At 68.1% G+C, this 54,797-nt stretch carries 57 protein-coding genes (1 of these 57 running past the window's edge); 34 read left to right on the top strand and 23 right to left on the bottom strand.

Annotated features, from left to right (window positions below; translation table 11 throughout):
- From QQK83_RS00280 to QQK83_RS00270, 3 genes are all read left to right on the top strand, one after another.
- Positions 1-342, top strand: partial view of a hypothetical protein gene (locus QQK83_RS00280; protein WP_284260499.1) — the 3' portion only. The gene continues 33 nt to the left of window position 1, outside the view; 342 of the gene's 375 nt are visible here — the last part of the coding sequence; its start codon lies off the left edge, out of view; it ends in the stop codon at positions 340-342.
- A gap of 75 nt (positions 343-417) precedes the next feature.
- On the top strand, positions 418-2,451 hold the full coding sequence (locus tag QQK83_RS00275) for an NADPH-dependent 2,4-dienoyl-CoA reductase (protein ID WP_284260497.1): 2,034 nt from the start codon (positions 418-420) through the stop codon (positions 2,449-2,451).
- Between the two features lie 98 nt (positions 2,452-2,549).
- On the top strand, positions 2,550-2,966 hold the full coding sequence (locus tag QQK83_RS00270) for a DUF7282 domain-containing protein (RefSeq protein ID WP_284260495.1): 417 nt from the start codon (positions 2,550-2,552) through the stop codon (positions 2,964-2,966).
- Positions 2,967-3,128: 162 nt separating this feature from the next.
- On the opposite strand, the gene QQK83_RS00265 is transcribed toward QQK83_RS00270, so the two are convergent.
- Positions 3,129-4,355: an argininosuccinate synthase gene (locus QQK83_RS00265; protein WP_284260482.1), complete on the bottom strand. Its 1,227-nt coding sequence runs from the start codon at positions 4,353-4,355 to the stop codon at positions 3,129-3,131.
- 83 nt (positions 4,356-4,438) lie between these two features.
- On the opposite strand from QQK83_RS00265, the gene QQK83_RS00260 reads away from it, so the two are divergent.
- The gene (locus QQK83_RS00260) at positions 4,439-5,230 is read left to right on the top strand and encodes a hypothetical protein (protein WP_284260480.1); all 792 of its coding nucleotides are present in this window, start codon (positions 4,439-4,441) and stop codon (positions 5,228-5,230) included.
- Between the two features lie 39 nt (positions 5,231-5,269).
- Complete coding sequence (gene ilvA / locus QQK83_RS00255) at positions 5,270-6,517, top strand: threonine ammonia-lyase IlvA (RefSeq protein ID WP_284260478.1); 1,248 nt, start codon at positions 5,270-5,272, stop codon at positions 6,515-6,517.
- An 8-nt stretch (positions 6,518-6,525) separates the two neighbouring features.
- On the opposite strand, the gene QQK83_RS00250 is transcribed toward ilvA, so the two are convergent.
- Positions 6,526-6,972, bottom strand: a complete 447-nt coding sequence (locus QQK83_RS00250) for an Hpt domain-containing protein (RefSeq protein ID WP_284260476.1) — start codon at positions 6,970-6,972, stop codon at positions 6,526-6,528.
- A gap of 51 nt (positions 6,973-7,023) precedes the next feature.
- Here QQK83_RS00250 and QQK83_RS00245 point away from each other — a divergent pair, with 51 nt between their 5' ends.
- Positions 7,024-8,298 (top strand): PP2C family protein-serine/threonine phosphatase, encoded by a 1,275-nt coding sequence (locus QQK83_RS00245; protein WP_284260474.1) that lies wholly within the window; start codon positions 7,024-7,026, stop codon positions 8,296-8,298.
- On the opposite strand, the gene QQK83_RS00240 is transcribed toward QQK83_RS00245, so the two are convergent.
- Positions 8,295-8,744: an NUDIX hydrolase gene (locus tag QQK83_RS00240; protein ID WP_284260473.1), complete on the bottom strand. Its 450-nt coding sequence runs from the start codon at positions 8,742-8,744 to the stop codon at positions 8,295-8,297. The genes QQK83_RS00245 and QQK83_RS00240 overlap by 4 nt on opposite strands.
- A gap of 98 nt (positions 8,745-8,842) precedes the next feature.
- On the opposite strand from QQK83_RS00240, the gene QQK83_RS00235 reads away from it, so the two are divergent.
- A complete protein-coding gene (locus QQK83_RS00235) occupies positions 8,843-9,808 on the top strand; it encodes a KpsF/GutQ family sugar-phosphate isomerase (protein WP_284260471.1) in 966 nt (321 codons plus the stop codon).
- Positions 9,809-9,816: 8 nt separating this feature from the next.
- Here the strand turns inward: QQK83_RS00235 and QQK83_RS00230 are convergent, their stop codons facing one another.
- Positions 9,817-10,212, bottom strand: a complete 396-nt coding sequence (locus tag QQK83_RS00230) for a (R)-mandelonitrile lyase (RefSeq protein WP_284260469.1) — start codon at positions 10,210-10,212, stop codon at positions 9,817-9,819.
- Between the two features lie 45 nt (positions 10,213-10,257).
- Positions 10,258-11,271 (bottom strand): UDP-glucose 4-epimerase GalE, encoded by a 1,014-nt coding sequence (gene galE / locus QQK83_RS00225; RefSeq protein ID WP_284260467.1) that lies wholly within the window; start codon positions 11,269-11,271, stop codon positions 10,258-10,260.
- A gap of 210 nt (positions 11,272-11,481) precedes the next feature.
- On the opposite strand from galE, the gene QQK83_RS00220 reads away from it, so the two are divergent.
- Positions 11,482-12,606 (top strand): polysaccharide biosynthesis/export family protein, encoded by a 1,125-nt coding sequence (locus QQK83_RS00220; RefSeq protein WP_284260465.1) that lies wholly within the window; start codon positions 11,482-11,484, stop codon positions 12,604-12,606.
- A gap of 23 nt (positions 12,607-12,629) precedes the next feature.
- Here the strand turns inward: QQK83_RS00220 and QQK83_RS00215 are convergent, their stop codons facing one another.
- The gene (locus tag QQK83_RS00215) at positions 12,630-13,883 is read right to left on the bottom strand and encodes a glycosyltransferase family 4 protein (RefSeq protein ID WP_284260463.1); all 1,254 of its coding nucleotides are present in this window, start codon (positions 13,881-13,883) and stop codon (positions 12,630-12,632) included.
- 134 nt (positions 13,884-14,017) lie between these two features.
- Between QQK83_RS00215 and hslO the strand changes: the two genes are divergently transcribed.
- The 9 genes from hslO to QQK83_RS00170 all read left to right on the top strand — a co-directional run bounded on the left by hslO (position 14,018) and on the right by QQK83_RS00170 (position 23,795).
- The gene (gene hslO / locus QQK83_RS00210) at positions 14,018-15,034 is read left to right on the top strand and encodes an Hsp33 family molecular chaperone HslO (protein ID WP_284260461.1); all 1,017 of its coding nucleotides are present in this window, start codon (positions 14,018-14,020) and stop codon (positions 15,032-15,034) included.
- Positions 15,018-15,611, top strand: coding sequence for a CoA pyrophosphatase (locus tag QQK83_RS00205; RefSeq protein WP_284260458.1), 594 nt, complete (start codon positions 15,018-15,020; stop codon positions 15,609-15,611). The genes hslO and QQK83_RS00205 overlap by 17 nt, the downstream gene beginning before the upstream one ends.
- Complete coding sequence (locus QQK83_RS00200) at positions 15,608-16,759, top strand: CCA tRNA nucleotidyltransferase (RefSeq protein ID WP_284260456.1); 1,152 nt, start codon at positions 15,608-15,610, stop codon at positions 16,757-16,759. Before QQK83_RS00205 ends, QQK83_RS00200 begins: the two co-directional genes overlap by 4 nt.
- Positions 16,760-16,940: 181 nt before the next feature.
- Complete coding sequence (locus tag QQK83_RS00195; protein ID WP_284260454.1) at positions 16,941-17,519, top strand: LysE family translocator; 579 nt, start codon at positions 16,941-16,943, stop codon at positions 17,517-17,519.
- Positions 17,520-17,559: 40 nt separating this feature from the next.
- Complete coding sequence (locus tag QQK83_RS00190) at positions 17,560-19,419, top strand: ABC transporter ATP-binding protein (RefSeq protein WP_284260452.1); 1,860 nt, start codon at positions 17,560-17,562, stop codon at positions 19,417-19,419.
- A complete protein-coding gene (locus QQK83_RS00185) occupies positions 19,416-21,275 on the top strand; it encodes an ABC transporter ATP-binding protein (RefSeq protein WP_284260450.1) in 1,860 nt (619 codons plus the stop codon). The genes QQK83_RS00190 and QQK83_RS00185 overlap by 4 nt, the downstream gene beginning before the upstream one ends.
- 66 nt (positions 21,276-21,341) lie before the next feature.
- Positions 21,342-21,764: a VOC family protein gene (locus QQK83_RS00180; protein WP_284260448.1), complete on the top strand. Its 423-nt coding sequence runs from the start codon at positions 21,342-21,344 to the stop codon at positions 21,762-21,764.
- A complete protein-coding gene (locus tag QQK83_RS00175) occupies positions 21,761-22,993 on the top strand; it encodes a class I SAM-dependent RNA methyltransferase (protein ID WP_284260446.1) in 1,233 nt (410 codons plus the stop codon). The genes QQK83_RS00180 and QQK83_RS00175 overlap by 4 nt, the downstream gene beginning before the upstream one ends.
- A 10-nt stretch (positions 22,994-23,003) precedes the next feature.
- Positions 23,004-23,795, top strand: coding sequence for an ion transporter (locus tag QQK83_RS00170; protein WP_284260444.1), 792 nt, complete (start codon positions 23,004-23,006; stop codon positions 23,793-23,795).
- Positions 23,796-23,799: 4 nt separating this feature from the next.
- Here the strand turns inward: QQK83_RS00170 and QQK83_RS00165 are convergent, their stop codons facing one another.
- The 8 genes from QQK83_RS00165 to QQK83_RS00130 form a co-directional block, all read right to left on the bottom strand.
- The gene (locus tag QQK83_RS00165; RefSeq protein ID WP_284260442.1) at positions 23,800-24,426 is read right to left on the bottom strand and encodes a hypothetical protein; all 627 of its coding nucleotides are present in this window, start codon (positions 24,424-24,426) and stop codon (positions 23,800-23,802) included.
- Between the two features lie 242 nt (positions 24,427-24,668).
- Positions 24,669-25,181: an acyloxyacyl hydrolase gene (locus QQK83_RS00160; protein WP_284260440.1), complete on the bottom strand. Its 513-nt coding sequence runs from the start codon at positions 25,179-25,181 to the stop codon at positions 24,669-24,671.
- A gap of 80 nt (positions 25,182-25,261) precedes the next feature.
- Positions 25,262-27,181 carry a 1-deoxy-D-xylulose-5-phosphate synthase gene (dxs, locus tag QQK83_RS00155; protein WP_284260438.1) on the bottom strand — a complete coding sequence of 640 codons (1,920 nt, stop codon included), beginning with the start codon at positions 27,179-27,181 and terminating at the stop codon, positions 25,262-25,264.
- Positions 27,182-27,202: 21 nt separating this feature from the next.
- Positions 27,203-28,069, bottom strand: a complete 867-nt coding sequence (locus tag QQK83_RS00150; RefSeq protein ID WP_417750320.1) for a polyprenyl synthetase family protein — start codon at positions 28,067-28,069, stop codon at positions 27,203-27,205.
- A gap of 3 nt (positions 28,070-28,072) precedes the next feature.
- Positions 28,073-28,318 (bottom strand): exodeoxyribonuclease VII small subunit, encoded by a 246-nt coding sequence (locus tag QQK83_RS00145; RefSeq protein WP_284260436.1) that lies wholly within the window; start codon positions 28,316-28,318, stop codon positions 28,073-28,075.
- Complete coding sequence (locus tag QQK83_RS00140) at positions 28,315-29,247, bottom strand: histone deacetylase family protein (protein ID WP_284260434.1); 933 nt, start codon at positions 29,245-29,247, stop codon at positions 28,315-28,317. The genes QQK83_RS00145 and QQK83_RS00140 overlap by 4 nt, the downstream gene beginning before the upstream one ends.
- A 15-nt stretch (positions 29,248-29,262) precedes the next feature.
- On the bottom strand, positions 29,263-29,976 hold the full coding sequence (locus QQK83_RS00135; RefSeq protein ID WP_284260432.1) for a response regulator: 714 nt from the start codon (positions 29,974-29,976) through the stop codon (positions 29,263-29,265).
- On the bottom strand, positions 29,973-30,488 hold the full coding sequence (locus tag QQK83_RS00130) for a MarR family winged helix-turn-helix transcriptional regulator (protein WP_284260430.1): 516 nt from the start codon (positions 30,486-30,488) through the stop codon (positions 29,973-29,975). The genes QQK83_RS00135 and QQK83_RS00130 overlap by 4 nt, the downstream gene beginning before the upstream one ends.
- 192 nt (positions 30,489-30,680) lie before the next feature.
- Here QQK83_RS00130 and QQK83_RS00125 point away from each other — a divergent pair, with 192 nt between their 5' ends.
- The 4 genes from QQK83_RS00125 (at position 30,681) to QQK83_RS00110 (ending at position 32,974) form a co-directional block, all read left to right on the top strand.
- A complete protein-coding gene (locus tag QQK83_RS00125; RefSeq protein WP_284260427.1) occupies positions 30,681-31,550 on the top strand; it encodes a branched-chain amino acid aminotransferase in 870 nt (289 codons plus the stop codon).
- A 70-nt stretch (positions 31,551-31,620) separates the two neighbouring features.
- Positions 31,621-31,977 carry a TA system antitoxin ParD family protein gene (locus tag QQK83_RS00120; RefSeq protein ID WP_284260425.1) on the top strand — a complete coding sequence of 119 codons (357 nt, stop codon included), beginning with the start codon at positions 31,621-31,623 and terminating at the stop codon, positions 31,975-31,977.
- Positions 31,974-32,561, top strand: a complete 588-nt coding sequence (locus QQK83_RS00115) for a zeta toxin family protein (RefSeq protein WP_284260423.1) — start codon at positions 31,974-31,976, stop codon at positions 32,559-32,561. Before QQK83_RS00120 ends, QQK83_RS00115 begins: the two co-directional genes overlap by 4 nt.
- A 74-nt stretch (positions 32,562-32,635) precedes the next feature.
- Positions 32,636-32,974: a DUF2794 domain-containing protein gene (locus QQK83_RS00110; RefSeq protein WP_417750321.1), complete on the top strand. Its 339-nt coding sequence runs from the start codon at positions 32,636-32,638 to the stop codon at positions 32,972-32,974.
- Between the two features lie 3 nt (positions 32,975-32,977).
- Here QQK83_RS00110 and QQK83_RS00105 read toward each other — a convergent pair whose 3' ends face one another.
- From QQK83_RS00105 to QQK83_RS00095, 3 genes are all read right to left on the bottom strand, one after another.
- The gene (locus QQK83_RS00105) at positions 32,978-33,820 is read right to left on the bottom strand and encodes a C40 family peptidase (protein WP_284260419.1); all 843 of its coding nucleotides are present in this window, start codon (positions 33,818-33,820) and stop codon (positions 32,978-32,980) included.
- Positions 33,817-35,208, bottom strand: a complete 1,392-nt coding sequence (locus QQK83_RS00100) for a leucyl aminopeptidase family protein (RefSeq protein ID WP_284260417.1) — start codon at positions 35,206-35,208, stop codon at positions 33,817-33,819. The genes QQK83_RS00105 and QQK83_RS00100 overlap by 4 nt, the downstream gene beginning before the upstream one ends.
- A gap of 64 nt (positions 35,209-35,272) precedes the next feature.
- Positions 35,273-35,575, bottom strand: coding sequence for a hypothetical protein (locus tag QQK83_RS00095; RefSeq protein ID WP_284260415.1), 303 nt, complete (start codon positions 35,573-35,575; stop codon positions 35,273-35,275).
- A gap of 233 nt (positions 35,576-35,808) precedes the next feature.
- Here QQK83_RS00095 and QQK83_RS00090 point away from each other — a divergent pair, with 233 nt between their 5' ends.
- Genes QQK83_RS00090 through QQK83_RS00080 form a run of 3 tightly spaced genes read left to right on the top strand, consistent with a single transcriptional unit; the run spans position 35,809 to position 37,814 of the window.
- Positions 35,809-36,459, top strand: a complete 651-nt coding sequence (locus QQK83_RS00090; RefSeq protein ID WP_284260413.1) for a carbonic anhydrase — start codon at positions 35,809-35,811, stop codon at positions 36,457-36,459.
- A 57-nt stretch (positions 36,460-36,516) separates the two neighbouring features.
- The gene (locus QQK83_RS00085; protein ID WP_284260411.1) at positions 36,517-37,497 is read left to right on the top strand and encodes a sodium-dependent bicarbonate transport family permease; all 981 of its coding nucleotides are present in this window, start codon (positions 36,517-36,519) and stop codon (positions 37,495-37,497) included.
- A gap of 5 nt (positions 37,498-37,502) precedes the next feature.
- Positions 37,503-37,814 (top strand): P-II family nitrogen regulator, encoded by a 312-nt coding sequence (locus QQK83_RS00080; protein ID WP_284260409.1) that lies wholly within the window; start codon positions 37,503-37,505, stop codon positions 37,812-37,814.
- Between the two features lie 135 nt (positions 37,815-37,949).
- Here QQK83_RS00080 and QQK83_RS00075 read toward each other — a convergent pair whose 3' ends face one another.
- A complete protein-coding gene (locus QQK83_RS00075) occupies positions 37,950-39,596 on the bottom strand; it encodes a DUF4139 domain-containing protein (protein WP_284260407.1) in 1,647 nt (548 codons plus the stop codon).
- Between the two features lie 125 nt (positions 39,597-39,721).
- Positions 39,722-40,744 carry an aspartate-semialdehyde dehydrogenase gene (locus QQK83_RS00070; RefSeq protein ID WP_284260405.1) on the bottom strand — a complete coding sequence of 341 codons (1,023 nt, stop codon included), beginning with the start codon at positions 40,742-40,744 and terminating at the stop codon, positions 39,722-39,724.
- A gap of 401 nt (positions 40,745-41,145) precedes the next feature.
- On the opposite strand from QQK83_RS00070, the gene QQK83_RS00065 reads away from it, so the two are divergent.
- Positions 41,146-42,438, top strand: a complete 1,293-nt coding sequence (locus QQK83_RS00065; protein WP_284260403.1) for a DEAD/DEAH box helicase — start codon at positions 41,146-41,148, stop codon at positions 42,436-42,438.
- A 36-nt stretch (positions 42,439-42,474) separates the two neighbouring features.
- Here QQK83_RS00065 and QQK83_RS00060 read toward each other — a convergent pair whose 3' ends face one another.
- On the bottom strand, positions 42,475-43,650 hold the full coding sequence (locus QQK83_RS00060; RefSeq protein WP_284260401.1) for an MFS transporter: 1,176 nt from the start codon (positions 43,648-43,650) through the stop codon (positions 42,475-42,477).
- Positions 43,651-43,829: 179 nt separating this feature from the next.
- Here QQK83_RS00060 and QQK83_RS00055 point away from each other — a divergent pair, with 179 nt between their 5' ends.
- The 3 genes from QQK83_RS00055 to QQK83_RS19335 all read left to right on the top strand — a co-directional run bounded on the left by QQK83_RS00055 (position 43,830) and on the right by QQK83_RS19335 (position 46,253).
- Positions 43,830-44,849 carry an extracellular solute-binding protein gene (locus QQK83_RS00055; protein WP_284260399.1) on the top strand — a complete coding sequence of 340 codons (1,020 nt, stop codon included), beginning with the start codon at positions 43,830-43,832 and terminating at the stop codon, positions 44,847-44,849.
- Between the two features lie 241 nt (positions 44,850-45,090).
- Entirely contained in the window at positions 45,091-45,978 is an 888-nt protein-coding gene (locus tag QQK83_RS00050; RefSeq protein ID WP_284260397.1) for an ATP-binding protein, read from the top strand.
- Positions 45,972-46,253, top strand: coding sequence for an STAS-like domain-containing protein (locus tag QQK83_RS19335; protein WP_349816205.1), 282 nt, complete (start codon positions 45,972-45,974; stop codon positions 46,251-46,253). The genes QQK83_RS00050 and QQK83_RS19335 overlap by 7 nt, the downstream gene beginning before the upstream one ends.
- A gap of 141 nt (positions 46,254-46,394) precedes the next feature.
- Here the strand turns inward: QQK83_RS19335 and QQK83_RS00045 are convergent, their stop codons facing one another.
- The 3 genes from QQK83_RS00045 to QQK83_RS00035 form a co-directional block, all read right to left on the bottom strand.
- Positions 46,395-46,739 carry a helix-turn-helix transcriptional regulator gene (locus QQK83_RS00045; protein ID WP_284260396.1) on the bottom strand — a complete coding sequence of 115 codons (345 nt, stop codon included), beginning with the start codon at positions 46,737-46,739 and terminating at the stop codon, positions 46,395-46,397.
- Positions 46,740-46,750: 11 nt separating this feature from the next.
- Positions 46,751-47,002, bottom strand: a complete 252-nt coding sequence (locus QQK83_RS00040; RefSeq protein ID WP_284260395.1) for a type II toxin-antitoxin system RelE family toxin — start codon at positions 47,000-47,002, stop codon at positions 46,751-46,753.
- Between the two features lie 66 nt (positions 47,003-47,068).
- Complete coding sequence (locus QQK83_RS00035) at positions 47,069-48,763, bottom strand: ABC transporter permease (RefSeq protein WP_284260393.1); 1,695 nt, start codon at positions 48,761-48,763, stop codon at positions 47,069-47,071.
- A gap of 148 nt (positions 48,764-48,911) precedes the next feature.
- Here QQK83_RS00035 and QQK83_RS00030 point away from each other — a divergent pair, with 148 nt between their 5' ends.
- From QQK83_RS00030 to QQK83_RS00005, 6 genes are all read left to right on the top strand, one after another.
- Positions 48,912-49,751 carry an arsenate reductase/protein-tyrosine-phosphatase family protein gene (locus QQK83_RS00030; RefSeq protein WP_284260392.1) on the top strand — a complete coding sequence of 280 codons (840 nt, stop codon included), beginning with the start codon at positions 48,912-48,914 and terminating at the stop codon, positions 49,749-49,751.
- On the top strand, positions 49,748-50,746 hold the full coding sequence (locus QQK83_RS00025) for an ArsJ-associated glyceraldehyde-3-phosphate dehydrogenase (RefSeq protein WP_284260390.1): 999 nt from the start codon (positions 49,748-49,750) through the stop codon (positions 50,744-50,746). Before QQK83_RS00030 ends, QQK83_RS00025 begins: the two co-directional genes overlap by 4 nt.
- Complete coding sequence (gene arsJ, locus QQK83_RS00020; RefSeq protein ID WP_284260388.1) at positions 50,743-51,999, top strand: organoarsenical effux MFS transporter ArsJ; 1,257 nt, start codon at positions 50,743-50,745, stop codon at positions 51,997-51,999. The genes QQK83_RS00025 and arsJ overlap by 4 nt, the downstream gene beginning before the upstream one ends.
- Positions 52,000-52,060: 61 nt before the next feature.
- Complete coding sequence (locus QQK83_RS00015; RefSeq protein WP_284260386.1) at positions 52,061-52,891, top strand: flagellar motor protein MotB; 831 nt, start codon at positions 52,061-52,063, stop codon at positions 52,889-52,891.
- A 238-nt stretch (positions 52,892-53,129) separates the two neighbouring features.
- On the top strand, positions 53,130-54,431 hold the full coding sequence (locus QQK83_RS00010) for a flagellar hook protein FlgE (RefSeq protein ID WP_284260384.1): 1,302 nt from the start codon (positions 53,130-53,132) through the stop codon (positions 54,429-54,431).
- 26 nt (positions 54,432-54,457) lie between these two features.
- On the top strand, positions 54,458-54,797 hold a 340-nt coding region (locus QQK83_RS00005; protein ID WP_284260382.1), incomplete at its 3' end, for a flagellar basal body protein.

The following is a 54,797-nucleotide window of genomic DNA, read 5'->3' as shown; positions in this document are numbered from 1 at the left end:
TCCGGCGGGCGATACGAGGGGCTTCTGACATCGGCCCAGGGGGCCGGGATCGAGGCGGTGTTCGAGGGCCGCGTGGTTGCTGTCGCCTCGGTCAGCAAGGACCCCCAGCGCCAGGACGGCTGGCGCGTGGCCTGCGACCTGCCCGCCGAGGTGATCGGCCAGGGGGTCAGCGTGATTTCCCTGCGCTCGGTCGCCAGCGGCGAGGTGCTGGACCGGATCACGCTGATGTCCGGTGCCCCGCTCGACGAGGATATCCGCGCCGAAATGGCGCTGCTGCGCGACGAGCTGGAGATGCTCAAGCGGGCCTTCCGCCGCCATTGCGCCGAGACGGGCGACCGCTGATCCGTCCTGACGCCGCGTTTCGCGTGACAAGCGCGGGCCGGGTCGCTTAGCTCTGCGAACCGGGGGAGGACTGGCATGACCGAGACAGGATATCCGCATCTTCTGACACCGCTCGACCTGGGCTTCACGACGCTGAAGAACCGGGTGCTCATGGGTTCGATGCACACCGGGCTGGAAGAGACGAAGGACTGGCCCCGGGTGGCCGAGTTCTACGCCGAACGCGCCCGCGGCGAGGTCGCGCTGATCGTCACGGGCGGCATGGCACCGAACAAGGAGGGCGGCGTGTTTCCGGGTGCCGCTGGCCTTTACACCGCGCAGGACATCGCCAATCACCGCATCGTCACCGATGCCGTCCACGAGGCGGGCGGCAAGATCGCCATGCAGATCCTGCATGCGGGCCGCTACGCCTATTCGCCCGATTGCGTCGGCCCCTCGCCGATCAAGTCCCCGATCTCGCCCTTTCCGCCGAAAGAGCTGGACGAGGACGGCATCGAGAAGCAGATCGCCGATATCGTCACCGCCGCCGTCCGCGCCCGCGAAGCCGGGTATGACGGTGTCGAGATCATGGGGAGCGAGGGGTATTTCCTGAACCAGTTCCTCGTGACCCACACCAACAGGCGCACCGACCGCTGGGGCGGCAGTTACGAGAACCGGATGCGCCTGCCCGTCGAGGTGGTGCGCCGCGCGCGGCAGGCGGTTGGCCCCGATTTCATCATCATCTTCCGCCTGTCGATGATCGACCTTGTCCCCGATGGCTCCACCCATGACGAGGTCGTGCAACTCGCGCAGGCGGTCGAGGCGGCGGGGGCGACGATCCTCAACACCGGCATCGGCTGGCACGAGGCGCGTATCCCCACCATCGCCACCTCCGTCCCGCGCAAGGGCTTTGCCTGGGTCACGCAAAAGCTGATGGGCAAGGTGGGCATCCCGGTCATCACATCGAACCGGATCAACACGCCCGAGGTGGCCGAGGAGGTGCTGGCGGAGGGCTGCGCCGACATGGTCAGCATGGCCCGCCCCTTTCTTGCCGACGCCGCCTTCGTGAAGAAGGCGATGGAGGGCCGCGCCGAGGAAATCGCGCCCTGCATCGCCTGCAACCAGGCCTGCCTCGATCACACGTTTTCGGGCAAGCTGACCTCCTGCCTCGTGAACCCGCGCGCCTGTCACGAGACGGAACTGCGCTATGAGCCTGCCGCCGCACCCAAGCGCATTGCTGTCGTTGGTGCGGGGGCCGCGGGCATGGCGACTGCGATCACCGCCGCCGAGCGCGGGCATTCCGTCACGCTCTGGGACAAGGCCGGGCAGGTGGGCGGCCAGCTCAACATGGCTAAGACGATCCCCGGCAAGGAGGAGTTCGTGGGCCTTGTCGACTGGTTCGCCACCATGCTCGACCGCCGCGGCGTGGACCTGCGGCTTGGGCTTGCGCCCACGGTCGAGGATCTGCGCGGCTTCGACGAGGTGATCGTCGCAACCGGCGTCAGCCCGCGCGACCCGGGCATTCCGGGGCAGGACGGGCCGAACGTGCTGTCTTATGTCGATGTGCTTGCGGGCAAGGCCACGGTGGGCCGCCGCGTGGCGGTCATCGGCGCGGGCGGCATCGGGTTCGACATGGCCGAATTCCTTGTGCATCAGGGCGACAGCCCGACCGAAGCGCCCGAGCTGTGGCGGCGCGAATGGGGCGTCGCCGACCCGGCGACGCATCGCGGCGGCCTTGCGCCCGAAGGGCCGCGCCCCGAGGCCCCCGCGCGCGAGGTGGTGATGCTCCAGCGCAAGGCCGAGAAGCCCGGCAAGCGGCTGGGCAAGACGACGGGCTGGATTCACCGCGCCAGCCTCAAGATGAAGGGGGTGAAGACCCTGACCGGCGTCAATTACGAGAAGATCGACGCGCAGGGCCTGCATGTCAGCTTCGGCGAGGCGCGGGAAAATCCCACGCTGATCGAGGTCGACACCGTGGTCCTCTGCGCCGGGCAGGAGGTCGAGCGCAGCCTTGCCGACGCACTGGAGGCCGAGGGCATCGCCTGCCACGTCATCGGCGGCGCGGATGTGGCGGCCGAGCTTGATGCCAAGCGCGCCATCGACCAGGGGGTGCGGCTGGCCGCGGCGCTCTGAGGAAAATCGGGGCGGCGGTGAAACCTGCCGCCCGGTTCCTCCGTGGCTGTGAGGGCAGGGCCGAAGAAGGCCCTCGTCAACCGCATGGAGGATATCCAATGACCCGCTTTCTGACCGCAACCGCCGCCCTTGCCCTGTCTGCCGGAGCGGCCCTTGCCGCCGGTCACGCGATGGCGCCGATGGTCGAAGCCGCCGATCAGAGCGTTTCGGGCGGCACCGTCACCGCCGCGTCCGTCGTCGCGCCTGCGAACGGCTGGATGGTCGTGCATCGCACGGATGCCGACATGGCCCCCGGCCCCGTCGTGGGCTACGCACCGCTGCGCGAGGGCGACAACACCGATGTCGCCGCGATTCTGATGGAGGCCGTGCAGCCCGGCGAGATGCTGATGCTCATGGTCCATGGCGAGGACGGCGGCACGATGACCGGCGGCTTCGAATACACCCTTGGCGCGACCGAGGACGGCCCGATCCGCATCGACGGCAACCTCGTGATGACCGTCATCACCGCGCAGTAAGGCGTGGCATGGGGGGCGGTGCCGGGTGGTGCCGCCCCTGTCTTTCCGCGGAGCCGTCCCGCCAGGGGGCTGCGCACCCCGGTCGCAACCGGCCAATCCCCACGGGCCCGCAAGCTCGGCGTGTGAACCGGACCTTTCGGGCAATCACAACGTCGCGGGGCCTCAGCCCTTCAGCCGACGGTTCCGCGCCGCCAGGAGCTTCAGCCGCAGCGCGTTGAGCTGGATGAAGCCCTGCGCGTCGGTCTGATCGTAAGCGCCCGCGTCCTCTTCGAAGGTCACATGCGCCTCGGAATAGAGCGAGTGATCCGACCAGCGCGCGACCGTGCGGGCCGATCCCTTGTAGAGCTTCACGCGGACTGTGCCCGACACATGCTCCTGCGACGTGTCGATCAGCGCCTGCAGCATCTCGCGCTCGGGCGAGAACCAGAAACCATTGTAGATCAGCTCCGCATAGCGGGGCATGATCGAATCCTTCAGGTGACCCGCGCCACTGTCGAGGGTGATCTGTTCGATCCCGCGATGCGCCTCCAGCAGGATCGTGCCGCCGGGCGTCTCGTAGATGCCGCGCGACTTCATGCCGACGAAGCGGTTTTCCACGAGGTCCAGACGGCCCACCCCGTGCTTGCCGCCCAGCTCGTTGAGCTTGGTCAGGATCGTGGCGGGCGACATCGCCTCGCCGTTGATGGCGACGGCATCGCCCTTCTCGAAGGTGATCTCGACCATCTCGGGCGTATCGGGCGCGTCCTCGGGGTGGACGGTGCGCTGGTAGACGTAATCCGGCGCTTCCTCGCCGGGGTTCTCCAGCACCTTCCCCTCGGAGGAGGTGTGCAAAAGGTTCGCATCGACCGAGAAGGGCGCCTCGCCACGCTTGTCCTTGGCGATCGGGATCTGGTTCGCCTCGGCAAACTCCAGCAGCTTCGTCCGGCTCGACAGGTCCCATTCGCGCCAGGGCGCGATCACCTTGATCTCGGGGTTCAGTGCGTAGGCCGACAGCTCGAAGCGCACCTGGTCGTTGCCCTTGCCAGTCGCGCCGTGGCTGACCGCATCGGCCCCGGTCTCGGCCGCGATCTCGACCAGCCGCTTGGAGATCAGCGGCCGCGCGATGGAGGTGCCGAGCAGATACAGCCCCTCATACAGTGCATTGGCGCGGAACATCGGGAAGACGAAGTCGCGCACGAATTCCTCGCGCAGGTCCTCGATGAAGATGTTCTCGGGCTTGATGCCCAGCATCTCGGCCTTGGCCCGCGCCGGTTCCAGTTCCTCGCCCTGGCCGAGGTCGGCGGTGAAGGTCACCACCTCGCAGCCGTATTCCGTCTGCAGCCATTTCAGGATGATCGAGGTGTCCAGGCCGCCGGAATAGGCAAGGACCACTTTCTTGGGCGCGGACATGGGCAGACTCCGTCGGGGTTTTTCGTTGACCGCGTGGGCGATACCGGGTTTTCAATCCGTGGGCAAGGTGAGCGGAGGGTGCGATGGATTACGGGTATCAGTTGCTGCGGCACGTCGTGCAGCAGGTTTTCGGCAACCTGCGGCAGGCGGCGCAGCTGACCTTGCCGCTGTTTCTTCTGCCCCTGATCGGCTTCGTCCTCCTGATCGGCGGCGATTTCACGCCCCGGACCGTCGAGAACCCCGGCGGCGGCACGATCCTCGGTGTCCTTGGGCTCATCGTGCTGAGCGTCGTCATCTATTGCTGGGCCGCGGTCGCCTGGCACCGCTATGTCCTGCTCGAGGAGTTCGACGGTGGTCTCTTCCCGCGCTGGCGCGGCGACCGGATCGCCTCCTATTTCGGGCGCGCCTTCAAGGTCGGTCTTGTCCTGATCCTGGCGATGATCGGGGCGGCCATCGTGATGTTGATTGTGGTGACCGCCACGCAATCGCCCGCGGTCGCCATATTCTTCGGCATCGGCCTTGTCTTCGGGGTCAGCTGGCTGGCCACGCGCATCGGACTTGTCCTGCCTGCCGCGGCGCTGGGCGAGCGGATGACCATCGGCGAAAGCTGGGCCGTGACCCGGCCCGTCTCGAGCCAGATCCTGCTGCCGCTCATCGTGATCGCGCTGGTGGTGGGCGTGATCCAGCAGGCGATCCTTGTCGTCTTCGGCCAAACCGTCCCGGTCGAGACCTTCGGCATGATGCAGGAACAGCGCGTGCCGTCGGTGCCGGGCCAGATCGTCAACGGCCTCGTCTCCTGGCTGCAATTGCTGGTCAATCTGGCGCTGATGACCACGCTTTACGGCAACCTCGTCGAGGGGCGGCAGCTCAACTGAGGCTGGACAGCGCCGCGCGCTTGCGGCACGCCGGGCGGCATGAGTGATTTCGCCGAGAACGCCTGGGCCGCGACGCGCAACCTGCGGGCCCTGTTTCCGCCCACGCCGCTGCAGCGGAACGTGCACCTGTCCGAACGCTTTGGTGCCGACATCTGGCTGAAGCGCGAGGATCTGTCGCCGGTCCGCTCCTACAAGCTGCGCGGCGCGTTCAACGCCATGCGCAAGGTGCTGGCGGCCAACCCCGATGCGCGCGATTTCGTTTGCGCCAGCGCCGGCAACCATGCGCAGGGCGTGGCCTTCGTCTGTGCGCATTTCGGGGTGCGGGGCCGGATCTACATGCCGGTCACCACGCCCGAGCAGAAGATCATGAAGACCAAGACTTTCGGCGGCGGCGCGGTCGAGATCGTGCTGACGGGCGATTTCTTCGACCAGACCCTTGCCGCGGCCAAGGCCGATTGCGAGGCGCGCGGCGCGCATTTCCTGTCGCCCTTCGACGACGCGGACGTGATCGAGGGGCAATCCTCGGTCGCGGTCGAGATGATCGAGGAGATGGGCCGCGCGCCCGACCGGCTGATCCTGCCGGTGGGCGGTGGCGGGCTGTCGGCGGGGATGATCTCGTTCCTCGATGCCGTGGGCGCCGAGACCAAGGTCACGCTGGTGGAACCCGCGGGTGGCGCCAGCCTGACCGCGGCGCTGAAGACGGGCGCGCCGCAGACCATCCCGATCACCGACACCTTCGTCGACGGGGCCGCGGTGGCGCGGATCGGCGACCGCACCTTCGAGGTGCTGCGCCGGGTCGCGCCGGTCGATGTGAAGATCGCGCCCGAGAACCGCATCTGCGTCACCATCCAGGAGATGCTGAATATCGAGGGGATCGTGCTGGAACCCGCCGGGGCCCTTTCGGTCGATGTGCTGGAGGAGATGCGCGACCAGATCGCGGGGCAGACCGTGGTCTGCGTCACATCCGGCGGGAACTTCGATTTCGAGCGTCTGCCCGAGGTCAAGGAACGGGCGCAGAACTGGCAGGGGCTGAAGAAATACTTCATTCTTCGCCTGCCCCAGCGCCCCGGCGCGCTGCGCGATTTCCTCGACCTGCTGGGGCCGGGCGACAACATCGCGCGCTTCGAGTATCTCAAGAAGAACAGCCGCAATTTCGGCTCGGTCCTGATCGGGATCGAGACGGACGACGCCGCGAATTTCGATGCGATGGTCGAGCGCGTGACGTCCCGCGGCTTCGGCTTCCGCGACATCACCAATGACGAGGTGCTGGCCGATTTCTTGATCTGAGGCCGCGCTCAGGCCGCGCTGGCGAAGTCTGCCAGGGCGGCAACATCCGGAAGGTCGGGGGCAAGGGCCGCCATGGCCGCGGCAAAGGCCCTGGCCACGCCCGCGACATCGGGCGGCTGCCCCGCCCGGCAGGCCCCCTCGGCCCCCGTGCAGGCCTCGGCAAAGGCGGTCAGGCCGAGGTTCACGGCACTGCCGCGCAGAAAGTGGAAATCATCCGCCGTGGCCCCCTGCGGCGCGGCCTGAAGCTGGGTCAGTTTTTCGCCGATCTCGCCGATGAAAAGGCAGACGACATCGGCGAAATCCTCTTCGCCGATATCCTCGCGCAGGGCGTTCAGACGGTGCCGGTCGATCATGGCCGTGGTCTCCTCGAGCTGGGCCTTCACGCTAGTCCGACGGATGTTAACGAACCGTTGCAGCACCCCGCCGCGATAGTTCGACTTGTCGCCTTCACCCACGGTTAACCCGCCCCGGTGCAGGAGGGGGGAATCGTCACGACGGGCCCGACCATGCTGCATGTTCCCGATCACCAGACCCTGCCCCGCGCCGGCCCGGCGCAGGCGCCTCACCGTGTTCTGGTGGTGGATGACAGCCGCGCGCAGCGGGTTCTGCTGGCCGCGCTCCTGCGGCGTTGGGGGCACGAGGTCGTGGAATGCGGCACGGCGGATGCGGCGATGGCCGCTGCGCTCGATCCCTCTGTCGACCTTGTCATCAGCGACTGGGTGATGCCCGGCCTGACCGGGCCGGAGTTCTGCCGCCATCTCAGGGCGAACCGGCGCGCGGGCTATGCCTATGTCATCCTGCTGACCTCCAAGACCGGCGACGCCGCCTTGACCGAGGGGCTGGAGGCCGGGGCCGATGATTTTCTCACCAAGCCCGTGCGCCCGCCCGAGCTGCGCGCGCGGCTGAACGCGGGCGCGCGGATCGTCGCCATGCAGCGCGACCTCGTGGAAAAGAACGGGCTGCTGACCGGCGCATTGGGCGAGCTGCGCACGCTTTATGACGCGCTCGACGCCGACCTCGACGAGGCGCGCCGCCTGCAGCGCGCCCAGATGCAGGACCGCGCGCGGCGTTACGGGCCCGTCGACGTGTCGTTGTGGCTCAAGGCCTCGGGCCATATCGGGGGCGACATGGTCGGCGCTTTCCCGGTCGAGGGGGATACCGTGGGCATCTTCGGGCTCGACGTGTCGGGCCACGGCGTCGCCTCGGCGATGATCGCGGCCCGCGTCGCGGGCATCCTGAGCGCGGCAAGCCCCGATCAGAACATCGCGCTGGCCCGCCGCGCGGACGGCGGGTTTCGCGCCCTCTCGCCCGAGCGTGCGGCGGACCGGCTCAACCGCATGATCCTGAGCGAGATGCGCTCGGACCGCTATTTCACGCTGGGGCTGGGGTTTCTCGACATTCCCACGGGCCGCTTGTCGATGGTGCAGGCCGGGCACCCTCACCCGCTGATCCTGCGCGCCGATGGCGCGATCGAGGTTGTGGGCGCGGGCGGCCTGCCCATCGGGCTGATCGAGGGCGCAAGCTACGAGCGGTTCGAGGTCACCCTGCGCCCCGGCGACCGGGTGCTGGTCTGTTCCGACGGGCTGACCGAATGCCCCGGCGCCACCGGCGACATGCTGGAGGAGGCAGGGCTGATCCGCCTTGTCCGGGCCGCGGCCGCGCATGGCGGGCTGCATTTCCTCTCGGCGCTGGAAGACGGGCTGGCCCGGTTCGCCGGCACGGCGCAGTTCCCCGATGACGTCTCGGCGGTGCTGCTGACCTACCGCGGGCCGGGCGGCTAGACCCCGCGCCAGGCGCGGAAGCTGCGCAGGAAATAGCGGTCGCCCGAGACGGCAAGCCGCTCCTCGGCCACGTCCCAGGGCAGGAAGACCGCCGTGTGCCCGGCCTCGGTCGGAGCGCCGCGCTGCGGGCCGAGGCGGGCGTGGTAGATATGGCAGAGCTTCTGCGCATGCAGGTCGTATTCCGGCATGTAGGTGAAGCGATGGAACATCCCCAGCCGCCGGGCGGAATGGATGATGTAGCCGGTTTCCTCCATCACCTCGCGCGCCAGCGCGACAAGCGGCTGCTCGCCCGGGTCGATGCCGCCGCCGGGAAGCTGCAACTCGGGCCGGGGGTCTTCCTGGAAGGTGGCGAGGATGCCGTCGCCCGCCTCGATGATCGCGTAGACGCCGGGGCGCGGCGTGTAGCGCAGGCTCGGGTCGGGCTGTCGGCCGAAACGTCGGTTCATGGGTTCCTCCCCGTGGCGGCCCCCCCTTGTGCCAGAGCGCGCGGGCGCGCGAAATCCCCCCTCTCGCCAAGCGGGCGGGCTTGGGCTAAGGCACGCCCATGACCGATGACCAGAAAGCCGCGATCCGCGCCACCGCCGCGCGTGTCCTGACCACCGAGGGGCAGGCCGTCACCGCCATGGCCGAGGCCCTGCCCGAGGATTTCGCCCCCGCCGTCGAGGCGATCCTCGCCACGAAGGGCCGCGTGATCCTGTCGGGGATCGGCAAGTCGGGCCATATCGCGCGCAAGATCAGCTCGACCTTTGCCTCGACCGGCACGCCCTCGGCCTTCGTCCATCCCGCCGAGGCGAGCCATGGCGACCTCGGCATGGTGATGCCCGGCGACCTGACGATCCTGATCTCGAACTCGGGCGAAACCGCCGAGCTGAAGGACATCATCGCCCATGTCGCCCGGTTCGATATCCCCATGGTGGCGATCTCGGGTCGTCCCGACAGCACGCTGATGCAGGCCGCCGAGTATCGGCTGGTCCTGCCGCCCGCGCCCGAGGCCTGCGTGATCGGCATGGCGCCGACCACCTCGACCACGCTGACGCTGGCATTGGGCGATGCCCTGGCCGTCGCCACGATGGAGCGGCGCGGCTTCCTGCCGGAACAGTTCCGCACCTTTCATCCCGGCGGCAAGCTGGGCGCGCAACTCAGCAAGGTGGCGCAGCTGATGCACGGCCCCGAGGCGCTGCCGCTGGTGGCGGCCGAAACGCCCATGTCCGACACGCTGATCGTGATGAGCGAGAAAAGCTTCGGCATCGCCGGTGTCGTCTCGGAGGGGCGGCTTGTCGGCGTGATCTCGGACGGCGACCTGCGGCGCAACATGGCGCGCCTGATGGAGTGCAGCGCGGGCGAGGTCGCCACGCGCGCGCCCCGCGTGATCGCGCCCGACGACCTGGCGGCCGAGGCGATGGCGGTGATGTCGGCCAACCGCATCACCGCGCTGTTCGTGGTCGATGCCGAGGGGCGGCCCGTGGGCCTGTTGCACATCCACGACTGCTTGCGCGCCGGTCTGGCCTGACGCGCGCGTCAGCCGAGGTAATCGGCGTCGCTCACATGCTCCTGCCAGTCGGCGGCGGAGCCGTCCACGGCCTCCTGCACGGCAATATGCACCATGGCGCTTGCGTCGGTCGCGCCGTGCCAGTGGCGTTCGCCGGGCGGAATCCAGACCGTGTCGCCGGGGCGCAGGATGTGCTTTTCCTCGCCCTCGGTGCGGGCCCAGCCCTCGCCCTCCACGACAATCAGAAGCTGGCCCAGCGGATGCGTATGCCACGCCGTCCGCGCGCCGGGCGGAAAGCTGACGCGCACCGCGTTCACCCGCGAGGGTGCGGCGCTGTCCTGCAGCCGTTCGATGGTCACGGCACCGGTGAAATAGGCCGCGGGCGCGGGGCCGGCGGCGATGTCGTCCTTGCGTGTGAGCTTCATCCTCGTCTCCCTTCGACAGGCGCTGCGGTCACAGGCAACGCCGGTTCAGTCCTGCGCCCCCGTGGTCGAGACCCAGGCCCAGGAACTGGCGCACATCTCCTCCAGCCCCTTTTCGGTGCGGAAGCCCAGCAGCCCGGCGGCCTTGTCCGCCCGCGCGACCGAGATCGGCACGTCACCTGCGCGGCGCTCGGTGATGGTGTAGGGCAGGTGGCGGTTGCTCGCCCGCTTGTAGGCGGCGATGACCTCGAGCACGGAATACCCCCGCCCGGTGCCGAGGTTCACAAGGTGACCTTGGCCGGTGTCCAGCAGCGATTGCAGCGACAGCACATGGCCGCGCGCGAGGTCCTCGACATGGATGTAATCGCGCACGCCGGTGCCGTCGGGCGTGTCGTAATCCGCGCCGAAGACGGCGATCCGCTCAAGCTCGCCGGTGGCGACCTTTGCGACGAAGGGCATGAGGTTGCCGGGCGTGTCGTGGGGGTCTTCGCCGATCAGCCCCGAGCCATGCGCGCCCGCGGGGTTGAAGTAGCGCAGCACGCCGATGGCCCAGTCCGGGTTCGAGCGGCCCAGCCAGTCCAGCATCTGCTCGCCGATGATCTTGGTCTGCCCATAAGGGTTCATCGCGCGCAGGGGCGCGCTTTCCGGCGTCGGTATCTCTTCGGGCAGGCCGTAGACCGTGGCCGAGGAGGAAAACACCAGGCGGCGACAGCCCGCCGTTTCCATCGCGCGCAGAAGCGCGGTCAGCCCGCCGACATTCACGTCGAAGTAATCCAGCGGCCGCACCATGCTTTCGCCCACCGCCTTGAGGGCGGCGAAATGCACCACGGCCTCGATCCCCTGCTCGACCAGAACGCGCGTCAGCAGGGCCTCGTCGCGCACATCGCCCTCGACCAGCTGCACCGGCCGTCCGGTGATCTGCGCCAACCGGTCGGGCACCGAGCGCCGCGCGTTAGCGAAACTGTCGAGGATCACCACCTCGTGCCCGGCCTCGACCAGGGCGACATGGGTGTGAGAGCCGATATAGCCTGCCCCCCCGGTCAGAAGAATACGTGACGCCATGACACCTGCGGTGGTGGTTGAACCCCCGCGCAGGTGCCATGCATCGCCCGCGTCATTCAAGGATAATCGGTCCCGTCCTGTCGGGTGTGTTGTATCCGGGCAGGGCAAATTTGCATCGCGCCGGAAATTGCGCCCCGTGCCCGTTGACGCGGCCCGCCCCGCCCGTAAACCTGTTCACAGGTCAGTAACGAGTGCGATCCGGGGGGATACATGGCAACCGTAGCATGGCGACGCGCCGTGATGTGTCTTTCCCTTCTGGCCGCCCTTTCGGCCTGTAGCGACCTGCCGCGCGGTGCCGCGGTCGAGCGCGAGATCATTTCCGTCGCCGAAGGCGAAACGGCCGATTTCGCCGTGCATCCCGTCACCCGCGACTTCCTGCCCGTCGTGGCCGATTGGCCCCTGACCGGGGCGCGTCCCCTCGGCTGGATCCCTGCCAGCGGCGGCGCGCGCACGCAGGTCATCGCCGCGGGCGACGAGCTTGCCCTGACGATCTGGGACAGCACCGAGAATTCGCTTCTCTCGTCGAACGGATATCGCGCCGTCCCGATCGAGGCGCTGACGGTCGCGCCCGATGGCACGATCTTCGTGCCCTATGCGGGTGACATCCGCGTCGCGGGCCTGACCGAGCAGCTCGCGCGCGCGCATCTGCAGGACGAGATCGACCGCGTCGTGCCCTCGGCGCAGGTCCAGCTTCGGCTGGTGGAGGGGCGCACGAACTCGGTCGACCTGGTGGGCGGTGTCGGCGCGCCCGGCGCCTATCCGCTGCCCGACCGCAATTACACCGTGCTGAACCTGATCGCTCAGGGCGGCGGGGTGCAGGCGGGGCTGACCAACCCGCAGGTGCGGCTGATGCGCGGCGGCCATATCTACGGCACCTCGGTGGCGCGGCTGTTCGAGAACCCCGGCCTCGACACCCTGCTGCATGGCGGCGACCGTGTCATCGTGGAAGAGGACCGGCGCTATTTCCTGTCGCTCGGCGCGGCCGGCTCGCAGAGCCAGCACCGTTTCCCGCAGGATCACGTCAGCGCGCTTGATGCCGTGTCGATCATCGGCGGTGTCGAAAGCCGCCGCGGCGATCCCGGCGGCGTTCTGATCCTGCGCGAATATCCCGACAGCGCGCTGCGCGCCGATGACAGCGGCCCGGCGCAGGCGCGCGTGGTCTTCACCGTCGACCTGACCAGCGCCGACGGGCTGTTCAGCGCGCGCAATTTCCGCATCCATCCCGGCGACCTCGTGCTGGTGACCGAAAGCCCGGTCACCTCGGCGCAGACGATCCTCGGGCTTGTCGGCTCGGTCTTCGGACTGGCCCGGCAGGGCGCAAGCCTGACCGACTGACCGACTGACTGACGCCGCGCAGCCTAGGCGCCGGGCAGGGCGATCCGGCGCGCCTTGGGCACGAGGCCGTTCATCCGCCGGATATGCTCGGGCAGGCAGACGGTTTCGAAATCATAGGTCTCGACGATGTGCCGCCGCGCGGCGGGGCCGAGGTGGGCCACGTCGCCCGGCCGGGCCAGAACCTCGATCACCTGGCGGGCCAGTGCCTCGTGATCGTGGAAATCCACCAGGAGCCCGGTCTCGCCATGCGTGATGACCTCGCGCACCGGCGCGGTGTCCGAGGCGACGATCGTCGCGCCCATCGCCATGCTCTCCATGCAGGACCACGACAGCACGAAGGGCACCGTCAGGTAGACGTGGCAGCGGCTGACCTGGATGATCTGCTGGTAGGCGGCGAAGGGCACCTTGCCCAGGAAATGCACCCGGTCCCAGTCCAGCCGGTCGCCGACCTCGCGCTCCATCTCGGCGCGGTAGCCGCCGCGCGCATCGCTCGCCTTGCCATAGGAGACCTCGTTCCCGCCGATGATCAGCGCCCGCGCGTTCGGCCGCGCATCGAGGATATGGGGCAGCGCGCGCATGAACTTGTGGAAGCCGCGGGTCGGCTCCATGTTCCGTGCCATGTAGGTGAAGATCTCGTCCTCGCGCGTGACCGCCCGCCCCAGCCGGTTCAGCGGCACGCTGGCCTTCGGATCGGGGCGCAGCCGGTCGGTGCGGATCCCGTCATGCTTGACGTAGATCTTGGGGTGAAAGCTTTCGGGAAAGGTGTCGCGCTGGAACAGCGTCGGCGACAGCCCCAGGTCGACGGTCTGGATATTGGCGAAATTCACCGCGTTGCGCGCATGCATCAGGAACGGCGCATGGGGCGAGGCCGGGAATTCCGGGTCGAACCCGACCGATCCGCCGCGTGCGAGGAAGTAGTATTCGAAGAACCCGAGGATCGGCACATCGGGCCAGATCTCCTTGAAGAACGTCAGCTCGCCCCAGCCGACATGGCCCACGACGATGTCGGGCCGAAACCCCTCGGCCTCGAGCTTCTGGGCGGCAAAGGCCGCGCCCAACCCGTTGCCGCAGCATTCCTCCCAGTATTTCGTCGCGGCATAGGCCCCTTCGGCGGGCCTGTGATGCGGCAGGTAGTGAACGATGCGCGCGCCCTTGACCTGCCGCACGTCCCGGCGCTGGGTCAGGAAGACCACCTCGTGCCCGCCCTGCGCGACGATCCATTGCAGCAACTCGCGGTACTGGCCCGGGAAATTCTGATGTACGAATAAAATCTTCATGCGGCGCTCTGCCAAACCGTGTATCGGCGCATAGTTTCCCATCCCGCGGGGAACGGCAAGGCGACGCCGGTTTGGGATTGCCTCGACCGCCCCTATATGAGACCCGAAGGTCGCAAATCCGGATACGAGAAGACATGACCCTGACCACCAAGATCGCGTGGGACGACACCGTGTTGCCCTTCCAGCTCGACCGCTCGGACATCCGTGGCCGGGTCGCGCGCCTCGACCTGACGCTCGACAAGGTGCTGGCCCAGCACGACTACCCGCCCGAGGTCGAGGCGCTGGTGGCCGAGGCCGCGTTGCTCACCGCGCTGATCGGCCAGACCATCAAGCTGCGCTGGAAACTGTCGCTGCAGGTCCGCGGCGACGGGCCGGCCCGCCTGATCGCCACGGATTTCTTCGCCCCCGAGGGCGAGGATACCCCGGCCCGCATCCGCGCCTGGGCGAGCTATGATGCCGACCGGCTGCAGCCCGGCGTCGATCCCTTCAGCCAGATCGGGCGCGGCTATTTCGCCATCCTGATCGACCAGGGCCAGGGCACCACGCCCTACCAGGGCATCACGCCCCTGGCCGGTGGATCGCTTGCCGCCTGCGCCGAAGCGTATTTCGCCCAGTCGGAACAGCTTCCGACCCGGTTTCAGCTCAGCTTCGGCCAGAGCCGAGAACCGGGGCAGGACACGCGCTGGCGGGCGGGCGGCGTGATGCTGCAGCACATGCCCAAAGCCTCGCCGCTGATGGGCGATGCGCCGTCCGGCGAAGACGGGCTGATGGCCGCCACCGACCTGATGGACGAGGACGAGGGCGAGAACTGGGCCCGCGCCAACATCCTGCTCGACACCGCCGAGGCGCTCGAGCTGATCGGCCCCCGCGTCGCGCCCACCGACCTGCTGCTCCGGCTGTTCCACGAGGAAGGACCGCGCGTCTTCGACGCCCTGCCGGTCAAGTTCGGTTGCACCTGCTCGGCCGAGCGTGTGCGCAACTCGCTCTCGATCTACTCGGCGCGCGATATCGGCCACATGACCACGGAGGACGGGCGCGTCACCGCCGATTGCCAGTTCTGCGGCGCGCATTACGAGTTTGACCCCGCGACGCTCGGCTTCGAGGCGACGAAGGACCCCGGCGAGGAAGACGGCCATGGGACGGCCGATTGACCTCGACCGGCTGACCGATGCGCTGCGGGCCGCGCCGCCCGCGGCCTCGTCCGACTACGACCTGAACCCCGATATCGTCCTGCCCGAGGGGCGCAAGCTGCGGCCCGCCGCGGTGCTGATCGGGGTGCTCGAGGACTGCGTGATCCTGACCAAGCGCGCCTCGCATCTGAAGCATCACCCGGGCCAGATCGCTTTTCCCGGCGGCAAGATCGACGCGGGCGATGCCGATGCCACCGCCGCCGCCCTGCGCGAGGCCCGCGAAGAGATCGGCCTCGACCCCGCGACCGTCCGCTTCCTTGCCCAGCTGCCGACGCATGAGACCGTCACCGGCTACACCGTCACGCCCGTCATCGCGCGCATCGACCGCGCCTTCATCCCCCGGCCCGAGGCCGGAGAGGTGGCCGAGGTCTTTCGCGTGCCCCTGCCGCTCCTGCTGGACCCCGCGCGCTACCGCGTCGAACGCCGCCGCTGGCGCGGGGTCTGGCGGCGCTACTACGTCGTGCCCTACGGCCCCTATTACATCTGGGGCGCCACCGCGCGGATGCTGAAATCCATCGCCGACCGGGTGGCCCCGTGAAGCTTGCCGCCGACTGGCTCGACCTGCCCGGCACCCGCGCCGTCATGGCCACGCTGACCGGGGCCGGGCATGGCGCGTGGTTCGTCGGCGGCTGCGTGAGGAACGCCCTGCTCGATCAACCCGTCAGCGACATCGACATCACCACCGACGCCCGCCCCGAGCGCGTGATCGCGCTGGCCGAGGGCGCGGGCATCAAGGCCGTGCCCACCGGCATCGACCATGGCACGGTGACGCTCGTCGCCGATCACCGCCCCTACGAGGTCACGACGCTGCGCCGCGACATCGCCACCGACGGCAGGCGCGCCACCATCGCCTTCACCGACCGGCTGGAGGAAGACGCCGCGCGCCGCGATTTCACCATGAACGCGCTCTACGCCGATGCCGAGGGGCTGGTGCTGGACCCCACGGGCGAGGGGCTGGCCGATCTCGCCGCGCGCCGGTTGCGCTTCATCGGCGCGCCCGAGGATCGCATCCACGAGGACTACCTGCGCATCCTGCGCTTCTTCCGCTTCCACGCCTGGTATGCCGACCCCGAGGGCGGGCTCGATGCCGAGGGGCTGGCCGCCTGCGCCGCAGGGCTCGACGGGCTGGACCGGCTCAGCCGCGAAAGGGTCGGGGCCGAGGTGAAAAAGCTGCTCGCCGCGCCCGACCCCTCCCCCGCCGTCGCCGCGATGGCCCAGACCGGCGTGCTGACCCGTGCCCTGCCCGGTGCCGAGGCGCGGCTCCTGCCGATCCTCGTGGCGCTGGAAACCGCCCACCCCGACCCGATCCGCCGCCTTGCGGCCCTGGGGGGCGACGACGTGGCCGAGCGCCTGCGCCTCTCGCGGGCCGACGCCGCACGGCTCGCCACCTTGCGCGACGAGATGGGCAAAGCGACCCCGCCCGCCGCGCTGGCCTATGCCCATGGCGCGGAGATCGCGCGCGACATCCTCCTGCTGCGCGCCGCGCTGTTCGAAACGCCCCCCGATCCCGCATCCGAAGCGCAGATTGCCCAAGGCACCACCGCGCAATTCCCGGTGAAACCGGCCGACCTGATGCCACGCCTACAGGGCCCCGCCCTCGGTGCCGCGCTCAAGGCGATGGAGGCCCGCTGGATCGCCTCGGGCTTCACCCTGACCCGCGCGCAACTCCTCGCGGACGCCGACTGAACGCACCGCCCCCCTCCCCGGTCGCCACCTTCACCCCCCGTTAAGGTTAACGCGCGCCGCCCTCCCATCTTCATCCCCCAAATATGGCCGCCGGAGGCTCCCGCAGCCCGCCACAGGCACCGCCCGCTTGACATTCCGGGCGTCAAACCCTCCCGTCGCGCCACCGCGCACCGGAGGCCCCTTGGACCCGCTTTACCCTTTCGTCTTCCTCGGCCTCTTCAGCCCCGGACCGAACGTCATCCTGCTGACCGCCTCGGGCGCGCGCTTCGGCTTTCGCGCGACATTGCCCCATGTCTTCGGCGTGGCGGCGGGCGTGGGCATCACCGCGGGGCTGACCGGCCTCGGCATCGGCGCGCTGCTGCTGGCCCAGCCCGCGCTTGCCACGGCGCTCAAACTCGCCGCCGCGGCCTGGATCGGCTGGATGGCCTGGACCCTCTGGCAATCCTCGGCGAAGGGCAACGCCAAGGCCCGCGCGCGCCCCTTCACCTTCCTCGAGGCGGTGCTGTTCCAATGGGTGAACCCAAAGGTCTGGGCCGTGGCGCTGGCCGCCGCCTCGGGCTATGCCGCGGGCCTCGGCCCGGTGGGTGAGGCGCAGCGCCTCGCCCTCGCCTTTTCCGGTCTCAACCTCTTCGTCTGCCTGTTCTGGAGCTTCGCCGGATCGCTCCTCGCGCTCCTGCTGACCACGCCAAAGGCCTGGACGATCTTCGCCCGCGTCATGGCGACGGGCCTGGCCGCCTCGGCTGTCATGGTCTTTCTGTAATTCGGGGCCTATATCTGGGGCAGCACCCGAAGGCCCCCCGATGTTCCGCTTTTTCGAGACGCTGGTCGATCCCTACACGACCTACCCCGAGACCGACGCGCCCCCGCGTCGGCTCTGGGCGTTCCTGTGGGACTACTCGAAACCCTTCAAACGCCTCTACGCCATCACCGCGCTGATGTCGGTGGTCGTGGCCGCGGTCGAGGTCGGGCTGATCTGGTACATGGGCCGCGTCGTCGACCTTCTGTCCACCGGCACCCCGGCCGAGGTGCTTGGCGATCACGGTCTGGAACTCATGCTCGCCGCCGTCTTCATCCTGACGCTGCGCCCGCTGTTGCAGGGGCTCGACGTCGCGCTGCTGAACAACGGCATCCTGCCGCAGTTCGGCGCGCTGATCCGCTGGCGCGCGCATCGGCAGGTGTTGCGCCAGTCCGTCGGTTGGTTCGAGAACGACTTCGCGGGCCGCATCGCCAACCGCATCATGCAGACGCCCACCAGCGCGGGCGATGCGGTCTTCCAGGTCTTCGACGCGATCACCTTCGCGCTCGCCTACCTGATCGGCGCCGCCATCCTGCTGGCCGAGGCCGACCCTCGCCTCGCCCTGCCGCTCATCGCCTGGTTCGCGCTCTACGCCCTGCTCGTCCGCTGGACGGTCCGCCGCGTTGGCCCGGCGTCCAAGGCCAGCGCCGATGCGCGCTCGATGACCACGGGGCGCGTCGTCGACAGCTATTCCAACATCCATTCCGTCAAGCTTTTCGCCCATCACGACCGGGAGCTTGACTACGCCAAGGAAGCGATCGAGCAGACCCGCGACACCTTCGCCCGCGAGATGCGGCTTTTCACGATCATGGACATTGTCCTGACCCTCCTGAACGGCTTCCTGATCGTGGCCGTCGTCGGCTGGGCGGTCTGGCTCTGGGCGGGCGATGCCGCCACCGTCGGCGCGGTCGCCGCGGCCACGGCGCTTACGCTGCGCCTGAACGCCATGACCGGCTGGATCATGTGGTCGGTCTCGACGCTCTTCCGCTCGCTCGGCGTGGTGGCCGAAGGGATGGAGACGATCACCGACCCCGTCACCCTCACCGACGCGCCGGATGCGCGGCCCCTGACCGTGCCGCAGGGCGAGATCGGGTTCGACACCGTCAGCCACCATTACGGACGCGGGGCAGGGGGGCTTGACCGGGTCGCGCTGACGATCCGTCCCGGTGAAAAGGTCGGCCTTGTCGGCCGGTCCGGTGCGGGCAAGTCCACCTTGGTCAAGCTGCTCCTGCGCTTCTACGACACCGAGGGCGGGCGCATCCTGATCGACGGGCAGGACATCCGCACCGTCACGCAGGACAGCCTGCGCCGCCATATCGGCATGGTGCAGCAGGACAGCTCGCTCCTGCATCGGTCCGTGCGGGACAACATCCTTTACGGTCGCCCCGATGCCACCGAAGAGCAGATGATCGCCGCCGCCCGCCGCGCCGAGGCGCACGAGTTCATCCTGACGCTCGAGGACCCGCAGGGCCGCCGCGGCTATGACGCGCATGTGGGCGAACGCGGCGTGAAGCTGTCGGGCGGCCAGCGCCAGCGCGTGACGCTCGCCCGCGTCATCCTGAAGGATGCGCCGATCCTCGTGCTGGACGAGGCCACCAGCGCGCTCGACTCGGAGGTCGAGGCGCAGATCCAGCAGACGCTTTACGGCGTGATGGAGGGCAAGACCGTCATCGCCATCGCGCACCGCCTGTCGACCATCGCCCAGATGGACCGCATCATCGTGCTGGAGGAGGGCCGCATCGCCGAGGATGGCACCCATGCGGACTTGCTCGCCAAGGGCGGGCTTTACGCCGGGTTCTGGGCGCGCCAGTCGGGTGGGTTCATCGGCACCGAAACCGATCCGGGGACGGAGGCCGCCGAATGATCCGCGCCGTTCAACCCGTGCTGCACTGGCTGTCGGCCCTGATCGACGGTTTCGCCCATGCCGACGGCCCGCCGCCCCGCGCGCTCTGGCCCTTCATCCGCTGGTGCCTGTCGGGCGCATGGCCCGTGATCCTCGTGGCGACGGTTCTGTCGGGCCTCGCCGGTGTGCTCGAGGTCGGCGCGGCCTGGCTCTTGGGTGTCGTGATCGACACCACCGTCACCACCGGGCCCGACGGGTATTTCACCGCGCATCTGGGCCTCATCCTCTTCTACACGGCCTTTTACCTGCTGCTGCGCCCGCTCTTCTTCGGGGCCTCGGCGGCCTTCAACGGCATCGTGCTGCCCCCGAACCTCGCCCCCCTGATCCAGAGCCGGTTGCACCGCTGGTCGCTGGGTCATGCCGTCAGCTTCTTCGACAACGACTTCGCGGGCCGCATCGCGCAAAAGCAGATGCAGACGGCCACCGCGCTGGTCAATGTCGTGACCGAGGTCATCAACGCCGGTGCCTTTGCCGTCGCCACGCTGGTGGGCGCGGTTGCGATGCTTCTGGCGATCGACTGGCGGATCGGGCTGATGCTGCTGGTCTGGACGGTCGGCTACGGCTTCATGATCCGCTGGTTCCTCCCGCGCATCCGCCTGCGGTCCAAGACCCGCGCCGCGGCGCGCGCCAATGTGACCGGGCAGATCGTGGACACGATCACCAACATCAAGACGGTGAAGCTGTTCGGTCACACCGAGTACGAGGACGAGACCGCGCTCGGCGCGATGCGCGGCTACCGTGATGCGGCGCTGGCCTTTGGCTACCTTTCCACCGGGTTCCGCTTCGCGCTCATGGCGACGGCGGGCGCGTTGCCCGTGGCGCTGGTGCTGATGGCCGTGGCGCTTTGGCAGACCGGCGCGGTGACGGCAGGCGAGATCGCCGCGACCGGGGCCGTCGCCATGCGCATCGCGCAGATGACCGGCTGGGTCAGCTTCACGCTGATGGCGGTCTATTCCAACATCGGCGAGGTCGAGGACGGGATGCGCACGCTCACCCCGCCCCACGAGCTGACCGATGCCGAGGGCGCGGTGGACCTGCCCGAGGCGCGCGGGCGCATCGCTTTCGAAAACGTCTCCTTCGCCTATGGGCGCGAGGCGGGCGGCGTGGATGGCATCGACCTGGTGGTCGAGCCGGGCCAGAAACTGGGGATCGTGGGGGCCTCGGGCGCGGGGAAATCGACGCTCGGGGCGCTGCTTTTGCGGCTCTACGACACCGAGGCGGGGCGCGTGACGCTGGACGGCGTGGACGTGCGGACGCTGAAACAGGACAGCCTGCGCCGCCAGATCGCCATGGTCACGCAGGACACGGCGATGTTCAACCGCTCGGCCCATGACAACATCCTCTACGGTCGCCCCGACGCGACCGAGGCGGAGGTCCAGGCCGCCGCCCGCCGCGCCGAGGCGCATGAGTTCATCGAGGGGCTGCAGGATCACCGCGGGCGCACCGGCTACGGTGCCTTCCTCGGCGAGCGCGGCGTGAAGCTCTCGGGTGGCCAGCGGCAGCGCATCGCGCTGGCCCGTGCCTTCCTCAAGGACGCGCCGGTTCTGGTGCTGGACGAGGCGACATCGGCGCTGGATTCGGAGGTCGAGGCCGCGATCCAGGACACGCTGGGGCAGGTGATGGAGGGCAAGACCGTGATCGCCATCGCGCACCGGCTGTCGACGCTGTCGTCGATGGACCGGATCATCGTGCTGGACGCGGGCCGGATCGTCGAGGACGGCACCCACGACAGCCTGCTCGAGGCCGGCGGGCTATACGCGCGCTACTGGAATCGGCAGTCGGGCGGGTTCCTCGGGCTGCAGGACGCCGCCGAGTAGGGTGGGTGATCCTGTTCACCCCACGCCCGGCTTGCGGCGATGCATCGCCGGACCTATGAGCAGCCCATGGACCTCGAGACCGTCACAGCCGACGCCTTTGGCCGCAGCCTGACCGGCATCGGCCTCAACCTGCTGACCCGCGATCTGCGCGGGTTGGCCGGGTTCCTGTCGGATGTCTTCGGCCTGTCGGTGCATCGCCTCTCCGACGATTTCGCCATCGTGCGGCATGGGCAGATGATGCTCCAGCTCCACTCCGACGGCACCTTCGCCCGTCACCCCCTGCCCGCGCTCATCCCCGAGAACCCGCCCCGCGGGGGCGGGGTGCAGCTTTACCTCTTCGGCATCGACCCCGACGCCGCCATCGCGCGCGCCGAGGCCGCGGGCCATACCGTGCTGGAACCCGCGGCCGACAAGCCCCACGGCCTGCGCGAGGCCACGATCCTCAGCCCCGAGGGCTACGCCTTCAGCCCCGCGGTGCCCCTGCCATGACCGAGACGACCGTCACCATCGACCGGCTCGGCCATCTTGGCGACGGCATCGCGCCCGGCCCGGTCTTCGTGCCGCTGACCCTGCCCGGCGAGGTGGTGGCGGGCGAGATCACCGGCGACCGGATCGAGGTGCCGAAGATCGTCACCCCCTCGCCCGACCGGGTGCGCCCGCCCTGCACCCATTTCAAGACCTGCGGCGGCTGCGCGCTGATGCAGGCCTCGGACGATTTCGTCGCCGGGTGGAAGGCCGGGGTGATCGCCACCGCGCTGGCCGCCCATGGCCTGACCGCGCCGATCCGGCCCACCGCGACCTCGCCCGCGCGCGCGCGCCGCCGCGCCACGCTCTCCGGGCGGCGCACCAAGAAGGGCGCGCTTGTGGGCTTCCATGCCCGGCGCTCCGACACGATCGTGCCGCTGACCGAGTGCCACCTGCTTGCCCCGCCACTCTTCGCGCTGCTCCCGGTGCTGGCCGAGATCACGCAACTGGGCGGCTCGCGTTCCGCGACGCTGTCCTTTGCGCTGACCCTGACCGAGACCGGCATCGACTGCGCCGTCACGGGGGGTAAACCGCTCGACGGCCCCTTGCGCGCCGCGCTGCCCCGCTTCCGCGACCGGATCGCGCGGCTGACCTGGGGCGACGAGCCGGTCTATGCCGAGGCCGCGCCGACCCTCACCATGGGCAAGGCCCGCGTCACCCCGCCCCCCGGTGCCTTCCTGCAGGCCACCGCCGAAGGCGAGGCCGCGCTGCGCGCCGCCGTGACCGAGGCGCTGGCGGGGGCCACCCGCCTTGCCGATCTCTTCGCGGGTTGCGGCACCTTCGCCCTGCCGCTGGCAGGTGCGGTCCCGGTTCATGCCGTCGAGGGCGACGCGACCCTGCTCGCCGCCCTCGGTCACGCCACCCGCCACGCCCAGGGCCTGCGCCCCGTCACGACCGAGGTGCGCGACCTCTTCCGCAACCCGATCCTGGCCGAGGACCTGTCGCGCTTCGACGGCATCGTCATCGACCCGCCCCGTGCAGGTGCCGAGGCGCAGACCGCTCAGATCGCCAAGGCGCAAGTGCCGCGCATCGCCATGGTGTCGTGCAACCCGGTGACCTTCGCCCGTGATGCCGCGCTGCTCACCGCGGCGGGCTATCGCCTGAATTGGGTGCAACCGGTCGATCAATTCCGCTGGTCGCCCCATGTGGAGCTTGCGGCCAGCCTGTCCCTGCCCCATCTGACAGGCGAATGAGGGAACCGGCATGAGTGACAGTATTTCCCCCGCGCAGGGCTTCCGCGCGCGTCTGGCCGAGTGGCTGGACCGCCCCGCGGTGCGCAACACGATCATCGGCGTGATCCTGTTCAACGCCGTCATCCTCGGGATGGAAACCTCGGCCGGGATCATGGAGGCCGCGGGGCCGCTTATCGTCGCGCTCGACCGCGCCTGCCTGACGATCTTCGTCATCGAGATCGCGCTGAAGCTGATCGCGCTCGGGCCGCGCTTCTTCCGCTCGGGCTGGAACCTGTTCGACTTCGTCATCGTCGGCATCGCGCTTGTGCCCGCGGCGCAGGGCCTGTCGGTGCTGCGCGCCCTGCGCATCCTGCGGGTGCTGCGCGTGGTGTCCGCCGCGCCCCGGCTGCGCCGCGTGGTCGAGGGCTTCATCACCGCCCTGCCCGGCATGGGCAGCGTGTTCCTGTTGATGGGGATCATCTTCTACATCGGGGCGGTGATGGCGACCAAGCTTTTCGCCGCCAGCTTCCCCGAATGGTTCGGCTCCATCGGCGCGTCGCTCTACACGTTGTTCCAGGTGATGACGCTGGAGAGCTGGTCCATGGGCATCGTCCGCCCCGTGCTCGAGGTCTATCCCTATGCCTGGATGTTCTTCGTGCCCTTCATCATGGTCACGACCTTCGCGGTGGTGAACCTGCTGGTCGGTCTGATCGTCAACTCGATGCAGGACGCCCACGCCGAGGAATCCAATGCCGCAACGGACGCCTACCGCGACGAGGTGCTGGACAGGTTGAGGAAGATCGAGGAGCGGTTGGGCAAGTAGGCGCTCAGGGTCTGGCGCGAAGCAGCTTCATCGTGTCGAGCCGGGGCCTTATCCAGGCAGCTTTTTCCGGGCCCAACCACGCAAGCAGCGTGATGGCGTTGGAATACTCCTCGGTCAGGTCTCGCCGGAAGATATGCTCGTGATGCGAGATGCGATTGCGCAGGTCTCTGACCCGTTCACTGCGGTGATGAAGGTCGCCGAGAGACAAATGCCCAGGGAGATCGGGAAATCCGCTCTGAACCGGTTGCCAAAGATGGTCTTCGTATTTGGGCAACAGCATGTTTGACCAGAAACCGAAACACAACTCGGCAGTCATCTGCCCCGCGGTGCTCCGGCCCCCTCGTTTTTCGATGGCCTTGGCGGCGCGCAGCATGATGCCCTTGCCTGTGCCCCCCATGACCACATGGAGTTCGGGGGCAAGCCACCATGTTTCGCCGAACACTGTGGCCAACCGGGGCTGTATCCTGTTCCTCAAACAGATCTCGACTGCCGAAAGCAGCGGGTAGAATGACGCGGAAAGCTGCATGTTCCACGCGTAGAGCGCAACGGCGCGGTCCGCGTCGAACCCCGCTGCCTCCAGGTAGGTTGAAAACCGGTCCTCGGAAATGTGACGGACAAGCTGCGGGAACAATATCTGGTGGCCTTGGGAATCGTTACCGCAAAATCGACCCATAGAAACCGGAAGATGTCAATGAATAACTTGACAAACCCGATGTTTGGGGCCATGTTCCGGGCGTCGGAGGCAGGTCAAAGCCTCCAATTGGTCAGAGCCCCGCGACAGCCGAAAGGTCCTCGCGGGGTTTCGCCTTTTCCGGGGCCTTTTCCGCGGGACTGGGCGGATCGAACCTCACCCATCATCACCGCCCGCCCGGATCACTCCAGCGGAATGCTCAGCCGCAGCTGAAGCGTTTCCATGCCGGGGTTCACCTCGGCCAGGTCGGCGTTCGACCGGTGGTCGTAGCCGATGCCCCAGCGCCAGCCATTCGCGGCCTCGAAGCCGATCTCGAAACCCGAGCGGATCTGCAGCGTATGGCCCAGGTCCGGTCCGTTGCCTTGCTCGAACAGGCCGGGCATCACGTGGAACTGGATGAACACGTCATCGCCGGGGAAATGGGTGGTCCAGACCGCGCCGGCGCCAAGCCAATAGTCACCGTTGGAGGTGGCCGAGACTCCGACCGAGGGCTGGAACGGGCCATAGGCCGTGCCGAAGTCGTAGCGCAGGTAAAGCTCTTCGCCGATGTTGTTCTCCTGGAACAGCACACTTCCGCCCGAGATCGCGATGCGGCTATCGACGTCATTGGCCGCAACGCAGCCGGTGCCGCAGTGGTTCAGACCCATGTCGGTCAGCCCGACGATCAAGGCGATTGCTGCGAGTGTGCCGTCCATGCGTGGTCCCCTTTGGCTCTGCGTTCCCGATACCCGTCACGGCCTTGAATGTCACGACCTGTCGGAGGCGGGCGGCGGCCCTATGCCCGCTTTTCCATCCGCGCGACGCCCAGAACATCCAGCACCTTCGCCTCGATGTCGCCGGCGTTCATCCGTGCCACGGCATACATGTCCTCGGGCGAGGCCTGGTCGATGAAGATGTCCGGCAGCACCATCGAGCGATACTTGAGCCCGGTGTCGAAGACCCCCTCCTCGGCCAGCAGCTGCGCGACGTGGGAGCCGAAGCCGCCCACGGCCCCTTCTTCCAGCGTGATCAGCGCCTCGTGGTGGCGGGCGAGTTGCAGGATCATCTCGCGGTCGAGCGGCTTGGCGAAGCGCGCATCGGCGATGGTGGGGGTGATGCCCTTCTGCGCCAGCGCCTCGGCGGCCTCCTGCACCTCTTTCAGGCGCGCGCCGAAATTCAGGATGGCGACGCGGTTGCCCTCTGCGATCATGCGACCGCGGCCGATCTCCAGCACCTCGCCCCGCTCGGGCAGCTCGACGCCCACGCCCTCGCCCCGCGGGAAGCGGAAGGCCGAGGGGAGGTCGTCGATGGCCACGGCGGTGCGGACCATGTGCATCAGTTCCGCCTCGTCGGATGCCGCCATGACGACGAAACCGGGCAGGTTCGTCAGGAAGGCGATGTCGTAGCTGCCCGCATGGGTCGCCCCATCGGCGCCGACCAGCCCGGCGCGGTCGATGGCGAAGCGCACCGGAAGGCGCTGGATCGCCACGTCATGCACCACCTGGTCATAGCCGCGCTGCAGGAAGGTGGAATAGATCGCGGCAAAGGGCTTCAGCCCGCCCGCCGCCATCCCCGCGCAGAAGGTGACGGCATGCTGCTCGGCGATGCCCACGTCGAAAGTGCGCTCGGGGAACCGCGCGCCGAAGATGTCGAGGCCGGTGCCATCCGGCATCGCGGCGGTCACGGCGGTGATCTTGGGGTCGAGTTCCGCCTCCTTGATCAGCGATTGCGCAAAGACCTTGGTGTAGCTCGGCGCGTTCGAGGGGGCTTTCTTCTGCTCGCCCGTGCGGATGTCGAATTTCGCCGTCGCGTGGCCCCGGTCGGGGCGATGCTCGGCGTAGCCCTTGCCCTTCTTGGTGATCGCGTGGATCAGGATCGGCCCGTCGGCGCGCGCCTTGACCGTGCGCAGGATCGCCAGCAACTGCTCCATGTCATGCCCGTCGATGGGGCCGACATAGGAAAAGCCCAGCTCCTCGAACAGCGTGCCGCCCACGGTCGCGGCCTTCAGCAGCTCCTTGGCCCGGCGCGCGCCCTCCTGGAAAGGTTCGGGCAGAAGCGAGACCGCGCCCTTGGCCGCGGCCTTCAGCTCCTGGAAGGGGGCACCGGCATAGAGCCGCGACAGGTAGGAGGACATCGCGCCGGTGGGGGGCGCGATGGACATCTCGTTGTCGTTCAGGATCACGATCAGCCGCTTGCCCAAATGGCCCGCGTTGTTCATCGCCTCGTAGGCCATGCCGCCCGACAGCGCCCCGTCGCCGATCACGGCGATGGCGTCGCCATGCCCGGTGTCGCAGTCGCCGCCAAGGTCGCGCGCCACGGCAAAGCCGAGGGCCGCGGAAATGCTGGTCGAGGAATGCGCCGCGCCGAACGGGTCATAGGGCGACTCGGACCGCTTGGTGAAGCCCGATAGCCCGTCCTTCTGGCGGATCGTCTCCATCCGCTCGCGCCGACCGGTCAGGATCTTGTGGGGGTAGCACTGGTGGCTGACGTCCCAGATCAGCTTGTCGCGCGGCGTGTCGAAGACGGCATGGATCGCCACCGTCATCTCGACCACGCCAAGGCCCGCGCCGAAATGCCCGCCGGTGCGGCTGACCGACCAGATGGTCTCGGCCCGGAGCTCGTCGGCGAGGCGGCGCAGCTCGGTGTCGGTGAAGCGCTTGAGATCGGCGGGCGAGGCCACGCGATCGAGAAGCGGCGTGCTGGGGCGGTCGGTCATGTCTGCGACCTCCTTCCGGGCTTACTTGTCACGGTCGATGATGTAGCGCGCCAGCGCGGCGAGGTTATGCGCCCTTTTGCCATAGGGCGAAAGAGCGGCCTCGGCCTCCGCCACCAGCTCGGCGGCGCGCGCCTTGGCCCCGGCGAGCCCCAGCAGCGAGACAAAGGTCGCCTTGCCCGCCTCGGCATCCTTCTGCAGCGCCTTTCCGGCGGTGGCGGCATCCCCCTCCACGTCGAGGATGTCATCGGCGATCTGGAACGCCAGCCCGATGGCCCGCGCATAGGCGCGCAGCGGCGCGGGGTCGGCCCGGCCAAGGATCGCGCCCGCCTCGGCAGGCCATTCGATCAGGCGGCCGGTCTTGTTGCCCTGCAACTCGGTGATCTGCGCCAGCGTCAGTGGTGCCACGGCGGTCTCGGCGGCGATATCCTGCGCCTGCCCCAACACCATCCCCTGCGCGCCCGAGGCGCGGGCGAGCGTGGCCACCAGCGCCACGCGCTGCGCATCGTCCCCTGCGCGCGGATCGGCCAGAAGCTCGAAGGCGAAGGTCTGCAGCGCGTCGCCCACCAGCACCGCGGTCGCGTCGTCCCATTTCACATGGACGGTCGGCCGCCCCCGGCGCAGATCGTCGTCATCCATGCAGGGCAGATCGTCATGGACCAGCGAATAGGCGTGCAGGCATTCCACCGCCCCCGCTGCGAACAGCGCCTGACCGGGGGCCACGTCGAACAGCCCCGCCGTTTCCAGCGCAAGGAACCCGCGCAGCCGCTTGCCGCCATCGGTGGCGTAGCGCATCCCCTCGGCCACGCGATCCCCGCCGAACCGCGCAAGTTCCTCTGCAAGAAACGCGGAAATAGCCCCCTGGGCCGCGCCGAGCGCCTGCTGGAACACCTGTCAGAGACCTTCGACCGGGGTGCTGCCCGTGGGCTGGCCGCTCGCGTCGAGCGTGATCTGCGCGACCTTTTCCTCGGCTTCCTTCAGCTTCGCCTCGCAACGTGCCTTCAAGGCCGCGCCGCGTTCGTAAAGCGTGATCGACTCTTCCAGCGCGACATCGCCGCGGTCGAGCGCGGTCACCACCTGTTCCAGCGCCTTGATTGCCTCTTCGAAGCTCATCTCGCCGATGGGTTTGCCGTCGCTCATGCGCCCCGCTCCTTCAGTTCCGTCACATGCACCGCGACCGAAGCCGCCAATGCGGGAAGATCATAACCCCCTTCGAGAGTCGAGACCACGCGCCCGGAACAGACCTCGTCGGCGATGTCGCAAAGCCCGCGGGTGACCCAGGCGAAATCCTCCTCGGTCCACATCAGGTTGGCGAGCGGATCGTCGATATGGGCGTCGAACCCGGCAGAGATCAGGATAAGCTCCGGCTGCCAGTCGCGCAGCCGCGGGAACACGCGCCCCTCGTAGGCCGTGCGCATCTCGGCCCCGCCGCTTCCGGGGGGGAGGGGAATGTTCAGCACGTTGTCCGACGCGCCGCGTTCGCTGGCGGCCCCGCTGCCGGGGTAAAGCGGCATCTGGTGGCTGGAGACAAACAGCGCGCGCGGCTCGTCCCACAGCACATCCTGCGTGCCGTTGCCGTGATGCACGTCGAAATCGACAACCGCGACGCGGCTGAGGCCCCGCACCTCGAGCGCGTGGCGCGCGGCGATGGCGATGGTGGAGAACAGGCAAAAGCCCATCGCGCGCGTCTTTTCCGCATGGTGGCCGGGGGGGCGCGTGGCGACGAAGGCGTTGTTCGCGCGCCCGTCCAGCACCGCGTCGACGGCGGCGATGCAGCCGCCCACGCCCTTCAGCGCCGCCTCCCACGAGCCGGGGCTGGCCCAGGTGTCGGGGTCGAGCGCGGTCTGCCCCGTCTCGGGGATCTGCCGCCGCACGGCGTCGACATGGCTTTGCGGATGCCCCAGCAGCAGCGATGCTTCGTCGGCCATCGGTGCCTCGATCCGGTCGAGCGCGTCGAACTCAGGCACTGACAGCACCTCGGTGATCTCTTCCAGCCGCTCGACCCGTTCCGGGTGGCCCGCGGGCGTCACGTGATCCAGCCCCGCGGGGTTCTCGACAAGCAATGTCATGGCAAAGGCCCTGTTTCAGTCCGGTGCCAGCATGTAGCCCGCCCCGCGCACGGTCTGCAAATAGCGCGGCTGTTTGGGGTTCACCTCGATCTTGCGGCGCAGCCGCGTGATCTGCACGTCCACGGCACGCTCCTGCACCTGCTCGGCCCCGGTCTTGTCGCGGTTGAGCAGGCTCACCAACTCGGTCCGGGTGATCGCCCGGTTCGGCTCGGCGGTGAAGATGCGCATCAAGGCGGCCTCGGTCGCGGTCAGGCGCACGGCTTGTGTGCCGTGCCACATCTCGGCGCGTTCGAGGTCGTAGCGGATCGGCCCGAGGTGCAGCACCTTCGGCAACTCCGCCTCTTCCTGCGGCTTCGGCATCCGGCGCAGGATCGCGTTGATCCTGAGCAACAGCTCCTTCGGTTCGAAGGGCTTGGCGAGGTAATCATCCGCCCCCGCCTCAAGCCCCGTGATCCGGTCCGAGGGGTCGCCCTTGGCCGTCAGCAGAAGGATCGGCGTGCTGGACCCGGCCCGCAGATCGCGGCACAGGCTCAGGCCGTCCTCGCCCGGCATCATCACGTCCAGCACGATCAGGTCGAAGGCCAGACCGCTCAGAAGCCGCCGCGCCTGCGCCGCGTCGCGGGCGACTGTCGCCATGAAGCCGTTGCGCATCAGGAATTTCTGCAACAGGCCGCGGATGCGCTCGTCATCGTCCACGATCAGCAGATGCGCGCCGATGTCATGGGTCATCGCGGCCCGTCCCCGCCATCGAGGTAATGGCGCTTCATGTCGGGGTCCATCATCTGTTCCAGCACCGCTCGAAAGCCCGCCACCGCCTCGGGCCCCGCGGCGCGGAAGGCATCGCGCATCCGGTTGCGCTGCGCCTCGGACAGGGCGCGCTCCAGTGCCGCGCCCTTCTCGGTCAGGTGCAGATGCCGCTCACGCTTGTCGCGGGTGCCGACGCGGCTGTCGACCAGCCCGTCCTCGACCAGCGTGCGCAGCACCCGGTTCAGCGATTGCTTGGTCACGCCCAGGATCGACAACAGGTTGTTCACCGTCGTGCCCGGCGAGCGGTTGATGAAATGGATCGCCCGGTGATGCGCCCGGCCATAGCCGTATTCCTGAAGGATGCGGTCGGGGTCGGCGGTGAAGCCGCGATAGGCGAAGAACATCGCCTCGATCCCGCGACGCAGCTGGTCGTCGGTCAGGAACAGCAGGCTTTCCCCGCGCCCCATCAGGTTCGCCGCGTTGCGGTCTGCCATCGACTGTCCCTTCCTTCTCGTCCCGTTCGGGCTTGGCGCGCAGTTTATGTCAGCCTTGTTGACTTTCCAAGAATCAATTGCTAGCGATGAGGGTGTTTTGCGCAACTTTATGACCGATCCGGACGTAATTTGCGCAACATTCGAAAACCGAACCGGTTGGAAGAGCCGGTGAACTGGGCGAGGATCGGAACGATGGCCGGGGCATATGACGACCGTGACGGCAAGATCTGGATGGATGGCAAGCTGGTGGAGTGGCGCGACGCGAGCGTGCACATCCTGACCCATGCGATGCACTACGCCTCCTCCGTGTTCGAGGGTGAGCGCGCGTATAACGGCAAGATCTTCGAAAGCCGGAAGCATTCCGAGCGGCTGCATTATTCGGCCTCCTGCATCGACTTCGAGATCCCCTTCACGGTTGACGAGATCGAGGCCGCGAAATACGAGGTCATGAAGGCCAACAACCTGACCGACGCCTATGTCCGCGCGGTCGCGTGGCGCGGCGCCGGCGAGGATATGGGCGTCAGCTCGGCCCGGAACCCGGTCCGCCTGGCCATCGCGGCGTGGGAGTGGGGCAGCTACTACGGTGACGCCAAGATGAAGGGGGCGAAGCTGGACATCTCCAAGTGGAAGCGCCCCTCGCCCGAGACCATCCCCGTTCATGCCAAGGCCGCGGGCCTTTACATGATCTGCACCACCTCCAAGCACGCGGCCGAGGCCAAGGGCTGTTCCGACGCGCTGTTCATGGATTACCGCGGCTACGTGGCCGAGGCGACGGGGGCCAACATCTTCTTCGTCAAGGATGGCGAGGTGCATACGCCGCTGGCCGATTGCTTCCTGAACGGCATCACCCGGCAAACGGTGATCGGCATGCTCAAGGACCGCAACATCGCGGTTCACGAGCGCCACATCATGCCCGAGGAGCTGGAAGGCTTCGAGCAATGCTGGCTGACCGGCACCGCGGCCGAGGTCACGCCGGTGGGCCAGATCGGCGACTACAATTTCGAAGTCGGCACCCTGACCCGCGGCATCGCCGAGGCCTACGAGGCGCTGGTGCGGGCCTGAGGCATCCCGCCCCCTGATCTTGACTTTTGGGTGGCATTTTGCCACCTTCAGACAAGTTCAGGGGGCGACCATGGCGCAATCCGTCAAACTTGCCGATGACATCATGGCGCTGGTCCGCCGCGAAGCGGACCTTCAAAGCCGGTCCGTTGCCGGGCAGATCACCCATTGGATGAAGATCGGCCGCGCGATCGAGCAATCCGGCCGTTTCGATCACGCCCGCCTCACTGCAGCCCTCGACGGCAGGCTCGACACCGCCGCCCTGTCCGAAGAAGAAGACGCCGCCTGGCTCGAGGCCTTCACCGAGAAGATGGCAACGCCCTCCGCGGCCGAAACCGCGTTTTTCGCGCAGCGAAAGGCGCTTGGCCGGGGTGTCGGCCTCGATGAGGGTGGCAACCTCGTCTACGCGGCAGCGGACAAGGGCGCTTGAGGCCCAGCCTTGTCCTGCTGGCCGGGCCGAACGGTGCGGGAAAATCCACCCTCTACCAGACCCGTGTCGCCCCGCGCTTTGCCGGTCCTTTCGTCAACGCGGACATCATCCAGCGTGACGAGCTGCGCGATCCTTCCATGGAGGCCGCCTACGACGCCGCCCGCATCGCCGATGCGCGACGGGCCGAGCTGCTGGTCGCGCGCCAGAGCTTCGCCACCGAAACGGTGTTCTCCCACCGCTCAAAGCTGGAGATCATCGACGCCGCGCGGGCGCAAGGCTACCTCGTCGTGGTGATGCACGTCGGCATCGACAGCCCCGACCTCTCGGTCGCGCGGGTCAGGGCCCGCGTCACTGAAGGGGGCCATGATGTCCCCGAAGACAAGGTCCGGGCGCGCTTCGAGCGCAACCAGCCGCTGATCCGCGAGGCCGTCCTGCGCGCTGACCGGGGCATGGTCTTCGACAACTCGCGCCTCAACGAACCGCCGCGGCAGATGCTCGTCTTTGCCGGTGGGAGACTTGCAAAGGCGGATCCGATCCTGCCCGGTTGGATCCTGCGGGCCTATGCCGCCGATCTGGTGATCTGACCCCGCCCGCGCACCGCCCTTATCGCTTCGCGCTTGACCCGAGCCCCCATCGCCCCCACCATCCCCCCATGGTGATGCATTTCCAGCCCAACGGGCCAGCCGCGCGCACGGAACAGGTTGCCTTCGACCGCAGGGAGCTTGGCGTGATCCTGACGCTCTACGGGCGCATGGTCGCCGCGGGGGAGTGGCGCGATTACGGCATCTCTCACCTGAGCGACGTGGCGATCTTCGCCATCTTCCGCCGCACCGCCGAGCATCCGATCTACCGGATCGAGAAGCGCCCGCGCCTCCGCGACAAGCAGGGGCAGTATTCGGTGATCGGCATGGACGGGCGCATCCTGAAACGCGGCCATGACCTGAAGGCCGTGCTCCGCGTGCTGGAGCGCAAGCTGATCCGCGCGGTCGAGAGCTGACGGTTACCCCAGCCCCGGCAGCCGACGGATCGAGGTGATCTGACCGAATTCCTTTGCCCCGATCCGCGCGACCGCCTCGTCGAAGGTCTCGTAGGCGACCGCCATGTGATGCACATTGGCATGCAAAAGCATCGTCGGGCTCGACATGATGGCGACATGCCCCTGCCAGAACACGAGGTCGCCGCGCCTGAGCAGCTCGCCCTCGGCCAGCTGCTCGCCCAGGGCCGCTTCCTGCTGGTCGCTGTCACGCGGGCAGTCGATCCCGCAAGCCAGAAGCGCCGTCTGCACCAGCCCGGAACAGTCGAGCCCCCAGCGGCTTGACCCGCCCCAGAGATAGGGGGTTCCCAGGAACATGTCGGCGATGCCGACAGGGTCGTCGAACCGCGCCTTGAGCGGCACGAGGTGCTGGCGCGGGACGTAATGGCCGGTGTGGATGCGGTAAAACGCGTCGCGCTCGCCCGTCACGGTGACGCGACTGCCGAAGAACAGCGCCACGTCCGGCGGTTCCTTGATGTTGGGCTTGGGATAGAGATGCGTCGCGGGCGACACCACCCAATGCGTCCCCTCCTCGGCGGTGGTCAGCGCACCCGACAGGATGTAGCCGACATGGCCGTCGCGTTCGGCCACACCGAAGGCGAACCCATCCGCGGTTTCCAGCGCCAGGAACCGCTCGCCATACAATAGCTGGCTGCTGCGCTGCCCGCGCGGCGCATCCGACAGGTTCACCATGGGTTGCTGGACCATCATCCAGCGTCCCTTGACGAAGCGTTCGGCCTCGACCAGCCCCTCGAGCGAGACATGGGCGACGCGCCCGTTGCTGGCCGTGATGCGGGGGTCCATCGTCATGCGGCCCCCTCGGTCGTGAGTAGCCGGAACAGCGCGCGCGCGCCTTGGCCGGCGCCGCCCTTGGGGCGGGCCGGCATCGCGGCGGGGCACCAGCCGTAGATATCGAAATGCGCGTAGGGCGCCGCACCGCCCACGAACCGCCGCAGGAAAAGCGCGGCGGTGATCGACCCCGCGAAGCCGCCCGAGGGCGCGTTGTCGAGATCGGCGATGCCCGGTTCGATCATCGCCTCGTAAGGGGTGTGAAAGGGCAGGCGCCAGACCGGGTCGGCCACCTTGGCCGCGGCCAGCGACAGCGCCTCGGCCAGGCCGTCGTCATCGGTGAAGAAGGGCGCGATATCGGGGCCGACGGCCACCCGCGCCGCCCCGGTCAGCGTCGCCATGGAGATGATCCGGTCGCAAGGCGCCTCAACGGCGTAGGCCAGCGCATCGGCCAGCACCAGCCGCCCCTCGGCGTCGGTGTTGTTGATCTCGACCGTCTTGCCGTTGCGCGCGCGGAAGATGTCTCCGGGCCGGAAGGACGCGCCGGACACCGCGTTCTCCACCGCGGGGATCAGCACCCTGAGCGACAGGTCCAGCCCCTCGGTCATGATCATCCGTGCAAGCCCCAGAACGGTTGCCGCCCCGCCCATGTCCTTTTTCATCAGGCCCATGGAACTTCCGGGCTTGAGGTTCAGGCCCCCGGTGTCGAAACAGACGCCCTTGCCCACCAGCGTCAGCTTGCGCGCGCCCGTGCCCCAGCGCAGCTCGATCAGGCGCGGCGCGCGGGCGGCGGCGCGGCCGACCGTGTGGATCAGCGGAAATCCCTGCGTCAGCAGGTCGTCGCCCGCGATCACGGTCACCTCGGCCCCGCAGTCGGCGGCCAGCTGCCGCGCCGCGGCCTCCAGCGCGTCGGGGCCCATGTCCTCGGCGGGGGTGTTGATCAGGTCGCGGGTCAGCGCCTCGCCCGCGGCGATGCGTTCCAGCCGCGCGGTGTCGAGCCCCGCGGGCGCGACCAGCGCGGCCTTGTCGGGCGCGGGCTGGCGATACCGCTCGAAGCGGTAGAGCGACAGCAGGTAGCCCAGCGCGATTTCCTCGCCGTCCGGGCCGTCGAGCGCTTCTTCCAGCGCATAGGTCGCGCGGGGCAGATCGGCGATGGCCGCGCCAAGGGCGAACCGCCGGCGCTGCCGGTCGGACGCGCTGCCCGTGCCGATCAGCACCAGCGCGGGCAGGCCCGCCTCGCCCGGAAGGGTGCAGACCTGTCCGAGCGCCCCGGCAAAGCCGTGATGTTCGGCCCAGCCGCGCGGCCCCTCGGCCAGCGCCGCCAGCGCCGCCTCGGCCCCGTCGGGCGTGACCAGCCGGATCGGGATCGCGGCATCGGTCGGGTCGGCAAAACGCAAGGCTTGGGGCATGTCGGGTCGGGCTCCGCTGGATCGCGCGCCACACTAGCGCCGCGCCCGGTCGCTGCAAGTGGCCTCAGCCCGAAAGATCCTCGAGGTCCCAGACCGCGTGGATCGAGCGGTCGCCGATCCGGTCGAGCCGCGCCAGCGTGGCCGCCAGCGCCGTCGGATCGCCGCTGTCCAGGCAGTCGAGTACATGCCGCCCGACGCGCGCCAGCGTCGCCATGCCGATCAGCTGCGCATCGCGGATCACCGCGGCCAGGGCCGCCGCCAGGTCGTCGCGCCGGTCTGTGGCGCGCAGCCGCGTCACCTCGGCCAGATGGACGGAAAGCCGTTGCAGGGCATGGCCCACCTCGGCCTCGGCACGGGTCTCGCCCATGCGACTGCACAATTCCTCGAGTTGGCCGGGATTGAACCGCGCAGGTTCCTCCAGCGGCAGTTGGGTTATTCCCGCCGTCATTTCGCTCGCTCCACGTCATGCCCCCACCAAAGGCAGGCGCGACCCTGCCCGGAGGGTCTGAAGAAAGGCTTATGCCCGTGGCAACATGAAGCTCCAATTTTTCCCGTTTCCGCGCTATGCACCTCCACCACGACCAAGGACCGACCCCAGACATGCACCGTGTGAGATCGCTGCCCGATTACCTGCTCGAACGCTACAAGGACTGGAAATCCCATGATTTCCCCGGCAACCGCGACCTGTTCCGCAAGCTCGCCATCGAAGGTCAGACACCCCGCGCCATGGTCATCGCCTGTTGCGACAGCCGCGTCGCCATCGAGTCGGTCTTCGCCCAGCAGGTCGGCGAGGTCTTCGTCCATCGCAACATCGCCAACATGGTCCCGCCCTACACGCCCGACGGTCAGCACCACGGCACCGCCGCCGCGGTGGAATTCGCGGTCAAGCACCTGCATGTGCGGCACATCATCGTGATGGGCCATTCCAATTGCGGCGGCGTGCGCGGCTGCCTGCAGATGTGCGCCGGCGAGGCGCCCGAGTTCGAGCAGACCGAAAGCTTCATCGGCCGCTGGCTCGACGTGCTGCGCCCCGGCGTGGCGCGCATCGCCGACATCACCGACCCCGCCGACCGCCAGACCGCGCTGGAGAAGGAGGGGATAAAGGTCAGCCTCGAGAACCTCATGGGCTATCCTTTCGTCTCGGCGGCGGTCGAGGCCGGGCAGATCACGCTCCACGGGCTGTGGACCGACCTCGCCGAGATGGACCTCGAGACCTTTGACGGCGCGGTGCGGCATTTCGTGAAGGGCTGACTTTACCCAAGGCCCAAGCGCCGCTATGGCGGCCCGGAACGAGAAAAGGGGACAGCGATGGACGGCATTCTCGCGCTGGCGGCGGACAACCTGTTGTCGCCCATCATCCTGTTCTTCGCGCTCGGCCTGCTGGCGGCCTTCGCCCGGTCCGACCTGTCGATCCCCGAGGCCATCGCCAAGGGGATGTCGATCTACCTGCTCTTCGCCATCGGCTTCAAGGGCGGGGTCAGCGTGGCCGACCACGGCATCGACCAGACGCTTCTGTTGTCGCTGGTGGCGGGGCTGATCCTGTCCTTCGCCATCCCGCTCATCGCCTTCGCGCTGCTGCGCGCCATGACGCGGCTCGATGTGACCGATGCGGCTGCCGTCGCGGGGCATTACGGCTCGATCTCCATCGTGACCTTCGTCGCCGCGACCTCGGTCATCGGCTCGGCGGGTCTCACGTCCGAGGGCTACATGGTCGCCGTCGCCGCGGTGATGGAGGCGCCCGCGATCCTGTCCGCGCTCTGGCTGATCGCACGCTTCGGCAAATCCTCGGCCGAGATGGAGGAAGGGCTGATGCGCGAGATCCTTCTGAACGGGTCCATCGTGCTGCTCGTCGGCTCTTTCCTGATCGGCTGGATCACCGGGGCCGAGGGGATGGCGATGATCTCCCCCCTCATCGTCGCCCCCTTCCAAGGGGTGCTGTGCCTGTTCCTGCTCGACATGGGGCTGGTCGCGGGGCGCGGCCTGCGCGACGCGCGCGGGGTGCTGACGCCGGGCGTGTTCCTGTTCGGCGTGATCATGCCGCCCATCGGCGCGAGCCTCGGGCTGATGGCGGGGCTGTTGCTGGGGCTGTCGACCGGCGGCGTGGTGCTGTTCATGACGCTCTGCGCCTCGGCCTCCTATATCGCGGTGCCCGCGGCGATGCGCGTGGCCCTGCCCGAGGCGAACCCCTCGGTCTATCTCACGCTGTCGCTCGGCGTGACGTTCCCCTTCAACCTGACGCTCGGCATCCCGCTTTACCTTGCGGTGGCCAGCGCCGTCACCGGAGGCTGAGGCCCATGCAGACCCACGACGCCAAGCGTGTCGAGATCACCATCGAAGCCGTGATGGAAACCCGGCTGACCAACGCGCTGGTCAAGGCCGGTGTAACCGGTTTCACCATTCTGCCGGTTCTCGGCGGTTCGGGCCGTTCCGGGCAATGGAGCCGCGAGGGGCAGGTCAGCCGTGCGGGCGGGATGGTCTGCGTGGTCTGCATCATCCGGCCCGAACGGCTCGATGCGCTGCTCGACGCGGCGTTTTCGGTGGTGGAGCGGCATATCGGCGTGGTCAGCGTGGTCGATTGCGAGGTGCTGCGGGCCGAGAGGTTCTGACCCCTCGCCCCACCGTTGCCCGTAACCCCAGGGGGGGGGCGCAGCCGCGCATCTCGACCTTCGGTCTGCGTCAGCGACGGCGGTGGCACCGCTGGCGCGGTGCGGGTGCGCCCTTGGCCAAGGTCGGCGCGCGCCTCAGGGCCGCCAGGTCAGGCGCTGATCCTCGGGCCAATCAAGCGTAACCGTCAATTCGACCATTCCGGTTTCACCCGGCCCAAGCTCCAGCGACCAGGCATGCACGCCGCGCAGCTCGTCCACGTCGCGCGCATCCGGCGCGGGCGACAGCGACAGATCGAGGCCCAGATCCTCCTGCTCGGCGAAGGGCGTCGCGTAGAGAAGCCGCACCGTCTCGGCCCGGTCCGAGGTGTTCTCGACCCCGAAGCCGATCCGCCGTTCCTGCGTGCTGGCACTGGTGAACAGGCCGCGGTCCCCCTCGGCGAGCGAACGGTCGATCCACATGAGCCGCAGGTGATCGAGCGGACCAAAGCCCATCTCGGCCTCGGCCCCCGCCGCGATCATCGGCAACAGGTCTTCGCCCACCAGCGCGCCGTCGCGGTAGAAGCGGGCATAGCCCGGCAGGATCGGCTCACCGCTGTCATTGGTCGCCGTGGCGACGAGGAAGGCGGTTTCGTCGAAGCGCGGCACGGCGCGCGCCTCGGTCTCGGCCTGCAGCGTCAGCGCGTCGAGCGGCAGAACCGCCTCGCCCGAGGGGCCGATGCTGACCGGGGTGGCATAGTCGTAGCGGAGCGACAGCCCCTCGATGCGAAGCGCGGCGCGATCCTCGACCATCACGGGTTCCATGACGGCCATCGCCTCGGGCTCCACCAACCGCTGCAAAGAGCTTGCAAAGCCCGCGGCATCGCTTGCGGGCGGTTGCGGCTCGACGATGCGGGCGGGGCTGGGCGACAGGACCGAAGGGATGCGCTGGCGGTTCGGCTCGGCTGTGGAAAAGGACATCTCCACCCCCTGCCAGAGCGCGGAGCCGCTGGCGTAGACGGTCACGAAGCGGGCCAGCTCCAGCGCGCCGGTCCCGCTGTCGAGGCGGATCTCGTAGCCGGGTTCCCACCCCGCGCCATAGGTCAGGTAGTCGAGGCGGATCGTCCCTTCGGTCGCGTCCATGGCCTGCACCGGCACGGCGATCACGTCCACCGCGGTGCCGAGCGGCCGGAGCCGCGCCAGCGCGTCGCTTGCGGCGGCAAGCGCGTCTTGCGCGTCGGTCACGGCCTCGGTCAGGGTCCGCCGCTCGGCGCGCGCGGCCAGCAGCTCGGCCTGAACGCGGGCGGTCTCGGAGCCGAGCGTCGCCAGCAGCTGCGGGACGAGCGCCGGATCGCCGGGCATCGCGGCCCCGTCGCTGCCGCCGCGGGTCAGGGCGGCAAGGTAGTCCATCTGCGCCTCGAGCGCGCGGATCGTCCCGTCGGCTGTGGCGACGGCATCCAAGGCGACGCGCAGCGCTTCTTCGGCGGTCTCGACCGCGGCGCGCGCCTGTGCCTGCGCCGGGGTGTCGAGTGCGCCTTCCGTGATGGCGAAACCGCTGATCCGCTCGAGCGGGCCGAGGGTCAGGCCCTCGGGCCCCGTCACGGCAAGCCGGTCGGCCTGCGCAGCGTCGGGCAGGGCGATGAGCAGGCGATGGGCGGCTGCGGGCAGGGTGACCTCGGCACTGCGGGTGACGTCGGCCCCCGACAGATAGACCGTCGCGGCGGCGATGTCGGCGCGGATCAGGATGTCATCGGCATGGGCAGCGCTGCCCAGAAGCAGCGCGGTGAGTGACAGGGCGAAACGCATTGTGGTGTGGTCCTTCCGGTGGCGGTCCCGCCCCCAGAAGTGCGCCCTTGCCCGTCGTGGGGCAATGGGAAAGCGGTGTCTCGGCGGCCCTTGCGCGAAGCGCCGCCGAGCGGGAGAGCTTGGACCTAGCCCTTTTTCAACACGCGGTTGCCGAGGGTTTCGGCGATCTGCACCGCGTTCAGCGCCGCGCCCTTGCGCAGGTTGTCGGAGACGCACCACAGGTTGATGCCGTTCTCGATGGTGCTGTCCTGCCGTATGCGGCTGATGAAGGTCGCATAGTCGCCGACGCATTCGATGGGCGTGACGTAGCCGCCGTCCTCGCGCTTGTCGATCACCATGATGCCGGGGGCCTCACGCAGGATATCGCGGGCTTCGTCCTCGTCGAGGAACTCCTCGAACTCGATGTTGATCGCCTCGGAATGTCCAACGAAAACAGGGACTCGCACGCAGGTTGCGGTAACTTTTACCGATGGGTCGAGGATCTTCTTGGTCTCGGCGACCATCTTCCACTCTTCCTTGGTCGAGCCGTCATCGAGGAACTTGTCGATGTGGGGGATGACGTTGAAGGCGATCTGCTTGGTGAACTTGGACGGCGCGCGTTCCTGACCGGGGACATACATGCCCTTGGTCTGGTCCCACAGCTCGTCCATGCCTTCCTTGCCCGCGCCCGAGACGGACTGGTAGGTCGAGACGACCACGCGCTTGATTTTTGCCCTGTCGTGCAAGGGTTTAAGGGCCACGACCATCTGCGCGGTGGAGCAGTTGGGGTTGGCGATGATGTTCTTTTTCGCGTAGCCCTCGACCGCTTCGGGGTTCACTTCGGGAACCACCAGCGGCACGTCGGGGTCGTAGCGGTAGAGCGAGCTGTTGTCGATCACGATGCAGCCGGCCTTGGCGGCCTTGGGGGCGTATTTCTCGGTGGCTTCCGAGCCAATGGCGAAGAGCGCGATGTCCCAGCCGGTGAAGTCGAAGGTATCAAGATCCTTCGTTTTCAACGTCTTGTCGCCGAAGCTGCACTCGGTGCCCAGCGATTTGCGGCTGGCAAGGGCTGCGATCTCGTCGACGGGGAACTCCCGTTCGGCGAGGATGTTCAGCATTTCACGGCCCACGTTGCCCGTGGCGCCCGCGACGACGATGCGGTATCCCATGATGCGTTTCCTTCGAGGCTCAGGATGGGCGGCGCTTACAGGAGCCACCCGCCGAGGGGAAGGGGCAGGGTGTCCTTGGGCGGCCGCTGTGGCCGAAAAACGGCGTACACATCCCGTACACATCGCGTACACACCGGGTGCATACGCGCGACGCGGCGCTTGACATGAGCCCCCGGAGCGCGCACATGCCAGCCATGTCGCCGCGCTGCCGCGTGAGCAGTCGGCCGGGGCACATGCCCCGCGGGCCTGACGGCGACAGACCCATCCCCAGTTCCCCTTCACGCAGGGTTCTGACGATCGTGGCCAGTAGACGGCCCGGTCGCACCCTTCGTCCGCCGCACCCGATGTGCGGCCCAATCTTGTGGCGACCGCGAGGACCGCGGCGCCCGAAAGGATACGAATTGTTCGATTTCGACATGCTTGGCCTGAACAAGGTTCTGCGCAACGCGCTCAAGGCCGGTGGCTTCGACAAACCGACCCCGATCCAGAACCAGGCGATCCCGCTTGCGCTGGAAGGTCACGACATCCTGGGGCTTGCCCAGACCGGCACCGGCAAGACGCTGGCCTTCGGTCTGCCGCTCATCGCGCATCTGATGGAAGAGGATACGCGCCCCCAGACCCGGACGGCGCGCGCGCTGATCCTTGCGCCGACGCGGGAGCTGGTGAACCAGATCGCCGACAGCCTGCGGCATTTCACGATGAACACGCCGATCAAGGTCGCCACCGTCGTGGGCGGCCAGTCGATCAACCGCCAGATCGGCACGCTGGCCCGTGGCACCGACATTCTTGTCGCCACGCCGGGTCGGCTGATCGACCTGATGGACCGCGGTGCGGTCGACCTGCGGCAGGCGCGGCACCTTGTGCTGGACGAGGCCGACCAGATGCTCGACCTGGGCTTTATCCACGCGCTGCGCCGGATCGCGCCCGCGCTGGGCACGCCGCGGCAGACGATGCTGTTCTCGGCCACCATGCCGAAGCAGATGGAGGAGCTGTCGCGCGCCTATCTGACCAATCCGCGCAAGGTTCAGGTCTCGCCCCCCGGCAAGGCCGCGGACAAGGTCACGCAATCGGTGCAATACGTCGAGAAGGGCGAGAAGCCGCGCAAGCTGCGCGAGATCCTCGACCGTGACCGGGACGCGCTGACGCTGGTCTTCGCGCGCACCAAGCACGGCGCGGAAAAGCTGATGAAGGGGCTGGTCGATGACGGCTACAACGCCGCCTCGATCCACGGCAACAAGAGCCAGGGCCAGCGCGACCGCGCGATCAAGGCCTTCCGCGAGGGGCAGATCACCACGCTGGTGGCCACCGATGTCGCCGCGCGCGGCATCGACATTCCCGGCGTGGCCTATGTGATCAACTACGAGCTGCCCGACACGCCGGACAATTACGTCCACCGCATCGGCCGCACCGCGCGCGCGGGCCGTGAGGGCGAGGCGATCGCCTTTTGCTGCGCCGAGGAGGTCGATTTGCTGGTGCAGATCGAGAAGCTGATGAAGGTGGAGATCCCGGTGTCCAGCGGCACGCGGCCCAAGGCGGTGAAGATGGAAAAGCCCCGCCGCGGTGGTGGCGGTGGCGGTGGCGCTGCCGGTCGCGGGCGCGGTGCGCCCAAGGCGCAGGGCAAGCCGCATGGCGCAGAGCAGCGGCCGGGCAACCCCGGCGCGAAGCGTCGCCGTCCGCGGCGTCGCGCGGCGTAAGCCGAGTGTGGTGGGCGCAACCGCCCACCTCAAGCGTCAGCCGGTCCGGTCCTCGGCCCGGCTGTAGATCGCAAGGCCGATCAGGATGACGAGGCCGATGAGGCCGAAGAGCGCGCCATAGGCCTCGGCCCCGGTGCGTGTGTCGGCGAGCGTGGCGAAGGTGGGGCCCGATGCGAATTGCATCACCCCCGCCCCGCCCATTCCGAACAGGTTGAGCAACGTCACCCCCCGCCCCGTCAGGTGCGGGGGGCAGAAGCTGCGCCCGTGGCTGATGACGATGGGATAGGACGCGCCCAGAAGCCCGATCAGGGCGAACATGGCGATGGCGGCTGTCGCGCCGGTGGGGGGCACAGCCCAGAAGCCAAGGCAGAGCGCGGCGACGCCGAGGTTGCCGATGAGGATCGGCCATTTGCGGCTGCGGAACAGCCGGTCGGCGGGGCCGTAGGCGAAATTGCCCGCCACCATGGCAAGCCCCATGACCAGCGTGGCCGTGCCCAGTTGGGCGAGGTCCGCGCCGAAGCGGTCGGCGAGATAGGGGCTGATCCAGAGGCCGCGCAGGCCTGCCGCCGGGAAATAGCAGACGAACATCATCACGAGGATCGGCCAGAGCTGCGGCATGCGCAGCAAGTCGAGGAGCGAGCCCTTCGCCTCGCCCTGGGGCTTTTCCGGGTCGCGGACGAGGAGGGCCATGGCGATGGCGATGGCGGCGGTGAGGGCCGCGAAGCCGCCGACGGTGGCGCGCCAGCCGAAGGTGTCTATCAGGATGGCGAGCGGGGCGGCGGCAAGGATGTTGCCGAGCGAGGACAGCCCCACGGTGACGCCCGCCAGCGTGCCGAAGACGGCGGCCGAGAATTGGCGGGCGAAGATGTAATAGGTCGACATCAGGATCGGCGCGCAGCCGATGCCGATGAGGATCATCGCCGCCGACAGCATGGCGGGGCTTTGCGCGGTGGCGAAGAGCGTGGCACCCCCCGCGCCGCCAATGAGGAACAGCGTGGCCGCCGTGCGCCGCGGCCCGAGGTGGTCGAGCGCCCAGCCCACGGGCAGCTGCATCAGCGCGAAGGCCGCGAACCACAGCCCCGAGGCGCGGGCGAGATCGCCGGTTGTGGCTCCGATATCGCTGGCCAGCGCAGGGGCCAGCACCGCGAGGAAGGCGCGGTAGAACTGGCTGAGCATGTAGGCGGCGATCAGGAACGCGATCCCTGCGCGCATTATGGTCCCTCCCCTCGTGCTGGCGGACCCTGCACCGTGGGCGGGGCCGCGACAAGCGGGCGCGGTGTCCGATGTTTTTTGTCGGGATTGTTGACAGGGGCGTCGGGATGGGATTGAAGGGCGGCAACCCAGCTGAGTAATTCAGTCAGGTATATCACGGCACAATCACGGAGCCTCCCATGACCCGCACGCTTGCCGCCCTTCTGGGCACCGCCATCGCCGCCTCGACGCTGACCGCGGCGCAGGCGCAGGAGCTGAACCTGTATTCCTCGCGCCACTACGACACCGACGAGCGGCTGTATTCCGACTTCACCGAGGCGACCGGCATCACGATCAACCGGATCGAGGGCAATGCCGACGAGCTGATCGCGCGGATGCAGGCCGAGGGCGAGAACAGCCCGGCCGATGTCTTCCTGACGGTGGATACCGTCCGGCTGGCCCGCGCGACCGAGATGGGGCTGCTGCAGCCGGTGGAAAGCGACGTGCTTGAGACGCGCGTTCCGGCCTACCTGCAGGATGACGGCAACCACTGGTTCGCGTTTTCGCAGCGCGCGCGCATCCTGTTCTACGACAAGACCGAGGTCGAGAACCCGCCGCTGACCTACCAGGACCTTGCGAAGCCGGAATACGAGGGGATGGTCTGCATCCGGTCCTCGTCGAACGTCTACACGCAGAACATCACCGCGGCGCTGATCGCGCATCTGGGCGAGGAGGCGGTGGCCGATTGGGCCGAAGCGGTGGTGGGCAACTTCGCCCGCGACCCGCAGGGCGGCGACACCGACCAGCTGCGCGGGATCGCGTCGGGTGAGTGCGACATCGCCATGTCCAACACCTATTACTTCTCGCGGATCATCCGCTCGGGCGACGACCAGATCACGCCTGAGCAGCTGGCGAACATCGGCTGGGTGTTCCCGAACCAGAACGACATCGGCGCGCATATGAACGTGTCGGGCGGCGGCGTGGCGGCGAACGCGCCGAACCGCGACAACGCGGTGCTGTTCCTGGAGTACCTCGCGTCGGAGCAGGCGCAGGAGTATTTCTCGGCGGGCAACGACGAATACCCGGCGGTTCCGGGCGTGGGCCTGTCGCCCTCGGTCGCGGCGCTGGGGATCTTCCGGCCGGACACGATCGACCTGAGCGACATCGCGGCGAACGTCGGCGCGGCGGTCGAGGTGCTGAACGGGGCCGGGTGGGAGTGATCTCTGCCGGTTATGCGTGAGCGGGCAGGCGCCTCCGGGAGGGGGCGCCTGTTTGCGTTGGGGGGGTGGCGGATGAGGCGCTTGCCCCAGTGTCGCTGGTCTGCAAGGTTGTGGAGGTGAGAGATTGTGGTACGGTCAAGCTCTTGGAAAACCCGGATATGTCCTTGAAACTAAGTTAGTAAATCGCGCGAAACAAACTGGACTTCGGGTTGTGGGGGTAGGAATGTGTTGAGGTGTTTGTATGAGTTCAGTCGTTTTTTCGGTGCCCAACCAAGCGCAATCAACCACGCTGTTCATGGAAACAAGGCAGGTCTTCGGCGACCTGTCCGTGTTGCCCAAAGCGGTGGTCATTGATTTCTCAACCCTTCGATTCTGTCGCCCACCCGCGGTCGTCTTTCTCAGCAACCTGACACATTACCTTATACGCAACGGGGTAAGGGTGTCTTGGCGTGGCCTTGATGAGCAACGGCAGGCCATTCGCTTCCTTGATGACTCTCTCTTTTTTCATCAACATTTGGGCCAGCGCCTCAACCCGGGCGCTTGTCCGCGGAGCACCACGCGTCCGCTTGTTGAAGTGAGACACACTGACTCCCATGCTTGGATCGCCTCTGATCTGATCCCATGGCTTCAGGGATGCTCAGGCCTACCAAGTGATGCTTTCGCAGAGTTCCGTACCTGCATGTCAGAGTTGTTCAACAACATCAGTGATCACACTGAGTTCGATGTGGGCTCGACCTTCGCCCAATGGTATCCCAACGAAAACAGGCTGCAGATCGCTATTGCTGACTTCGGAAGGGGAATTCCTGACGCAGTCCGTACTATTGAGCCTGATCATGATGATCAGTCAGCAATAACGAGGGCCTTCGACGAAGGATTCTCGTCAAAATCTCTGCCTACAAACCGTGGCGCTGGACTGCATTTCCTTCGTCAGAACGTGCTCGAACACCTTGGCGGTTCGTTGCGCGTCAGCTCGGGCGCTGGCTCGGTGCGATTCTCAAAAAGTGGAAATTCCTTAAGAAAGGAGCTATATTCTGGGTTGGGTTACTGTCCAGGAACCATGATAGAGTTCGACATCAGAACCGATCAAATCGACTTTGACGACGTAGGTACGGTAGACTTCCAATGGTGATAACTGTCCGTAACGTATCGAGATACGCCGACACCAACGCACAGGGCGACATGCTCTTCCGTGCGATGCTTGATGCTTTGCGCGTGCGAGAATCAATCACTGTCGACTTCGCTGGTGTCCAGAACGCGACAAGCTCGTTCGTGAACTCATCTTTCGTTAGGTTGTTGGATCACTACAGCTTTTCGGTCATCCAGAGGAGGCTTAGAATCATTGGCGTGAACCGCCAAATCGCAAACATGATCAGATCAAGGATGCAGTTTGAGGCGGCGGCTTAGGGCCTTAGCCGCCATCTCAAGCGATCTTCCCCACAATGGTGGGCAGAATGCCCACCCTACATCGCCACACAAGCCGTAGGCCGGGCTTCAGCCCGGCACACCGCGTCGGGTGGGTGAACCACGGCCATCCCGGCCGACCCCTCACCCCGTCAGGTCATCCACCGTCACGCCAAGCGCCCCCGCCAGGGTGCGCAGCGTGGCGACCGAGCCGTGTTTCCGGCCGGTCTCGATCTCGGCCACCGTCACGCGGTTGACGCCTGCCGCCTGGGCCAGTGCCGCCTGCGTCATCCCGCGGAGGTCGCGGTAGACGCGGAGGGGGTTTTCTCCGTCGATCAGGCGGGCCGCGTACTCCGCTGGGATCAACTCTTCCTCGCCCGCTGCAAGCGCGGCCTGCGCGCGGTCGTAGGCCTGCAGGTCGGCCAGGTCCTCGGCCGCGGCGCGGAGGCGGTCGTATTCCGCGCGCGGGATCGTCACCATCTCGTTCATGTCATGCCCTTTCAGTCATGAATGCCGCCCCGCGGGCCTATGTCGAGGATCGCCAGCACGCTGCCCCGGTCGTCCATGATCACCCGCCAATCGCCCACGCGCAGCCGGATACCCGTGCGGCCCTTGAGCGGTGTCACGTTGTTGGCCTGCGACGCGGGGTCGGTCGCATAGGCCTCGATCTTGGTGCGGATCAGCCTCGACGTGTTCGCAGGCATCCGACGCAGGGCGCGGATGGCGGCTTTCGTGTAGCTGACCTGCTTCATGATGTAGCTTTAAGCTACTTTTGGGGGCGGATCAAGCCGGATGTCGCTTTGGGCGACACCGCAGGGTCACACCCCCCGCTGCACCTGCCCCTGGGCTGCGTCCACGGCGTTGCCGACGGGGCGGCTTTCGCGCCCGATGCTCCAGCACAGGATCGCCACCGGGATCAGGCCGACGGCGCCGATGACGAGGCTGGGGACGGCGGCCTCGGCGAGGCGTTCGTCGGAGGCGAGGCGGTGGGCCTGCACCGCCAGCGTGTCGTAGTTGAAGGGGCGCAGGATGAGGGTGGCGGGCAGTTCCTTCATCACGTCGACGAAGACGATCAGGAGCGCGGTCAGGATCGAGGGTTGCAGGATCGGGACGTGGATGCGCCGCAGCATGGGCGCGGGGCCGTGGCCGAGGGTGCGCGCCACCGCGTCGACGTTGGGGTTCAGCGTGGCGAGGCCGGATTCGTAGGTGTTCAGCGCCACCGCCATGAAGCGGACCATGTAGGCGGCGATCATCAGCCAGATGGAGCCGGTGATCAGCAACCCGGTGTCGATGCCGAAATTCGCCTCCATCACGCGGTCGAGGGCGTTGTCGAAGGCGGCGAAGGGGAACAGGAGCCCCACCGCGATCACGCCGCCCGGCACGGCATAGCCGATGCCCGCGATGCGCATCGCCGTTTGCGCGCCGCGCGTCGGGTGGAGGCGGGCGTTGAAGCCCATGGTGATGGCCGCCGCCACCGTCAGAAGCGCCGCGATGGAGGCGAGCGTGAGCGAGTTCTGCAGGAAGCCGAGGTAGCGGGGGGTGAAGAGCAGTTGGCTTGCGCCCGAGGCGAGCGTCAGCAGGAGGGCGGTGGGCAGGAGGAAGCCGAAGAAGACCGGCAGGCCGCAGACGATCAGTGCCCCGGCGGCGGCGCGGCCTTTGAGTTGGGCCGGCTCCATCCGCTCGAACCGGCGGCCGGCGTCGTGGTGGCGCAGGTGGCGGCGTTGGCGGCGTTCGATGGTGGCGAGCGTCAGGGCCACGACCAGCAGGCAGAGCGCCAGCTGCGCCGCGGCGGCGCGGTCGAAGAGGCCGAACCAGCTGACGTAGATGCCGGTGGCGAATGTCTGGACGCTGAAATAGGCGACGGTGCCGTAATCGGCCAGCGTCTCCATCAGGGCGAGCAGGACGCCGCCCGCGATGGCGGGGCGGGCGACCGGGACGGAGACGCGGAAGAAAGCGCCCCAGGGGCCCTGCCCCAGGGTGCGCGCGGCGATATAGGCGGTGGAGGACTGCCGGAGGAAGGCCGCGCGGGCGAGCAGGTAGACGTAAGGGTAGAGGACGAGGGTCAGCATCGCCGCGGCCCCGCCGAGCGAGCGGATTTCCGGGAACCAGTAGTCGCGCGGGCCCCAGCCGGTGAGGTCGCGGAGCGTGGATTGCACCCAGCCGGGGTGGTCGAGCAGGTCGGTGTAGGCATAGGCCAGCACGTAGGCCGGGAAGGTCAGCGGGAGGGCGAGGGCGATCTCGAGGATGCGGCGGCCGGGGAAGCGGGTGGCGGTGACAAGCCATGCGGTCGAGGTGCCGATCACCGCGGTGCCGATGCCCACGATCAGGACCAGCAGCGCCGTGGTGCCCGCGTAGCGGGGCAGGACGCTTTGGGACAGGCTGACCAGCGTGTCCGTGCCGCCGCCCAGCGCGGCGATGCCCACGGCGGCCATGGGCAGGATGCACAGGCCGGCGGCCAGCCAGGCCAGGGCGGTCAGGCGGCGGGGGTGGTGGGATCTTGCGCGGTGGGCCATGGGCTTTGGGGCTTTGCGGCTCGGGTGTCGTCAATCCGATCTCTTTTGTCAGGATATCGGGCATTTGCAACCCGCCCCTCGGGGGGCGCGTGGGTCTGTCGCAAAAGCTTCACTTGTCTTTGCGCCATGCTTCGGTATTTCACGAAATATGGAAATACGGATCACCGACAGATTCGCGGCCCTCAGCCACCCGGCGCGGTTCGACGTTCTTCGCCTGCTGATGCGGCGGCATCCCGACAGGGTGCCCGCGGGCGAGATCGCCGAGGTGCTGGGCGTGAGAGCCAACACCTTGAGCGCGCATCTGGCCGAGCTGATGCGCGTGGGGCTGATCGAGCGGGAGCGGGTTGGAACCTCGCTCCGCTATGGCGCGGACCTTGCCGGGTTGGGCGAGGTGACGGCCGCGCTTTGGACCGACTGTTGCCGGGGGCGGCCGGACCTGTGCCCGCCCTTGGGTTTGGGCATGACCAAGGGGGACAGACCCATGAGCGACACACGCTACCGCGTGCTTTTCATCTGCACCGGCAATTCCGCCCGGTCGATCTTTGCCGAATCGATCCTGCGCAAGGTTGCGGGGGACCGGTTCGAGGCCTTCTCGGCGGGCACCCGGCCGCAGTCGGAGCTGAACCCGCTGGCGGTGAAGATGCTGGAGGACAAGGGCTATGACACCGCCGCGCTGCGCGCGAAGAACGTCACCGAATTCCAGGGCGCGGACGCGCCGGAATTCGATTTCGTCTTCACGGTCTGCGACCGTGCCGCGAACGAGGAGTGTCCGACCTGGCCGGGCCAGCCGCTGACGGCGCATTGGGGCACGCCCGACCCGGTGAAGGCCGAAGGGACCGAGGCCGAGCGGATGCTCGCCTTTCAACAGGCCTACGGCATGTTGCGCCACCGGATCAGCGCCTTTGCGGCGCTGCCGCTGGAGGCGCTGGACCGGATCGCGCAACAGACCGCGTTGGACGATATCGCACGGCAGGAGACGCCCGAATGACCACTTATGCGCTGAACGGCCTTGGCCGGATCGGGAAACTGGCCTTGAAGCCGCTCCTGGAGCGGGGGGCGAAGATCGCCTGGCTGAACGACGCGGTGGGCGATGCGGCGATGCATGCGCATCTGCTGGAATTCGACACGGTGCATGGGCGGTGGGATGCGGAGTTCGCGTCGGATGACGCAAGCATCACCATCGACGGGGTGCGGCTGCCGGTCTTCAACGAACGCGACCCGGCGAAGCTGCCGCTTGATGGCGTCGACGTGGTGATCGACTGCACCGGCGTCTTCAAGACCGAGGCGAAGCTTCAGCCCTATTTCGACGCGGGCGTGAAGCGGGTGGTCGTGAGTGCGCCGGTCAAGGACGGCGGGGCGGCGAATATCGTCTATGGCGTGAACCACGACATCTACGACCCTGCCGCGCATCGGATCGTGACGGCGGCAAGCTGCACGACCAATTGCCTCGCCCCGGTGGTGAAGGTGATCCACGAGGGGCTGGGCATCAAGCATGGCTCGATCACGACGATCCATGACGTGACCAACACGCAGACCATCGTGGACCGGCCCGCCAAGGATCTGCGCCGCGCGCGCTCGGCGTTGAACAGCCTGATCCCCACGACGACGGGCAGCGCCACGGCGATCACGCTGATCTATCCCGAGCTGACCGGCAAGCTGAACGGCCATGCGGTGCGGGTGCCGTTGCTGAACGCCTCGCTGACCGATTGCGTCTTCGAGGTGGCGCGGGAGACGACGGCGGAGGAGGTGAACGAGATGTTCCGCGTCGCCGCCGAGGGGCCGCTGAAGGGCATTCTGGGCTACGAGACCCGGCCCCTGGTGAGCGCCGATTACACCAACGACACGCGGTCCAGCATCGTCGATGCGCCCTCGACCATGGTGGTGAACGGCACGCAGGTGAAGGTCTACGCCTGGTACGACAACGAGATGGGCTATGCCCATCGGCTGGTCGACGTGGCGCTGATGGTGGGTGCCGCGCCATGAGCGACAGCGCGCGGCCCGAGGGGCTGGCGGCCTATGTCGCGGTGACGGCGGCCTATTGGGCCTTCATGCTGACCGACGGCGCGCTCAGGATGCTGGTCTTGCTGCATTTTCACACGCTGGGGTTCTCCCCGGTGCAGCTGGCGTATCTGTTCATCCTCTACGAGATCGCCGGAATCGTGACGAACCTGTCGGCGGGCTGGATCGCGGCGCGGTTCGGGCTGACCTCGACGCTTTACGCGGGGCTGGGGTTGCAGATCGTGGCGCTGCTGGCGCTGGCGCAGCTGGACCCGGAGTGGGGCATCGCGGCCTCGGTCGTCTTCGTGATGGTGGTTCAGGGGCTGTCGGGTGTGGCCAAGGACCTGTCGAAGATGTCGTCGAAATCGGCGGTGAAGCTGCTGGCCCCGACGGAGGGCGGGGGGCTGTTCCGCTGGGTGGCGCTGCTGACCGGGTCGAAGAACGCGGTGAAGGGGCTGGGGTTCCTGCTGGGCGCGGCGCTTCTGGCGCTGGCGGGCTTCGTGCCGGCGGTGCTGGGCATGGCGGGGGTGCTGGCGGTGATCCTGCTGGCGGTGGCCCTGCGCATGCCGCCGGGCCTGCCCGCGGGCCGGAAGGGGGCGAAGTTCCGCGAGGTCTTCTCGGACTCGGCCAACGTCAACTGGCTGTCGGCGGCGCGGGTGTTCCTGTTCGGGGCGCGCGACGTGTGGTTCGTGGTCGGCATCCCGGTCTATTTCTACGCGGTCCTGTCGGACGGCACGGTCGAGGGGAACCGGGTGGCGTTCTTCACGATCGGGACGTTCATGGCGGTCTGGATCATCCTTTACGGCGCGGTGCAGGCCAGCGCGCCGCGGCTCTTGCGCGCGCAGGCGCGGGGCGAGGCGGCGCTGATCGGCGGCGCCTGGGTCTGGGCCGGAGGGCTGGCGGTGTTGCCTGCCGCGCTGGCGGCGCTGGTGGCATGGGCGGGCGCGCCCGCGCCCTGGCTGACCGTGACGCTGATCGCGGGGTTGCTGGGGTTCGGCGCGGTCTTCGCGGTGAATTCCGCTTTGCATTCCTACCTGATCCTCGCCTTCACGCGGGCCGAGCGGGTGACGATGGACGTGGGGTTCTACTACATGGCGAACGCGGCGGGGCGGCTGATCGGCACGCTGTTGTCGGGGGTCAGTTACCAGCTGGGCGGCTTGCCCGCCTGTCTTGGCACCGCGGCGGCGATGCTGGGCTTGAGCGCGGTTTTCGCGCGGCGGCTCAGGCCCGTGGACTGAGGCGTTAAGGGAGTGTTGAGGGTTCTCTGCCAGCATCCGCCCGACACGAAGGGCCGGAGCCATGGCAGAGAACGAAGCGCAACCCATCATCGTCAAGCGCAAGAAGGTGATCGCCGGGGGCGGTCACCACGGCGGCGCGTGGAAGGTGGCCTACGCCGATTTCGTCACCGCGATGATGGCGTTCTTCATGCTGATGTGGCTGCTGAACGCGACCACGGAACAGCAAAGGAAGGGGATCGCCGATTACTTCTCGCCCACCATCCCGATCACGCGGATCTCGGGGGGCGGTGACGGGTCATTCGGCGGGGACAGCCCGTTTTCCGAAACGAACATCGCGCAGAACGGCACCGGTGCGACCAACCTGCGCCCGACCGAGGGGCGGCAGAGCCTTGGGCTGTCGGGGACCGACCACGATGCCGCCCGCGCCGAGGAGACCGCGGCGCTGCAGGCGCTGGAAGAGGCGTTGAGGGGCGACAGCCTGATCTCGGAGCAATTGCGCGCCCATGTGCAGACGCGGCTGACCGACGAGGGGCTGATCATCGAGATCTTCGCCCGGCGCGGCCAGCCGCTGACCGACCCCGCAACCGGTGCGCCGGCGCCCTGGCTGGCCGAGCTGGCGGTGGTGATGGCCGGGTTGTTCGGGATCGTCACCAACCAAGTCGCGGTCGAGGGGCATGTCGCCGCCGAACCGGTGGTCGTGGCCAGCGGGACGCGCTGGCAGGCCTCGATCGCGCAGGCGCAGGTCTATCGCGCGCTGCTGGAGGAGGCGGGCCTGCCGCCGGGGCGGCTGTCGCGGGTGACGGGGCATGCCGACCGCGACGCGGTGACGGCGAACCCGATGGACCCCCGCAACGACCGGATCGAGGTGATCCTGCTCAGACGCGACCTGTGAGCCGGGGGGGCGCGGCGTGCCTTGGGCCGCCCGGCGACCCCGACGGGTGCCCGGAGGCCGGAGGCGCGATGTGCCGGGGCTGATGGGTGGGGCCATGCAGGGCCATGCGAGGCCATGCGGGGCCATTGCAGGGAGCAGCGCGGGAAAATCGCTAGAATTCGATCTGTTAGGCCGGTCTTAACACCTCGCGCGCAAGGATCGGCCCGACACGACCCCATGCAGCAGAAAGGCGCATGAGATGACGATTTCCTCCTCGCTCAATTCCGGGGTGGCCGGGCTGAACACCAATGCCAGCAGGCTCGCCACCATCGCCGACAACATCGCCAACTCGGGCACCTATGGCTACAAGCGCGTGGTCGCGGATTTCCATTCGCTCGTCATCATGCAGAGCGACAGCAGCTATTCGGCGGGGGGTGTGCGCGCCTCGACCGCGCGGATGATCGACCAGCGCGGCACGCTGGTCAGCACGTCGAACCCCACCGATCTTGCCATCGGGGGGCGTGGGATGTTGCCGGTGACCAGCGCGGCGGCGCTCGACACGCGGGACACGGCGCTGCCGGTGCGCCTGATGACCACGGGGTCCTTCCGCCCCGATGCGGAGGGCGTCTTGCGCACCGCAACGGGCGAGGTCCTGATGGGCTGGCCCGCGAACGCGGACGGCACCATCCCGAATTTCCCGCGCGACACCTTTGCGGGGCTCGAGCCGATCCTGATCAACACCAACCAGTTCGCGGGCGATCCGACGACCTTCATGCAGCTGTCGGTCAACCTGCCCGCCACCTCGACCGATGCCGGGGGCGATGGTCAGTCCTTCGTGATGTCGGCGGAATACTACGACAACCTGGGCACCTCGCAGTATCTCGAGGTGACCTACACCCCGACGGTGCCCGCCGCGGGCATGAGCCACGCCTGGACCATGTCGATCCGCGACAGCGCGTCGGACGGGGCGCTGATCGGGGAATACACGCTCGGCTTCGACGATGCGCGCGGCAACGGCGGCAATCTCGATACGGTCAGCGTGGTCTCGGGCGGGGCCTATGACCCGGCCACGGGCAGCCTGTCGCTGACGGTTGCGGGCGGGCCGCTGGACCTGGCGATCGGGGCGCCCGGAGACGCCGGGGGGCTGACCCAGCTGTCCGACAGTTTCGCCCGCGCGCCGGTGGTCAAGAACGGCTCGCCCGTCGGCGACCTGAGCCGGGTCGAGGTGGACGCCAACGGCTATCTCCACGCGATCTACGACAGCGGGATCACCCGCGTGATCTACCAGATCCCGGTGGTCGACGTGCCCAACCTGAACGGGCTGTCGACGGGCGACAACCAGACCTATTCGATCTCGCCCGACAGCGGGCAGTTCTTTCTGTGGAACGCGGGCGACGGACCCACGGGCGAGATGGTGGGCTATGCCCGCGAGGAATCCACCACCGACGTGGCGGCCGAGCTGACCCAGCTGATCCAGACGCAGCGGGCCTATTCCTCGAACGCGAAGATCATCCAGACCGTCGACGAGATGTTGCAGGAAACCACGAACATCAAGCGCTGATCCGGGCCTGAGACCGGAGTGCGGCCATGACCATTTCCAGCGCCCTGTCGAACGCCCTTTCGGGCCTGACCGTCGCTTCGCGCGCGGCCGGGGTCGTCTCGTCGAACATCGCCAACGCGATGACCGAGGGCTATGGCGTGCGCTCGCTGAGCGTCGCCGCGCGCATCACCGGCAATGCCGGGCAGGGGGCCTGGGTGACCGGCGTGACCCGGCACGAGGATGCAACCCTCTTGGGCGAGCGCCGCCGCGCCGAGGCCGAGCTGGGCCGCAGCGGCACGCAGAGCGCCCATCTTGCCCGGCTCGAGGCTTTGGTCGGCACGCCGGACCAGCCCGGCAGCCTGACCGCGCGCGCCGCGGCGTTCGAGG

This window comes from Roseicyclus amphidinii, assembly GCF_030163755.1.
GTDB lineage: Bacteria > Pseudomonadota > Alphaproteobacteria > Rhodobacterales > Rhodobacteraceae > Roseicyclus > Roseicyclus amphidinii.
Note: the sequence above shows the minus strand (reverse complement) of the source record. Positions and strands in the feature narration are given on the sequence as shown.

Bases quoted from the DNA above. Each gene is read 5' to 3' on its own strand.
- QQK83_RS00070 (WP_284260405.1), bottom strand. From the start codon at position 40,744: ATGGGATACCGCATCGTCGTCGCGGGCGCCACGGGCAACGTGGGCCGT.
- QQK83_RS00125 (WP_284260427.1), top strand. From the start codon at position 30,681: ATGGCCGGGGCATATGACGACCGTGACGGCAAGATCTGGATGGATGGC.
- QQK83_RS00010 (WP_284260384.1), top strand. From the start codon at position 53,130: ATGACGATTTCCTCCTCGCTCAATTCCGGGGTGGCCGGGCTGAACACC.
- QQK83_RS00100 (WP_284260417.1), bottom strand. From the start codon at position 35,208: ATGCCCCAAGCCTTGCGTTTTGCCGACCCGACCGATGCCGCGATCCCG.
- galE (WP_284260467.1), bottom strand. From the start codon at position 11,271: ATGGCGTCACGTATTCTTCTGACCGGGGGGGCAGGCTATATCGGCTCT.
- ilvA (WP_284260478.1), top strand. From the start codon at position 5,270: ATGAGTGATTTCGCCGAGAACGCCTGGGCCGCGACGCGCAACCTGCGG.
- dxs (WP_284260438.1), bottom strand. From the start codon at position 27,181: ATGACCGACCGCCCCAGCACGCCGCTTCTCGATCGCGTGGCCTCGCCC.
- QQK83_RS00105 (WP_284260419.1), bottom strand. From the start codon at position 33,820: ATGACGATGGACCCCCGCATCACGGCCAGCAACGGGCGCGTCGCCCAT.
- QQK83_RS00095 (WP_284260415.1), bottom strand. From the start codon at position 35,575: ATGGGCGAGACCCGTGCCGAGGCCGAGGTGGGCCATGCCCTGCAACGG.
- QQK83_RS00245 (WP_284260474.1), top strand. From the start codon at position 7,024: ATGCTGCATGTTCCCGATCACCAGACCCTGCCCCGCGCCGGCCCGGCG.
- QQK83_RS00055 (WP_284260399.1), top strand. From the start codon at position 43,830: ATGACCCGCACGCTTGCCGCCCTTCTGGGCACCGCCATCGCCGCCTCG.
- QQK83_RS00180 (WP_284260448.1), top strand. From the start codon at position 21,342: ATGGACCTCGAGACCGTCACAGCCGACGCCTTTGGCCGCAGCCTGACC.
- QQK83_RS00050 (WP_284260397.1), top strand. From the start codon at position 45,091: ATGAGTTCAGTCGTTTTTTCGGTGCCCAACCAAGCGCAATCAACCACG.
- arsJ (WP_284260388.1), top strand. From the start codon at position 50,743: ATGAGCGACAGCGCGCGGCCCGAGGGGCTGGCGGCCTATGTCGCGGTG.
- QQK83_RS00110 (WP_417750321.1), top strand. From the start codon at position 32,636: ATGCATTTCCAGCCCAACGGGCCAGCCGCGCGCACGGAACAGGTTGCC.
- QQK83_RS00275 (WP_284260497.1), top strand. From the start codon at position 418: ATGACCGAGACAGGATATCCGCATCTTCTGACACCGCTCGACCTGGGC.
- QQK83_RS00265 (WP_284260482.1), bottom strand. From the start codon at position 4,355: ATGTCCGCGCCCAAGAAAGTGGTCCTTGCCTATTCCGGCGGCCTGGAC.
- QQK83_RS00270 (WP_284260495.1), top strand. From the start codon at position 2,550: ATGACCCGCTTTCTGACCGCAACCGCCGCCCTTGCCCTGTCTGCCGGA.
- QQK83_RS00175 (WP_284260446.1), top strand. From the start codon at position 21,761: ATGACCGAGACGACCGTCACCATCGACCGGCTCGGCCATCTTGGCGAC.
- QQK83_RS00140 (WP_284260434.1), bottom strand. From the start codon at position 29,247: ATGACATTGCTTGTCGAGAACCCCGCGGGGCTGGATCACGTGACGCCC.
- hslO (WP_284260461.1), top strand. From the start codon at position 14,018: ATGACCCTGACCACCAAGATCGCGTGGGACGACACCGTGTTGCCCTTC.
- QQK83_RS00075 (WP_284260407.1), bottom strand. From the start codon at position 39,596: ATGCGTTTCGCCCTGTCACTCACCGCGCTGCTTCTGGGCAGCGCTGCC.
- QQK83_RS00085 (WP_284260411.1), top strand. From the start codon at position 36,517: ATGGACGGCATTCTCGCGCTGGCGGCGGACAACCTGTTGTCGCCCATC.
- QQK83_RS00220 (WP_284260465.1), top strand. From the start codon at position 11,482: ATGGCAACCGTAGCATGGCGACGCGCCGTGATGTGTCTTTCCCTTCTG.
- QQK83_RS19335 (WP_349816205.1), top strand. From the start codon at position 45,972: ATGGTGATAACTGTCCGTAACGTATCGAGATACGCCGACACCAACGCA.
- QQK83_RS00135 (WP_284260432.1), bottom strand. From the start codon at position 29,976: ATGACCCATGACATCGGCGCGCATCTGCTGATCGTGGACGATGACGAG.
- QQK83_RS00025 (WP_284260390.1), top strand. From the start codon at position 49,748: ATGACCACTTATGCGCTGAACGGCCTTGGCCGGATCGGGAAACTGGCC.
- QQK83_RS00060 (WP_284260401.1), bottom strand. From the start codon at position 43,650: ATGCGCGCAGGGATCGCGTTCCTGATCGCCGCCTACATGCTCAGCCAG.
- QQK83_RS00240 (WP_284260473.1), bottom strand. From the start codon at position 8,744: ATGAACCGACGTTTCGGCCGACAGCCCGACCCGAGCCTGCGCTACACG.
- QQK83_RS00230 (WP_284260469.1), bottom strand. From the start codon at position 10,212: ATGAAGCTCACACGCAAGGACGACATCGCCGCCGGCCCCGCGCCCGCG.
- QQK83_RS00045 (WP_284260396.1), bottom strand. From the start codon at position 46,739: ATGAACGAGATGGTGACGATCCCGCGCGCGGAATACGACCGCCTCCGC.
- QQK83_RS00080 (WP_284260409.1), top strand. From the start codon at position 37,503: ATGCAGACCCACGACGCCAAGCGTGTCGAGATCACCATCGAAGCCGTG.
- QQK83_RS00120 (WP_284260425.1), top strand. From the start codon at position 31,621: ATGGCGCAATCCGTCAAACTTGCCGATGACATCATGGCGCTGGTCCGC.
- QQK83_RS00190 (WP_284260452.1), top strand. From the start codon at position 17,560: ATGTTCCGCTTTTTCGAGACGCTGGTCGATCCCTACACGACCTACCCC.
- QQK83_RS00185 (WP_284260450.1), top strand. From the start codon at position 19,416: ATGATCCGCGCCGTTCAACCCGTGCTGCACTGGCTGTCGGCCCTGATC.
- QQK83_RS00235 (WP_284260471.1), top strand. From the start codon at position 8,843: ATGACCGATGACCAGAAAGCCGCGATCCGCGCCACCGCCGCGCGTGTC.
- QQK83_RS00260 (WP_284260480.1), top strand. From the start codon at position 4,439: ATGGATTACGGGTATCAGTTGCTGCGGCACGTCGTGCAGCAGGTTTTC.
- QQK83_RS00030 (WP_284260392.1), top strand. From the start codon at position 48,912: ATGGAAATACGGATCACCGACAGATTCGCGGCCCTCAGCCACCCGGCG.
- QQK83_RS00170 (WP_284260444.1), top strand. From the start codon at position 23,004: ATGAGTGACAGTATTTCCCCCGCGCAGGGCTTCCGCGCGCGTCTGGCC.
- QQK83_RS00215 (WP_284260463.1), bottom strand. From the start codon at position 13,883: ATGAAGATTTTATTCGTACATCAGAATTTCCCGGGCCAGTACCGCGAG.
- QQK83_RS00040 (WP_284260395.1), bottom strand. From the start codon at position 47,002: ATGAAGCAGGTCAGCTACACGAAAGCCGCCATCCGCGCCCTGCGTCGG.
- QQK83_RS00205 (WP_284260458.1), top strand. From the start codon at position 15,018: ATGGGACGGCCGATTGACCTCGACCGGCTGACCGATGCGCTGCGGGCC.
- QQK83_RS00035 (WP_284260393.1), bottom strand. From the start codon at position 48,763: ATGGCCCACCGCGCAAGATCCCACCACCCCCGCCGCCTGACCGCCCTG.
- QQK83_RS00145 (WP_284260436.1), bottom strand. From the start codon at position 28,318: ATGAGCGACGGCAAACCCATCGGCGAGATGAGCTTCGAAGAGGCAATC.
- QQK83_RS00160 (WP_284260440.1), bottom strand. From the start codon at position 25,181: ATGGACGGCACACTCGCAGCAATCGCCTTGATCGTCGGGCTGACCGAC.
- QQK83_RS00090 (WP_284260413.1), top strand. From the start codon at position 35,809: ATGCACCGTGTGAGATCGCTGCCCGATTACCTGCTCGAACGCTACAAG.
- QQK83_RS00130 (WP_284260430.1), bottom strand. From the start codon at position 30,488: ATGGCAGACCGCAACGCGGCGAACCTGATGGGGCGCGGGGAAAGCCTG.
- QQK83_RS00015 (WP_284260386.1), top strand. From the start codon at position 52,061: ATGGCAGAGAACGAAGCGCAACCCATCATCGTCAAGCGCAAGAAGGTG.